This window comes from Bacillus cereus group sp. MYBK108-1 (genome assembly GCF_051917185.1).
GTDB classification, from domain to species: Bacteria; Bacillota; Bacilli; order Bacillales; family Bacillaceae_G; genus Bacillus_A; species Bacillus_A cereus.
Map to the genome: position 1 here is coordinate 115344 of NZ_JBQAHZ010000001.1, position 56674 is coordinate 172017.

A 56674-nucleotide genomic window follows, 5' to 3' on the forward strand; every position below is an offset into this window, starting at 1 on the left:
TAATTGGGAGCATCATAACAACAAAGCGTGGCCAATTCTTTTCTATGTAATGGAATGTAATTTCGTATAAGTTCAAAGGTAAAAATAAAATAAAAAATGGATGAACCCTCCATGTAAATAACATAATTATGCCAATTGACATACAGATTAATAATTTTTTATACGTATCTTTTTTAAATATAGAAATCATTACGTTTACAGAGAGGTAAATAAGTAAAGTAAATATAACCCAAGGTAAATTTACTACATTTGCGTAAATATAACTAAACACAATATATAAAAAGACAATTAATTTACTTACAGTTAGCCAAAATTCCATATCACTAATCTACTTTCCCTGTTAAGTAATAAATCGCAATTTGTGTGCGATGTTCAAGTCCAGTTTTCCCTAAAACTGACGTAATATAATTTGCAATTGTTCCTTCAGATATAAAAAGCTGTTTCGAAATTTCTTTATTCGAGAAACCTTTTGCAATTAATGCGATAATACTAAGCTCCCTTTCTGTGAAAAGGCTCTTATCAATTTTACATTCTTCCTCTTTACTTTCCATTAAATTAGACTTAATTTTATCGAGGACAACATCTTGCATAACAGTTTGACCGTTATATACTCCTTTTATCGCATCACGAATACGCTCCGGATCGTTATTTTTTAACAAATAACCTTTGGCTCCGTTTTTTACTGCATCCAAAATATATTCATCATCATCAAACGTCGTTAAAATAAGCGGTTTTGTTTTCGTCTCTTCACAAATGAACTTCGTCGCCTCTACCCCGTTCATATTTGGCATACGAACATCTAAAAGAGCAATATCAACTTCATGCTTTTTACAATATGCTACAGCTTCTTCCCCATTATTTACAGTATCTACCACTTCGAACTCTTCGTATGTATTTAAAATAATTTTCATGCCCTCTCTAATAAAAGAGTTATCATCCGCTATTAATATTTTAATTTTCATGTTTGTTAGTATGGCCCTTCCCCTACTAACATTCACATCCTTTCTTCCCGTAACATTTCCTACTTGCTCATTATATACTTCTCTTTACCATTTTTTCACACCTTTTTTCATCTAGCTCTCCTGCAAAAAATATATTATTCTTTTTTTACAATATGTGTAGGGTGACTTATCATTCTTTACGTCTATATAATAGAATGCGTCAAAAAGGAGGGAGAGACCCATTGAGGAAAAACAATTAATTGAAAAAGCACAGCAAGGAAGCGAGCATGCTTTTCGTATCCTTGTACAAACATATCGTCATTATATTTTTCAAGTTATCTTTTCTATTTTAAGACATGAAGAAGATGCGAAAGATGTTACACAAGAAGTATTCGTAAAAATTCACACCTCTCTCCCAAATTATCAATTTCGCGGATTAAAAACGTGGATGGCACGTATTGCCACCAATCACGCTATTGATTATAAGAGAAAGAAAGCTAGAGAAAACGAAGAACTCTCCTTATGTAAAGAAACAGAGGAAAATATAAAATCCTCTCATAACATTGAAGCTTTACTATTGACGAAAGAGCAAAAATTACTCATTGCTCAAAAACTGAGAGAACTTCCCGAAAATTATCGTGACGTCGTTCTCTCACATTACTTAGAAGAAAAAAGCTATCAAGAAATTGCTTTACAGGAAAATATCGAAGTGAAAACAGTCGAAATGAAACTGTATCGGGCAAGAAAATGGATTAAAAAACATTGGAAGGAGGAAGAGTTTCTATGACACATTATTCAAAAGAAGATTGGCGCAATTATACTCTAGATTTTATAGAAAGCAATGAACGTGAATCTATGGAAGAACACCTTTATGAATGTGATCATTGTTTAGCACTTTATATGGAAAGTATCGATGAACAACAGGAAAACCTTCCAATGATAAATGATGATTCATTTACGAACGAAGTTATAACGCAAATTGATTTTGAAACGCTACAGCCTAACGAAAATATAAAAACAAACTCACTAAAGCGCACCATTATTCACTACATAATTGCGACTGCGGCTACAATTATTTTTATGGTAAGTGGTTTATTCCAATATATTTTTACAGCGACATCAAATTTCGAGAAATCTTCAAAACATAACGAGTCTTCTATCTCACAACAAATTGTAAACAAATCGGTAGACACACCAAAAAAGGACGGAGGTTCAAAGCATGAATAAAAACCCCTTTTTAGCACTTGTATTAGGGCTAATTCCTGGGCTTGGACATTTATACTTAAAAAAGCTAGGACGGTTTATTTTATATAGCGGAGGATCTTTATTTCTATTCTCCTTTGCAGTATTTTGTACCATAGTAGTAAGAGAACGTGATATTGCTTTTCTTTCTCTATTTTTACTAGCTGTTCTATGGGTAATTAACTTACTAGATTTAGTTATCACCATTATAAAACAAACGAAAAAACAAGAAGCTGGAGAATTGATAAATTCCTCTAAAGAGAGCGAACGATTTTATATCATTCTCCTATCCATCATCCCTGGACTTGGCCATTTCCAATTAGGACTTATGCAACGTGGCCTTACATTTTTAGTAGCTTGTACAGGAATCGGAAGTATGATTATTTTCGTTGCACTTTTAACATCTCAAGAAAGTTTCCTTATCTTTCTCATGACGTTACCTGTTTTATGGATTTATAATTTCTTCGATGTTGTTCAGCAGCTCCAGAAAAAAGAACGGGGTGAGCAATTAGTTGACCGTACTATTTTCGAAGATTTTGAAGAACATCGTGAACAAGGAAAGAAAAGTAAAACATTCGCTTCTATTTTAGCAATGTTCCCTGGAGCAGGACATATGTATTTAGGCTTACAGCGCCGTGGTCTTCAGCTTATGGCAGCCTTTTTACTTTCCATATATTTACTCGACTTATTAAGACTTTCAGCGTTTTTATTTTTAGTACCAATCATTTGGTTCTATAGCTTTTTTGACGCTTTACAGCAAACCACAAAATACGGAAAAGAACGAGTTCAAGACGAACCCATTATCGATTATTTTATAAATCATCAAAGATGGATCGGTATCGGATTAATTACACTCGGTGGTTATTATTTATTAAATCAAACAGTCCTTCCTATTTTGGACAATTATTTTGCAACTATATTTAATATTCATCTTAGTGAACTATATTATCGCTATTTCCAAACATCTATCGTTGCGCTCCTTTTAATTGGCGGCGGCTTTAAATTATTACTTGGAAATAAAGAAAACAAAGGTGGGACAAGCGAATGAGGACTTGGCGTGTTGGAACATTCTCAATGGGGCTTTCTATTATATCGTTAGGATGCTTTTTACTATTTTCAGTCATAAAAGGAATTCAAGTATTAGATACACTAACTGCATGGTGGCCAGTTTTACTTATCATACTTGGAGCCGAAGTTTTACTATACCTTCTATTTTCTAAGAAGGAACAATCATTTATTAAATATGATATTTTTAGTATTTTCTTTATCAGCGTTTTAGGAAGCGTCGGAATTGCTTTTTACTGTTTATTATCAACTGGATTACTAGAAGAAGTTCGTCACTCTATTAACACAACGAGGCAAACGAGTAATATTCCAGACGGACAATTTGATATACCTGAATCTATCAAAAAAATCGTAGTAGATGCAGGGCATCAGCCTCTAACGGTAGAGGGAAATAATACAAATCAAATTCATCTTTTGGGAACTTATGAAATGACGACGAAAGCAAATGAAAAACTCAATTTAAAACGAGATGATTTCCTTTCAGTTCAAACGGCTGGAGAAACGATGTATATCACTTTAAAATCATTACCTGTTCAGCATACGTTATTTAATTCAGCACCACAGGTGAAACCAACGCTTGTTCTTCCACAAAATAAAAATGTGGAAATCCGTGCTTCAAATAACGAACTATCTCTTTATCCAGGTCAATTACAAAATAATTGGTTTGTACAAGAAAGCTCGAGAGTGTCTGTCCATCTTGCAAAAGAGAGTGATGTATCTTTAACAGCAGTAACGAATCAAAAAGAAACACACGGAAGCTCACCTTGGGAACAAGTAGAAAATTTAACGAAAAACGAAAATACTTCTTCAGAAGAACATCCAGAATTAAACAACCAAGAACATTGGTATAAAAATTCGATTAAAACTGGAAATGGGACGTACAAGTTAAATATTGAGAAAGCTTATAATTTGAATATGAGTGTTATTGAAAAATAAAAAAACCTTCCGCAATTGCGGAAGGTTTTTCTCATATAATCGCTTTAATTCCTTCTAACACTAATCCAATCATAAATCCGCAAACAGCCCCGTTTACTCGGATCCACTGTAAATCTTTACCGACGTTATTTTCAATCATTTCGATTAACGTTTTATCATCTAACTTATCAAGGTTTTCTTGTACAAGCTTACCAATTTTCGAATGGTTCTTCTCAACAAGACTTACAACTTGTTTTTGTAACCAATCTTCTATTTTTTGAACTGTCTGTTCATCTTCTTTTATTTTATTCATTTGTTTTTGTAAAAATGGAATAACATATTTATCAGCAAATTCTTCATTATTTACAAAAGCAACTGCTCTTTGTTGTACTTGCTCTAGCATCTCTTTTATTTTGTCAGTAGCATTCCAATTGGCAATCCATTTTTCTTTCCAATTTTCTAATTCTTGTAGTAACGCTTCATTTTCTTTTACATTTATAATTTCTTGACGAATTTTCGCTAATATAAGTTGTCTCGTGCTATTATCTGCATCTTGTAAGCTGTTAATATTGCTAATGATAAACTTCTGCAAAATGCCGCCAATTTTATCTTCATCTACAATATTCATAAATGATTTCAAAGTAAACTGCAAGAATCCATCTACTTTTATATTTTCCATTGCCTTCATACCTAAGCTACCGAGCTGGTAACGAGCTTCATCTTGCGCTGTCCAATCTTTTACCTTCACTAATATGTAATCAAGTGTCTTTTCATCATATTCTTGCACAACTAATTGATCAACAAGCACTTGTAAAATGTTACTTGTATTAATTGTATGCAAATATGTTTTTAATTCTTTTTCAATAATAACAGCTAACTTTTCTGTATCTATTGTAACAATTGCTTTCTCTGCAATCGTTACAATCCCCTTTTTCACAGCATCAGACTGCATTTCTCTCTCAGCAATTTGCAGTACCATTTGTGCTAACTGCATCTCTTTTACTTTATTCGTAATACTTTCTTTCGTCAGCCATTCATTTTCTAACGTATGAATGAGCCCTTTCGTTACTCGTTTACGATTTTTAGGTAACAAAGCTGTATGCGGAATTGGTATTCCCATCGGGTGACGGAATAATGCTGTAACTGCGAACCAATCTGCAAGCCCGCCAACTAACCCAGCTTCAAATCCCCCTTGTATAATCTCTCCAGCTATCGTTCCTTGAAAAGGGATAGAAGCCGCAAAGCCGACACCCATAACCCCAAGCGAAATACCCGCTATATATTTAGTCTGTAATGACATCGTATACACATCCTCTTATTATGTAAAATAAAGCTTTTTGTTGTATTTATTCAATATTAGTTATCCTTTATATATACTATAAAGAACTATTGTGAAAATAACAAAGATTTTTATGTACATGAAAAAATGAGGCTACAACTAGCCTCATTTTTCTTATATCGTTAATTCCAAACCTTTCCTATAATATTCATCCATTATATCGTTTGGAACCATACTTCCACCCGTTCCCCACACAATATGAGTACCTTTTTTCACCTTCTCTGTTAACTGTAGCTTTTGTAAATACTCATCTTCTTTACATACTTTCACTGGCCCTATCATACCTGCTAGTGCAGAAGGCTCTAAATAAATATTCTCCGTATCAGCTAGCTCTTTTAACAATCTATATAACTCTTCATCGCTTACTGTGTAATTCCCACTCAAAAATGGTTCCATCGTTTTACCGACAAATCCAGATGGCCTTCCTACCGCAAGTCCATCCGCATCTGTTACATTATCAATTCCGATATCTTGAACGGAAATTTTGTCATGAAGGCCTGTCATTAAGCCGAGTAACATACAAGGAGAATGTGTTGGCTCTGCAAAGTAACAATGAACATTATCTTTATACAATAACTTTAAACCGAATGCTACTCCGCCAGGTCCTCCTCCTACTCCGCACGGAAGATAAACAAATAAAGGATGATTTTCATCTACTACAACCTCTAACTCTTCTAATTGCTTTTGTAATCGTGATGCTGCTACTGCGTATCCTAAAAATAAATCATGCGAGTTTTCATCGTCTACAAAATAACAGCTAGGATCCGCATCCGCTTGTCTTCTTCCTTCTTCTACTGCTTTGCTATAATCATCTTCATATTCAATAACGTTTACACCTTTACTTCTTAATAAATCTTTCTTCCATTCTTTTGCGTCTGCTGACATATGAACAGTTACATTAAAACCTAGATTCGCACTCATAATCCCTATGCTAAGTCCTAAATTCCCTGTAGAACCTACTGCAATTGAATATTTCGAGAAAAACTCTCTACATGTATCACTATCTAAAACGGAATAATTATCTTCTTCTGTTACCATTCCGTGCTGCAATGCTAGTTGCTCAGCATGTTTCAACACTTCATAAATACCGCCCCTAGCTTTAATTGATCCTGATATTGGAAGATGACTATCACATTTTAATAATAATTCTCCTAAAATAGGTTGCTCATATTTTCTCTCTAAAGCTTCTTTCATAGAAGGTATTTTCACTAAAGGTGATTCGATTATGCCGTTCGCCCCTTTCGTTTCAGGAAAAACTTTCGCAATATATGGTGCAAAACGCTTTAATCTCTCTTCCGCATCTTTTACATTCTCTTCATTAAGTGGTGAATCTTTTATTGCTGTTTCATACTTTTCTATGTTTGGATTTATCCAAAATACTTCTTCTGTTGCAATAAGCTTATTCACTAATGGATATTCTGCTTGTAATGCCCCTATTTCTTTCATTTTGTTTCCTCCTTATATCCTTGTAGCTCACCATACAATAAATTATAATTAAATTAATTTTAATATAGTTTAACACAAATAATCCTATTAAGTTAATTTTAATTTAATTTATTTAAATATAATTTAATAATCATTAAGGAGATTTTCATTATGGAAAATATAGATATTGGTAAAAAAATTGAAAAACAAAGAAAAGAAAAAGGTTTAACTAGTAAAGAACTAGCAAAGATGGCCGATATTACACCATCAATGTTAAGTCAAATTGAGCGCGGGTCCGCTAACCCTTCTATCCAAACATTAAAAGTGCTTGCTAAAGCTCTTGATGTGCCAACATTTAGCTTTTTACTTGAAGATACAAATACAGACGATTTAATTGTACGTTCCCATAAGCGAAAGAAAATGATTATTGATAATTTATCATATGAAATGCTTTCACCTGATTTCACTGGAAATTTAGCAACAGCAATTATGACCGTCCCGCCTAATACAGCTTCATCAGAAAATGTGCTAGAACATAAAGGAGAAGAATTAGCATTTGTCTTAGATGGGAAAATCACATTATATTTAAATGAGGATGAATACGTATTAGAAACTGGCGACAGTGTAAAAATACCTGCTTATTTAAAGCATAAATGGGTGAATCATTTTGAAAAAAACGCGATAGTCTTATTTTCTGTTACTCCGCCGATTTTTTAATATATCAATAAAAACAGGATGATTCTTATAAAATGAGGATTATCCTGTTTTTATTAAATAAGAAAGTGAAATTTTTGTTAAAAACTTAACAGTTGGACCCAATCCGAACAATCCTCCTAAAAACATATTTACAAGTAAAACTATCCCTCCCATTGATGCTAACGTATCATGAGTTAGATTCATCCCACCACTACCAGAGGCATTTGTAATATTCACATAAAAATAAGAAATATGTAAAAATTAATTAATTTTTCAGAATTTTGTTGAAAAATATGGTAAAATCACTCTTATACTTCTTCTATTTTGCTATTATAGAAATAATTAAATTAGGATACTTTTATCGAATGGGGGAATATATAATGAGTGTGTTATTAAAAGGGCATGAACAGATTGTCAACGAATTAAATATTTTATATCAAGTAATGGTAGCGGAGCAATTAATTGAAGCGAAACAATTAAAAGAAAAAATAGAGAAACAGATTAATAAAATTGAAGCTGATCAAACTCTATCGCTTTACTACTCCCTACTAAACTTTAAATATAAGGTCCTAACCGATTGGACAAACATTAAGTATGATACTTTTAGTCAAATTGTTCGTTTAGACAATCCAATAACTGAAGACTTTATTACTTATTATTATCACTTTTTTAAAGCTGAACATGCTACCATTATTGGAAATTATGATGAAGCAAAAAAAGAATACGAAAAAGCTGAATCCCTTTTAAAACATGTACCAGGCGAACTAGAAGAAGCTGAATATAAATATAAATTTGCTATATTTAATCACCATACAAACAAACCACTTACAGCAATCAATTATGCAAATCAAGCTAAAGAGATTTTCTCAAAATATCCACGTTATGAAATTAAAATAGCTCTATGCGAAAACATTTTAGGCTCATGTTCTGTTTATTTAAAACAATTCGAACAAGCCGAAGAGAACTATAATTCAGCAATCAATATTTTACAAAAGCTGAAAGACGATACACTAATCTTAAAAGTTCGAAATAACTTAGGTTGGCTCTACTCTTCTCAAAATCTATCAACCCTTGCTATTAGACATCTTACAATAGTTACAAACAAATTACCTAAACACCTAAAAGCCAATTTTCTACAAGCCAAAGAACATTTTAGTTTAAATGAAAAAGAACTTGCAAACGATTGGGTTCAAAAAGGCTTAGAAATTTGTAATGAATTAAATAATCAAGAATATAAACACCATTTCACTATCTTAAAAACACAACACACTGGTATTCTAGACGACTTAGAAAACGCAATCATTGCAGGCACTACATATTTTAACAGTAAAGAATTATACGATTATGTACAAGAATATTACGAATTATTAGCAGTAGAATTTCATAAAGTGAATAAAATAGAGAAATCTCAAAAATATTTTTTCAAAACTTACGAAGCAAAACAAAAATTATTAACTAAGGAGGCACTAAGATAATGAAAAAGATTAGTTTAGCTATTTTAACCTTTACATGCATACTTGCTTTTGGATTTAATAATTTTACTGAAAGTCAACAAGCAAAACAACTTCCAAAATGGGATACAGATAAACAAGAAACACATGCAGACCTATAGAAACCTAAAAACCCCTAATAAAGGGGTTTTTTAGATTTCTACAATATAATGATTTAGCATATGATGAAGAAATATGCTTATAAAAGATAGCCATACAGATACTCTCTGTACATGGCTATCTTTTATTTTTTCGGCACCAACAAAATCCCTAAACTAATAATACAAAAGCTCATTATTTGCTCTGCTGATAGACCAAACAGAACCGAATTTTGTTCACTAACAAGCGAAATAATAATATGAGCAAACCCCTCAATAATTAGAAAAACACTTATATTCTTTCCATTTCCGAGCCTTTCATTTTTCATCCATAACAAGCCCATTATACAAAGAGCAAGGATGATCTCATATACGAAAATAGGATGATATAAAAATTTAGATTCATATATATTCATTCCCCATGGTAGTGTCGTTTGTACACCTACTTCATGATGGAATAGAAAATAAAAGATAATGCACACACACAATCCAAAAGGGAGTACATCAAGTAAAATACGAAGCAAAAATTGTTCCTTTTTACTTTTCCAAAAAATGTATACACTCGCAATTACGCATCCTACTACAATATGTTGTATACTTCCAATAGCTAATATTGCTTGCACCGGCGCCCCAAAAGCCCATACAGGATTTAAAATTGCTGGTGCAAACTTCCATACAAATACGATGATAAGAAAAGCATTTGTTACGGCATCCATCATTTTTTCATATGATACATTTTGATACTTCATCTTTCGTTTCATCAACATAAAACCAAATAGACTTCCAATTATAAGAGATATGGGTTGTAACCTCACAATCCACTCCATCGTCACCAAATCTCCTTTTAATTCTCAATCAATTTCTTAAATTTCTTTTCTAATTGATCTGGTGGTAATACACCTCGTACATGATCTACTATAATTCCATCTTTATTAACAAAAAATGTCGTCGGTAAAGAGAATACTTTATAATCTAGTCCAGCTACTCCGTCCATATCTAGTAGAACAGGAAACTCAAAACCATAACGATTAGCAAATGCGCTTGCTTCTTGTACTGGGTCACTAACAGTTGCATTCACCGCAAAAATTTCAACATCCTTTTTATATTTATCATACATATGAACTAAGTCAGGTGCCTCCATTTCACACGGCCCACACCATGATGCCCAAAAATTAATAATATACGGTTTTCCCTTGGCATCATTTAACGACTGTAACTTTCCGTCTAATCCTTTTAATGTGATGCTAGGTGCTTTAAAACCGACTTGTGGTAATACTTCTTTCTCCTGTAACTCTGCTTGTTTCGCTTTTCTTTCCTTCTCTTCTTTCTTTGAATTATAAAAGTTAACCCCCGCCCAAACGAGTGCCCCTACTAATATAATAGCAATTATTTTCTTCACTTTTCTTCCTCCTCATTTTTAAAAACCTGTAAATCCACCGAATAGACGAATAAAGAATGCTGTAATTTTCGTCATTTGATTTGTATACAATAAAATACCTGTTACAATCATCATTCCACCGCCAATTTTCATCATGACATTGGCATATGTAACAATCCATTTTACCTTCCCAATAAAGAATGCCATCACGAAAAATGGAACCGCAAACCCAAGAGTATACGCTGTAATATAAAGAAGCGCCCCTTCAGGATTCGTCGCGCCAAGCATGAGTACAGCTGAAAATATCGGTCCAACACATGGCGTCCAACCCGCTGCATATGTCATACCGACTAAAATCGAGCGAATATATCCAGTCGATTTACTTCTATACTGCACCTTTTTCTCTGCCATAAGCCACTTAGGCTGAAACAAGCCCGTCATAAATAGCCCCATTAAAACAATAAAAATCCCACCAATTTGTTGAATCAATTTTTGGTTAGATGAAAATGTTATTCCAATCCAGCTTACCGATAAACCTAACGCGTAAAATATAACCGAAAATCCGATCATAAAAAATACTGTATGTATAATCGCTGATTTTTGCATAATCCCACGATTTTCTTTTAAATCTTGGATAGACACACCTGTAATATAAGATAAATAAGATGGATATAGCGGTAAAGAGCACGGTGATATAAATGACAATACTCCCGCCCCAGCCACAAGCCAAATTGTTAAATCTGCTGCATTCATTTTATTCCCCCTTAAACACTACAATGAGTAGTGTTTATTCTTAAAAAAAGAGGCTATATGCACTCTCCGACAATAAGTACAACCGACATACAGAATAAACCTACTGTTACATATACCGAATTCGTATGTAACGGAATAGTAAGCTTAACAACCTTTTCATTTAACACTTGCTCGATTCGTAAATTTATTGCTGTTTTTGCAAATGAAGCTGTAACACATCGATTTTCCATTGTCTTTATTTTAATTAATTTTAATAACGCGCTACCTAACTCAAATGAAGATTCCATTTTTTGCATCGCATATTTATCAGCAGCTAGCTCCTGATACGTATGATATCGCTGTAACAACCCTTTTAATATCGGTATGTACATCATTCCTTCTGCTAATAGCGTAAAACAAAATAATTTTAGCGGATCCCAATTCTTTTGATGATATTCTTCATGGAAAATAATCGCATCAATTTCTTCATCTGAAAATGTTTGAAGCAACCCTTCCGACATGACAACTTTCGGACGAAATAGCCCAATTGTAAATGCCGCAACTTCCGTAGTCGGCAATATATATATTTGTTTTCTTTTTCGGACGAAAGGGATAAGTACTTTTTGTAATTTTTTACTATAGAAAAATTGTCGCCAAATTCTTTTGCACACGATTAATACAGTAAGTAGTAATAATCCAGCGATTATAATACGAATCAGCGATAATTCTTTCATATGTTTTTCTAACTGGAACAAGCAAAAATTTGAAAGAAGGAACATCTTATTTTGAAACAGAAATGGATATGTAACGTAATACACTAACATACTGAAAAAGAGGATACTAACAATTACTGCTAACAATACGATTTTACGCATTTGCCATTTCATTTCATTAATCCTCTCTTTTTAACTGACTCAATTTGTCTTCTAACTTTTTTATTAAAGTCGGATCAGCCTGCTCTAACTCATCTAACATATGATTTACAACTAAATCTCCAAATTCCCCCATCAATTCCTGTGTCATTTTCTTCGTTTGATTGGATAAGAATTCTTCTTTTGTTTGTACAGCACGATATATACCACTTCTTTTCACAGTCTGTTTTTCTAAGTGTAATTTCTCTACTAACCTGTTCATAACTGTCATAACAGTGTTAAAATTCACAGGTGATTCTTCACTTAATTTCTGCTGCACTTCTTTAATAGTAATACCATCGCTAGACCAAACAATCTCCATAATTTTCGCTTCAAGCGGTCCAAAGAAATGATTTAACCCGTGCTCATTTAACTTATAGTTTTGAGTAAACATTGTACAACTCCTTTCACACTACGAATTGTAGTATAAATTAAATGAAAGGTCAAACGTAAATGATATATATGAAAATTAACTACCCATAAATACATAGGCTATTCCATTCATTTTAAACCTAATTTTTCTCCAAATGTATCAAAAAGATACTGCTCTAATATTTGTACACTAAACTTCTCATTACGTCCAAGTGCAAATAATTCCCGATCTTTCGCTACGATAGTATCTAACGGAATAGCTACATTATCCACTATTTTTGTAATTTCAATTATATTACTTTTTACATTTACTTCTGTTTTAAATTCAACGTTTTCTAACACTATATGTGAACGTCTTCCTGATGCAAAAAAAGTAAAATTAGGATTTTTAACAACGCCAATTTCAGTCTCTAACGCATATAAATAGTGAAAAATTACATCTCTGTGTCCATCTTTTATTATTTTTTCATCCTTCTCATCGTCTAAGTATTCTTTCAGCTTCGTTGTAAATTCAAATCGAAAATCCACTTTTTTCACTCTCCTTCTTTGTATTTCATATTAAATAAATATATTGAAATAATTTTAACATATTGTAATACAACTTCCTATTAAAAGTAAAAACTGTTTTAAAAAATCGCTATTATTTCCGATACCCTTTTAAAATATAAGTATAAATTCAATATGAATCAATGCGTCATTATATCTATTTAAACATATTTTTTCCATATTTTGAAACATTAGTATGAAATATTATATATCAATGTATGGTTTCTAATGCATTGGTATATAGTCAGTAGTTTCTTTACTATTCCGATATACTTAAGCTACATTTTCTAATTATTGATTACATTACGGAAGGAATGTAACTCTCTTCTATCGAATTTTTATATAACAAAAATAATTAGGTGGTGCTTTACTATGAAATTAGCTGTCATTGGTGGCGGTGATTTACAAGATTCAAATCACTTGCCTATTAATGAACGCCTTATAGAATTAACAAATAAACAGTACCCAAAAATATTGTTTATTCCAACGGCTAGTCATGATGATGAAAGCTATATAAAATTATTTTTAGACACTTTTGAAAAACAATTACATTGTGAAGTACAAATTTTACGTAGTACAACAGATTCACCTTCAAAGTATGAAATAGACGAGATGATTCATTCAGCCGATTTAATTTATTTAGGTGGCGGGAACTATATTCACATGCTTACGCAATGGAAAGAACATAGACTCGATGAAAAATTATTATTGGCTCTGCAGCAAGGAACACTTATTGCTGGTTATAGCGCTGGTGCTATGTGTTGGTTCACGTCTAGTATCCGATCAGATTATGAAGGTTCTGGTTATATAGAGAGTAACGGATGGGGTATTGTTAATAAAAGATTTTGTCCACATTATAATCAATTAAACAGAATGAACGCCTTCCATTCCTTTTTACAAAATCATCAAGGGAATATAGAAGGAATTGCACTGGAGGATAATTGCGCTTTATATATTACAGAGGAATCCTTTGAGATTATCGGTGAACCGGAAAAAGCGTGGGAGTTTTATATGAGTGATAAAACACTCATTAGACAACATTTTGATATAACTTTAAAAAGCTATTTATAAACCTGAACTTATGAAAAAATGTCCCTAAGTCTAATAACTTAGGGACATTTTTCTATTTAACTAACTAATCGTGTAATTCGTTTCTTTTGCCATGAAAGCTTATAATATGCATACTGTAATATTAAGCTGACAATAAATGCTGCTGGATACCCGATCCAAATGCCTTCTATTCCAAGACTTGTATGGTAAGAAAGATAATATGCTACGGGTACTTCTACAAGCCAAATTGAAACAACTCCAATAACAGTTGGCCAAAGTACTGTACCGCTCGCTCGCATTGTCGCACTAATAATTTGTGCATGACCGAAAATTAAATAACTCCATAATGTAATCATAACTAAGCTATGAGCAATTTCAATTGTAGTTTGACTCGTTAAAAATAGTGATAAAATGTCTCTTGAGAATACGTAAATAAGAGATATTAACACACCACCGATGACGTAGTTCATAATAATTCCGGCCTTCACAACTTTCTGTAATCGATCAAATTGATTCGCACCAATCGATTGTGCCGCAAAAATGGAAACTGTAATACCAAGGCTAACTGCTGGCATTTGTACATAACTTGCAACTTGATTCACAACGCCGTAAGCAGCTGTTGCATCCGAACCGTAACGATTTACAAATGCGATTACGGCAATTTCAGATAATGAAACTAATATCATATTAATACTCGCTGGAATACCGAGCCTTAGTAATAGCTTTAATAACTCCCCATCCATTCGAAGGTATTTTCTAACCGTTCCATCTAGTTGTAATGGGTGATTTTTCTTCTTTAAATACACAAGCATGACAATAAACGTAATAACTGTAGATATAACAGATGCATAGGCCGCTCCATACACATCTAATTTCGGAGCTCCTAACCATCCAAAAATAAGAATCGGTAATAAGATCATATTTAGCGCTGTACTTACAATTAAAAAGTAAAATGGCGTTTTAGAATCTCCTGTACCTCTCATAAATGTTGTATATGCGAAATATAAAAATAATACTGGCATCGATATAAATAAAATCCGTGCATAATGTACACTTATTTCAATAATATTTTCTGGCGTTCCCATTAGACGCATAATATCCATCGCAAAAATACTGCCTATTATCGCCAACACAACTCCAATAATAAAGGTAAACGTCAACGTCGTACCAACGATAGCTTTTAAACGATCTTCGTTTTTAGCACCAAACGCCTGACCAATTAAAATAGAGCTTCCTGAACCGATACCAATTACAAATGAAACGAGCAAGAAAAATAATGGGAAGAATGCTGATATAGCCGCTAAATCATTAACTCCAAGCCATCTTCCTACTACTACCATACCAAATAATTGTCCAACTGATTGTAGTACATTACTTAATAATAACGGTACTAAAAACATCGACATCGATTTCCAAATCGGTTTACTCTCACTTTCCAACTTATGTGACTCCGCACCTTCTTTATTGTTATCTGCAGGTGGTTTCAAATTTCATTTCTCCTTTTATTAAACATCTATTTTCAATCTCTATCTCTTTGTATAGTTGTTATAATACTGTGCTTCTATTCATTTTCTTTTCGTATGATTATAACTTCACCCAATATTGACTTCCATCGGCTGTTCGATCTAAAAATCCATATTCGATTAAATATCTTCTTAAAGTTACAAAATCAGGGTATACATTTTCTATCACTGTATTTACTTCTTTTTCAGTATACTTTTTATTACTATCAAACTTCTTCACTAAATGGCGCAATATAATTAATTTACGCTTTTGTTTCTTCGGAAATTTAGAGAGAGGTCCATCTAATCCTTCTGTAAAATGAGCTTTTAATACTTCATCATTTTCTTCTTCCGTAATATTGTATCGATCATCCACCATCGTTGCTGTTCTATGAATTGGCACAAATTTCGTTTGTACTTTTGATTTTTCTTCTGATAATTCCATTAGCGCTAAAAATACTTTTGCTTGCTTCATTTTCTCTCGCAGTGTAAATCGATGATTACGAATTGTTGATGTACTTCCGCCATCCATCTCTTTTACAATTTCTTTATCATTCAGTCCCATATGGAAAAACTGAACCATTTTCTTTTGTAAATCCGTTAAACCAGTAAATTTCTTATCCATATTTAACAAATAATCAAACATAGACGTATGCTCATTTTGAATATGCAATTGGACGAACTTCTCTGCTTCATACAAAATTTGGTTATCTTGATAAATAACACCTTTAATAAATGTTTCACCACAAGCTAAGCAAATGTACTCCTCTTTTTCTTCATCAAACACATACCCTTTCTTTAATTCCTCTATTGACGCATCCCAAAACTTCTCTGAAATATCGCTCATACTAAACACTCCTTAAAAATGTTTATTTAAAACCAAACAAATCAATATATCGTTTATTATCACTTCATCATCTTATCACAACACAAACAAACATTTCAACGTTTCGTTTGCCCATTTTATAAACTTTTATAAAACATCTAACAAAAGGGTTTAATACAACGAAAAGCGAATATGTTTATACAAATTCATTTTATAGGATGTGAAATAGAACATAAATATTCTTTAAGACCCTTAGTTTACCGTTAAACAAATTGCACAGAATACATATGCGATTAGTGAATATGGAACTGGTATTCACTCATTCCAAAACTTCAGTATTCAATTTTAACTACAAAAAAGATGTTTTCGTATAAGAAAACATCCTTTACTTTTTATATATTCTATTTACAGTCTCTACTAAAACCTTACTTGCTTGTACAAATGTATGCTTTCGATTTCTATCTTCAACAAATTTATTAGCACAACTACTCATAATGATCATACAACTAATTATGACTAACGCTATCTTTCTATTCTTGTAAGTCACTTTATGCCACTCCACTATTACAAAACTTCTTTTGAATTTATCCCATCAAGAAATTTTACATGAATAATAAAACGCGCGAATATGCAATTCTGCATATTCACGCGTTTTATCACAATGTTATGATTTAATTTAGTTAAAGAACAAGTATACCGAGGTGACTAACTTGAAATTTAAAGCGAAAAAAAATCCATTCCACGTCATTTTCATTACATTATTTATAATTATTTTTTTCGTTTCGTTATTCTTCCAAAATGAAAATTCTATTTTTTTCACTCTCATGATGCTATTAAATATCGTGAATCTTTCTTCATTCTATTTCTCTCACTACAACATAACGGAATCATCTCTTGTTGTAAAACACGGTTTCATTTTTCATACTGAAATTCCATTTGAAGATATTCGTCACGTTAAATACTCTGGTAAAAAACTTCATTCAAAAAAATGGACTAGACAACAATTAGAAATCCATTACAATTTATTTGACTCAGTGACCACTTTCGTACCACTAGAAGAAGAAAAATTCATTTCACTCTTAAAAGAGAACTGCCCACAGATGAAAGTAATGAATACGCCTGCTAACAAATAATATATTTTGAAGCTTGTAGTATTGCAAGTAGATGAAACATAAAAATGAACATCAAAAAAGCCAAGATTCTATACTAAGAACCTTGGCTTTCTCTATTACTCTTTTGGAGCAATCATTTTCTTTGGATCTACAATTTCATCAAATTGCTCTTCTGTTAGTAGCCCAGATTGCAATGCTGCTTCTTTTAAAGTTAACCCTTCTTTATGAGCATGCTTCGCAATTTTCGCTGCATTTTCATATCCGATATGTGGGTTTAGCGCTGTTACAAGCATTAGTGAACGATTCACATTTTCATTAATTACTTCTTCATCTGCTTCAATACCAACTGCACAATTGTCATTAAACGAAACAATTGCATCCGCTAATAAGTGAGCTGATTGTAAGAAGTTATAAGCAATAACAGGTTTAAATACATTTAACTCAAAGTTACCTTGGCTCGCAGCAAATCCGATTGTTGCATCATTCCCCATCACTTGCGCTACAACCATCGTTAATGCTTCACTTTGCGTTGGATTTACTTTCCCTGGCATAATAGAGCTTCCCGGTTCATTTGCTGGAATAATAATTTCTCCAAGACCACTACGTGGACCACTTGCAAGCCAACGTACATCGTTAGCGATTTTCATTAAATCCGCAGCTAATGCTTTTAATGCACCGTGAGTATATACAACTTCATCATGGCTCGTTAATGCATGGAACTTATTTGGTGCAGAAACAAATTGTTTACCTGTAAATTGACTAATTTCCTCTGATACCATCTCACCAAATTTAGGATGAGCATTGATACCTGTTCCAACCGCAGTTCCACCAATTGCTAACTCTTTCATATATGTATTGCTCTCTGCAATCATACGCTCTGTTTTTTCAAGCATACGGTGCCATCCGCTAATTTCTTGCCCTAAAGTTAACGGCGTTGCATCTTGTAAATGTGTACGACCAATTTTTATAATATGTTCAAATGCAGTTACTTTTTCTGCTAAAGTTTCTTTTAATTTCGTAATTGCTGGTAATACGTGATTTTCTACTGCGATTACACAAGCTACATGAAGCGCCGTTGGAAATGTATCATTTGAACTTTGTGACATGTTCACATCATCATTCGGATGAATATGTACGTCAGATCCCTTCTCTTTCAAAATTTGATTCCCACGATTTGCAATTACTTCATTCACATTCATGTTTGACTGTGTACCACTACCTGTTTGCCATACGACAAGCGGAAAATGTTCATTCCATTTCCCTGCAATCACTTCGTCCGCAGCTTCTACAATTGCTTCTGCTTTTTCTTCTGATAGCTTTCCTAATTTTTGATTGCTAAGCGCTGCACTCTTCTTTAAAATTGCAAATGCTTTTACAATTTCAAGTGGCATTTGCTCTGTTCCAATTGGAAAGTTTTCTTTACTACGTTGTGTTTGTGCTGCCCATAATTTATCAGCTGGAACTTTTATTTCTCCTAATGTATCTCTTTCAATTCTGTACTCCATGTTTTCATCCCCTTGAAAATATAATACCTACATCTCTTATAATAACAGACTTTCTCTTAAATGATAAGAATTCTCACTCTTATATATAGATATTCTATATTTATTTTAAAAAATTCCTCTTGACCTAAACTTAAGTTTAGGCTGTATCCTTTCCATTGTAACCTACTATAACACTACTGGAGGAATTCAATATGAAAAAATATGCTTTTATAACAGGTGCAAATAAAGGAATTGGATATGAACTTGTTCGTCAATTAGCAGAAAAAGATTATCACGTATTTTTAGGTGCTCGTAATGAACAACTTGGACAACAAGCCGTAGAATCTTTAAATGTTTCAAACGTTTCCTATATTCAAGTAGATATTTCAAATTCACAATCCATTCAAGAAGCAATAAAGAAAATTTACGAAATGACTGACCACTTACATTTATTAATTAATAACGCAGGCATAGCGCTAGACTTCAATACACTACCTAGTGAATTAAATATTGAAACTTTACGCCAAGGATTTGAAGTTAATTTTTTTGGAACTTTCCAAATGATGCAAGCCTTTTTACCATTATTAAAGAATTCAAGCAACAGTAAAATAATAAATGTAACAACTGACATGGCCTCACTAACAATGTTTGCTAATGGTGAAACACATCCAATTAATACACTAGGATATAATTCTTCCAAAACAGCTATTAATGCTTTAACATTAGCTTTTAGTAAAGAATTTGCCACTAACGGTCCAGAAGTATTTGGGGTAACTCCTGGTTTTACAACTACGGATCTTAATGGAAATTCCCCTGGTGGCCATACAACCACTGAAAGTGCTAAAATTATTATTAAATATGCATTAAGTGAAACAAACTATAATGGTAAAATACTTAACAAAGATGGCATTATACCTTGGTAATAAAAGGATGAATGATATGTATTATACAATTGGGCAAGTCGCCAAAATGCAACATTTAACTATTTCTCAAATACGTTATTACGATAAACAAGGACTGTTTCCTTTTCTGCAAAGAAACGAAAAAGGAGATCGAGTTTTTGATGAAGAAGCACTGAAATATTTAGAAATGATTTTGTGTTTAAAAAACACCAGTATGCCAATTCAAAAAATAAAACAATTTATCGACTGGTCTATGGAAGGAGAATCTACCATCCTTCAAAGGTTAGCATTAATGAAACAACAGGAGACCAATGTCTTACAGCTCATGCAAGACACTGAAAAAAACTTAAAAAAGATACAACAAAAAATTGCTAAATATGAGAATGAAATAACTTCAGCAAATGCTATTAAAAAATAAAAAAATCACCTTCTACATATTGTAGAAGGTGATTTTTATTTTATGATGCTTGCTTTCCTTTATCTGCATCATCTACATACCAGATGAATTTGCCTGTATATCCGTAAATAACTGCTAAAATTAACGATACGAAGCTTAACCACATAAACGGAACGTATGAGAACGTTGCTACACCTAAAATACCAGCCATAAAAATACCATTATCAGACCATGGAACCATACCTGAAGTTAACGTTCCACCTACTTCTGAGTTACGCGCTAATACACGACGGTCTATTTTTAATTTATCATAGCTATCTTCCATAATTTTTGGTGTTAAAATTAGTGATACATACATCGCACAACCAAATATATTAGCTAAGAATGCCACAATTAATGTAGACAATGTTACATTACCTGCAGAATTTAATTTCTTCTCAAATTTTGATACAATTACTTTTAAAACACCTAGTTTTTCAAGTAATCCACCAAATCCTAAACCGAAAATAATAACGGCTACTGAGCCAAGCATGCCGTTAATTCCACCACGGTTTAATAACTTGTCAACAAACTCAACACCAGATTGAATTGAGAATCCGTTATAAGCTGTTCCAATCGCCTCTCCAAAGTTCATCCCTTGGAAAAGAGTTGCCCAAATTGCACCAATTAAAGCTCCCATTGCAATTGTTGGCATAGACGGTTTCTTCATCGCTAATAGAACGATAACAATGACCGCCGGAACAAGCATCCATATTTTAATATCAAATTGCTTTAATAAAGCTTCTTTTAAAAATTCTACTCGATTCAAATCTACATTATCGCCGCCATACATCCAACCAGCTACAGTAAACATAATACTAGTAATAATATAAGCCGGAACATCTAATACGAGCATAGCTCGAACGTGAGCAATAACATCTACTTTCGCCATAGAAGCTGCAAGAACTGTGCTATCAGAAAGTGGTGATAATTTATCGCCGAAATAAGCTCCTGAAAGAACTGCACCAGCAACAAGCGGAAGTGGTAAACCAAGTCCTTCACCAATCGCCATCATAGCAATACCTGCTGTTCCCACTGTTCCCCAAGACGTTCCTGTTGCGATAGAAGTTATAGAACAAATAATTAATGTTGCTAATAGGAATATGCTAGGGTGAATAAATTCTAATCCATAATAGATTAATGTTGGTACTACCCCACCAGCAATCCACGTTCCAATTAAAGCACCTACTGCAACTAAAATCAGTATTGCTTCTAATCCGTTAGAAATCCCTTTCGTAATTGCATCTTGCAATTCTTGATAACGAAATCCTAATCTTAATCCAAGCGCAATTACTAAAAACCATGAAATAAATAGCGCTAATTGAATTGGGAGATCAAAAATCGTTTGGAAGGAAAAGACAACAGCAAGAAATAGTAATAAAAGAACTATGATTTCTAGCATCGATGGTAATCTTACACTTTTCATTTTTTTCTCTCCTTACAAGTCGATAACATGACGTATGTCGTCTTACATGTATGTAATATACAATTAGCGAAGACAAAACAAAATTTTCATATTATTTCGATTTATTTTTCCAGTATAATATATTCACAACCCTTTCTATTGTAAAATTAGATTACGTTTTTCGCAATGAAAAATATAAAAAATGTTGTATTTTTATTTATCCCGATATTTTCGGCCAATAAGACCTCCGCCTTAAAATTCAGTAAGTGCAAAGCACTTAGGTAAGAAATTAACTACTGTAAAATTCCGAATCGATATGAACATATTAAAGCTTCACTTTATTTACAAGGAACAATCCCATACTAACTTTTTTAATATTTGCTGCAACAAAACTTTTTACAACTATCTTAACTTTTTAATTCACACCATTATTTTCTACGCAAAAAATAGGGCACACATCCTTAAAATGATGTATGCCCTATCTTTATTTATACATATTTTGTATTTCTTCTTTATTTTTAAGTATTTCCTCAAACTTATCACTACAACCCTTCGGAAATAACACTCCCAGTCCATATGAATGCGCAAATTGAAAATGAGGGCACTTCGCTTTTACCTCATCCCAAAACTTATACACGCCGAAATCACCACTTCTAACTTCAATATCATGAAATAATACAATACCGTTTTTCGCGACTTTCGGTAGCCATGTATTATAATCGTGAGAAACAGCTTCATACGTATGATAGCCATCAATATGCAAAAGATTTATCGTTTCATCTTGAAACCGGTCTACAGCATCATCAAAAGTAGATCGAATTAAATTTCCTATATTAAGGTAGTTATCGCTCACTACTTTTTCTACTATTTGAAAAACCCCTTCTCCATATGGACCTGTATGCCCATCTCCAGCCCAAGTATCTACTGCAAAGCATTTAGTCGATAACCCTCCATCTTTTACTCCTTGACAAAAACTGAAGAAAGAAGCACCTAGATGTGTACCTAACTCAACTAAAGTTTCCGGTTTTTCAAATCGTACTAAGTCATATGCAAAATCTAAATGTCCACTCCACGCAGATTGTGACCGAATAATAGGACTAAATGTTTCAAATTCAAATGATGGTTTATGAGTAACCCAGTTCATCGCATAACTCCTTCTGCACATATTTTTAACAAACCAAATTACTCTTATCTTTATTTTTTTATCGCCTTGATTATGATTCTATTTCATGAAAATATGAAGAATTTATTCTTTTCTATTAAGGTAAAGCATCATATACATATGGGTCAGTTGGCTTATTAATTTTCTCGATTTTGTTTACTTTTACAAGTGGAAAGACTGTTCCTTTATATGTCGTTTCATCTAATAATCCTGTTATTTTCACCCATGTTTCTTCTGGAGTTTTTTCAATATTTTTCCCGGTAACAATCATCCCCCAGACTGATGCATCCGCAATACAACAAGTTATACCATATCGAGCCACTACTGCTTTATTACCCGTCACATCTTTATCCTTATATATAAACCCTAAGAATGTAATTTCTTTCCCTTTAAACCAATTAACATTTTGACCAATTACATTCATTGTTTGAACATAGTCCTTATCCTTTACTTGTAGTTTACGCTGTCCTAACATACTTTTTACTACTTGCTCTTCCGTTTTATAAGTCGTTGATAAATTTGATGTTTCTTCTGGATCAACGGATACTTCTCGCCCATCAAACTTAACCTGTTCCCCCTCTTTTTCGTTCCTTTCTAGACTTCTCGCCTGTACACTTTGATTCATACCCCTTTTTCCTGCTAAACTTCCATCAATTGTTACACTTCCAAAGAGAAAAGCACTAACTATCGGAACGACAAATAAAACATATACAAAGAAACTTTTTATCCCTGATTTTGATGTTGTATGATGTTTACAACAATTACAATCATGCTGTTTTTCTCTTCCATCTCTCCAAACTTGTACAATACCAAAAATTAAAATTACTACAAAAGCTATATACGTAAATTTGATCATTTTTGGAGCGATAAAATTATAAATATTCCCTGTTACAAGTAGTTTAAATAAGAGCATTGCTAAACCAATTAAAATAATGCCACGAATATAGCAATGATATGCCTTCTGCTCCTCTTTCCCCATTCTTTCTCACCTCCTATAACATTATGATTTGCAGGATGGTATACACAGATACAATGACAATTCCCATCAAAAAGAATACAAATCTCTTTTGAAAATATGCAAATAGCATTAACGTATTTTTCATATCAAGCATAGGCCCAAATACAAGAAATGCGAGAAGTGCCTTTACCGAGAAAACATGTCCAAAAGATGCCGCTATAAAAGCATCGGCTGCAGAGCAAATTGATAAAACATAACCAAATCCCATCATAATAAAGGGGGCAATTACTTCGTTATGTGCTACTGCATCCAGTACATTCCGATCAAAAAACGTTTGAAATACACTTGCTAAAAAAGCACCAATCAATAAATACTTACCAGTATCAAAAAACTCATCTACAATATGATTCATAACATCTTTCCAACTCTTTTTATTGCTTGTTTGAACTGAAACCTCTACATCTTTTAAAACATTTCTTTCGCGATAGCAATAATACACAATTAGACCTATGAATAGAGCAACTAAAATTGTTATCCCAAAGCGTGCATATACAACGTAATCATTTTTTGGAAACGCATATACAGTAGATAAAAGAACAACTGGATTCATAATGGGTGCACTCAGTAAAATAACAATGCCTACATGAAGTGGTAACCCCTTTTGAATGAGCCTTCTTACAATTGGTATAATGACACATTCACACATTGGAAAAAGAACTCCCACAAATACTGCCGGAATCATTGCAACAATCGGAGATTTCGGCATTACTTTTTGAATCATATCTTCCGTCACAAACACTTGAATACATGAAGAAACAATTACCCCTAATAAAATAAAGGGTATTGCTTCAAAAATGATACTTAAAAATACTGTATTCACATTCAACCATTCCTGTGGCATATTTTTGTGCAAATTTGCTAGACTTGTAAAATCTACAAAAAATAATAAAAAGAGAAACATAGCGATAAGAGCTATGCCTACTAATTCTTTTGAAACTCTATTAAAGACCAAGCTTCTCGCCTCCATTTTATTTATATTTAAACATGTGCTTGTCCAAATGCTCCATACTACAGCACAAATTTTATAGTCTATTTCTATTCTTAAATCGTAATCATTATGATTTATTCTTGCTTTTTCTTTTCCCATCGTTTAACATAAAACGTAATCATTACGATTTAAAGGAGAGATCATTTCATGAAAAAAGTACCTATCACTGTATTGAGTGGTTTTTTAGGATCTGGAAAAACTACCTTACTACATCATATTTTGACTAATAAGAATAACTTAAAAGTAGCTGTCATCGTTAATGACATGAGCGAAGTAAACATTGATGCATCTCTTATAAAAAAGGGTGGTTTTTCACGTACGGAGGAAAAACTAGTAGAAATTCAAAATGGCTGTATTTGTTGTACACTACGAGAAGATTTAATGATAGAAGTGAATCGTCTTGTTGAAAATGGTGATATTGACTATATTATTATTGAATCTTCTGGTATAAGTGAGCCTATTCCAGTTGCTCAAACGTTTACTTATACAGACGAAGTTCTTAACATTGATTTAACGAAAAATTGCCGCCTCGATACGATGGTTACAGTTGTAGATGCAAATAGATTTTGGGATGATTTTGCAGACGGAGAAAGTTTATTAGACCGAAAACAAGCAATCGATGAAAATGATACCCGGGAAGTTATTGATTTATTAATAGATCAAATTGAGTTTGCAAACGTAATTATTCTTAATAAGATAGATTTACTAGAAAAAGAAGATGTGATAGAGCTTCATCATTTACTAAAAAAATTAAATCCTAATGCAAAAATTCTTGAATCTTCGTTTAGCAAAGTACCATTACAAGAAATTTTAAACACAAATCTATTTAATTATGAAGAAGCCAGTCAATCGGCTGGCTGGATACAAGAATTAAACAGTGACCATCATACACCGGAAACGGAAGAATACGGTATCAATTCCTTTGTTTACCGCCGCAAATATCCTTTCCATCCCGAGCGCCTTATGAATTGGCTAGAAAAATGGCCTTTAGATGTTGTAAGAGCGAAAGGATTCTTCTGGCTGGCATCTCGTAATAATATGATAGGGCTTCTATCTCAAGCAGGTTCCTCTATTACAATTCAAGGAGCCGGTGAATGGATAGCCGCATTACCTGAAACTGAAAGAAATCAAGTGATTGCAGAAGAACCAGAAGTATTAAAAAACTGGGACGAGCGATATGGAGATCGAATAACTGAGCTCGTATTTATCGGTATTGATATGAATCGTTCTGTGATTGAACAATCATTAGATGATTGTCTATTAACAGAAAAGGAAATGGGACAAAAGTGGAATACATTTATTGATCCTATCCCGGCTTTTACTTATACTTCATAATAATTAATAAAAGGCTTCAGTAGAATGAAGCCTCTTTACTTTATAGCACTCTTATTTAATAGGTTTGCTTTAATTATAAATACAATTGTACCTAAAACAATTAATATAGCATATACGATACCAACTACATCCCCTATTTTTTCTAAGCCAAGCGGTAATATTATAGTAGCAACTCCAACTATATAAGAAAATGCTCCTGAAAGCTTCGCTAATTTATTTTTATCTCCAACAAACGTTTCTTCTTGATATCCTGCTAACAAAAACAACCTCTTTTTCACATGTATTTGATACCCTAAAAAAATGATAAGTAACCCAACAAATAAACAAACTAAAAATCCAGCTAACATATACTTCCCCTCCTCTACAATATTTTACTATACATAAAAAAAATAAAATTAGAAATTTCAGTTTATTAACGAGTTATTCTGTGATATATTGCATATTGTATTCAATTTATATTTTTAGAAAGGAGAATTTTAAATCATATGGATTCAAATCGATTAAAAGGAATTATAATGGTCATAATCGGTGCTTGTTTATGGGGCTTGTCTGGTACAGCTGCACAACAGCTTTTTCAATATGACAATGTTTCAACCGAATGGTTAGTTACGATCCGTTTACTTATATCTGGAATTATTTTGCTCATTATTTCCTCATTCGGAACGAGAAAAAAAGAGATATTTGGCATTTGGAAACAAAAATCTGATGCTATTAAAATGATTTTGTTTGGTCTATTCGGTATGCTTGCTGTACAGTATACGTATTTCGCTTCAATTAAAGAAGGAAATGCTGCCGTGGCAACATTATTACAATATTTAGCTCCTATATTCATCACTGTATACTTACTTTTCAAATGGAACGTTCGTCCATCAAAAATTGATTTCATTTCAATTACCCTTTCATTAGTAGGCACTTTTCTCTTACTAACAAACGGGTCTGTTCATAACTTGGCTGTTTCTACACCAGCTATTATTTGGGGTATTTTATCTGGATTATCTCTCGCTTTTTATAGTTTATATTCAAAGGAATTGTTAGAAAAATGGTCTTCCTCCGTTATCGTTGGATGGGGCATGATTATTGGGGGTATTGGTGTAACGATTGTACACTTTATTTCTACAAACGAATTCATTTTATTATCAACTATGAAATATGTAAAACTAAGTACCCTACCGCTCATCACATTTGTCGTCATTTTCGGGACACTTATTGCCTTTTATTTATACTTAGACAGCATACGATACCTGACTCCGAAAGAAACAACATTATTTGGTTGCACAGAACCACTCGCAGCTATTATTTCTTCTGTACTTATATTGCACGTGCCATTTCAATCTTTTCAGTTATTAGGCGCTTTTTGTGTCATTGTAATGGTGCTCATCTTAAGCCAAAAACCGGATGAAGGGAAACAAAAATTAAAGCTTGTTCATGCAAAAAAGGAAAATATACAATGAAAGGATTGAATTCACTATGCCTGTCCCTCAAAATTATAAAAAACCAGGAAGAATTTCAGCAAAATCACTCGTTTTAAATCAACTACAAAATTGGATTATTGAAGGTGTACTGAAGCCCAATGAAAAAATTAATGATGGGGAATTGGCTGAGGCACTAGGAGTAAGCAGAACACCTGTAAGGGAAGCACTTCAAATATTAGAGCTTTCTGGATTAGTGGAAATGGTACCAGGGCAAAAAACGAAAATTGCTCCTATTAAGTTAGACGACGTATCTATCATTTATGAAACGATGGCTGGTCTTCATTCTATTATAGGAAAGCAAGCTCTTCAAAACATTACAGACGCTGATATTCAACTACTTTCTGAAATAAATGATCATTTTCAGCACTCTATAGAGAAAAAAAACGCAAAACAAGCTTTAAAATTAGATATACAATTCCACAATACAATTTCTTCTATTGCTAAAAACCAATATATTGAACCCTTTCTAGAAAATATGCAACTTCACGTTTTACGTCTTGAATATTTGTTTTTCCAAAACTTTGTTCCAGCAAGTCAATCTATTGAAGAACATCACTCTATCATTCAAGCATTACAGAAGCAGGACGAAAAACAAATGGAACAAATAATGACCCAAAACTGGCTCCGTCCCATGAAAGAAATACAAAAAATAATTTCTACGAAATAAAAAGAGAGCTGGTTACACAAAATCGTAACCAGCTCTCCTTTTACTAATCTATATAGCTACGCCTGAATATTTGCATAATCTTCCATATCTTCGTACTCTTTTTCCAATTCCTCTAAAGACAGCTCGTATAATTGTCGGTCGCGAATCTTAAACACACCTGCTCCAATTAACTCATCAATTAAATGCCTCTTACGATTTTCAACAGCAAAACGGAGTTGACTACTCATCTTTTAAAAAACTCCTTTCTACGATCATTGAAAATGATAATCTTTATCAATTACCACTTTTGATTATAAAAGATGACTCTTTATAAGTAAAGTAATTTCATGAAATATTTACCTTGCAAAGTATTTGTGGCCACATTATATATATGTATGCCGTGCGAAAAATGTTATGACACTTTTTCTTATCCTTTTTCTTTCATACTTTGCAAGTTGTCTCATCGTGATGAAATTCACCATCTATTTCTACTTGAATGGTGACATGTTCTACATGAAATTTCTCCTTTAATACATACGTAGCCTCTTTTAATACACTTTGCGTTTCATTCCCTTTAATAATAAGATGACATGTTAATACTTGAAAATCTGATGTGACAGACCATATGTGCAAATCATGAACTTCTTTGACAATCGGAATATTTAATAACGTACTTTTTACCTCTTCAACATTTATGTGCTGTGGTGCACCTTCCATTAATATATGAACCGTATCACGTGTTACACGCCATCCACTAATAATGACTAAAATAGACACAAGAATACTAGCAATCGCATCTGCAGCAGTCCATCCGAAAAATTTAATAAGTAACGCAGCAATGATCGCTCCGACGGAACCCAATAGATCGCCTAGTACGTGCAGGAAAGCACTTCTTAAATTCAAATTACCTTTCACATCTCCGCCTCTCATTAATATCCAAGCTGATAAAATATTAATAAGCAGACCAAGGACTGCAATAATGAGCATCCCATTACTAGCAATCTCAACTGGTTCTTTAAAACGACGGATTGCTTCAATAAAAATGTATACCGAAATGACAATAAGAACGACACCGTTACATAATGCTGCTAACATTTCGACTCGCTTATATCCATATGTTTTCACAGTTGTTGCTGTTTTTTCTCCGAGTTTAAACGCAAGTAAACTTAAAGCTAAAGATACTGCATCACTTAGCATATGCCCCGCGTCAGATAGTAGTGCTAAGCTATTTGTTACAAATCCACCAACAACTTCTGCAATCATAAAACTTGTTGTTAGTAGGAAGGCAATTAGTAACGCCTTTTTATTTTTTGAATGACCATGATCATGCGAATGTCCCATACTTATACTCCTTTAAGTACAATATCTGTATGTTAGTATGAAACAAACTCCCCATCTTTATCCCGAATCGACTGATTGTAAACGCCCGCTTCCTCTGTATACACACTTCGCTACTTTTTAGACAATCCCTTTTTCTCAAATAAAAACAAGACTACTTCTTTTTTATTTTCATATTGTTTACTAATGAAAGACTTTTTAAGGAGGTTACTAAAATGAAACGTTTATTTCTCTGTATGGAACGTGAACTTGTTGTAGTGAAAGAACAATATGATAACTATGAAACGACTTACCACTTACAAAATATGCAACCTACCTGTATCGCTGTTGATCCGTTCCACCCAAACCGTGTATATTGCGGAACATTTGGACGAGGTCTATGGTTAAGCGACGATAGCGGGGATTCATGGAGACCCATTGGAGATTCTTATCGTTACTTTGATTTCCCTAAAGAAGATGGTATTTTGCACTCCTCTATCACTTCCATAACAATAAGCTCAAATGAACAAGTTAACGGATATGGTGTCGTTTATGTCGGCACAGAACCGAGCGCTTTATTTCGCTCTGAAAATGGTGGTGAAACGTGGACTGAACTTAAAAATATGAAATCATTATTATCTTCTTATACGTGGGCTTTCCCGCCTAGACCTTTTACCCATCACGTACGCTGGATTACAGTTGACCCAAACAACCCTAATACAATACACGTTTCAATCGAAGCTGGTGCTGTTATTCAAAGTAACGATAAAGGGCATACATGGATTGATAAAAAATTCGGTGCCCCTATCGATGCACATCAATTGCTTATGCACCCTGAAGCACCAAATCGCCTTTATGCATCATGTGGTGACGGATTTATGGGCGGACCTGATCGTGCATATCTTGAAAGTTATAACAATGGAAACAGCTGGATCTCATGTAGTGAAGGACTTGAACATCATTATTTATACAGCATGGCAATTGATCCAGCTGATTGTGATACGATTCTCGTTTCTGCCGCGCCAAGTGCTGATCTCGCTCATCATCGTATCCCTTATGAATCTTATATTTATCGAAAAACGAAAGATACTCCGTTCCAGCAAGTACAACAAGGACTACCATCTGCAATCGGTACAGTCATTTCGATGTTTGCTACAAACGAAGCCGAACCACATACGTTCTACACGTTAAATAACAATGGCGTCTTTCAATCCAATGATAGCGGCGAATCGTGGGAACAACTAAACATTCCGTGGAAAGATGAATATAAAACGCAGCATCCGCATGCACTACTCGTTACTAGTTCTTAACGAAAAAGAGACTGCCTAAATGGTTTTAGGCAGTCTCTCTTTTATTTCTTTAAATCAATGACAATATCATCTAACACAATATCTTTACTCTTCGCTTCTTTTTTCGGCGCTTCAATTTTCTTCTCGATTCCATTAATAAATTCCACTCCACCAAAGTTTTCTGGTGTATGAACTCTTAAATTAACATGAGGTGTAATAATAAGTTTCGTTGCATTTTCGCTCAGTTTTTGGAATGTAGCACTCCAACTACTTTTATGTGGCTCTGCTACTGTACTACTTCCACCATTGCCTTGACCTGCATATCGATTTCCCAAATTATCTTTTATTTCTAATTCCACATCAGCGCTATCCCATATACTTCTTAACGCCTTAGATTCTTCTTGATTATAAAAAACGATAAAGGACATCGAGGTTACTTCCATTTTGTCTATATTTACTTTTATTAATTTATTTTCAGAACTTCCTTTAAGTTTCACTTCTTTACTGTCCATCGCATTTAAAGAAAGCGCAAAATTCCAGTTCCCTTTAATTGATTGTGTTCCATCTACTGTTTCTATCTTATCTATCTCCCACTTGACATTTGCAGCATCCATTTTTATACCATCAACATCAGTTGCTGTACTCATACCTACGTATTTCTTGTCATCCACTTTTGTAATTTTAGAACTACCAGTCGTACCATTAAATCCGGCAATTTGTAAAAATTCTATTACATTTGGATTTTCTCCTAAATCCTTATCACTTTCAATAGAATATGTTATCGTTACAGTTCTTCCATTAAAAACAGCATCATTGAGTGTAACCTTAACTCCATTACTCTCTCTCGTCATATTCAACTCAGTCGAAAATTCTTTATAATTTTCATATAACCCTGTTCTACCATTATCTAATAATCGGAATATGTCACCGACAATTGGCAATCCCCCCGCATATGTAGGAAATCCGATACCGAGTGTTGCAACTGATAATCCTACTAAAATAGATGCAGCAGCCACACCTTTTTTCCAACTTTTCATCTTTTTCTTCGTACGTATCGATTGTTTTACATTTCGTTTTACTTTTTCCTTTTCAATTTCAGAAGCCTCAATTTCTTCTAGTTCTTTTTCGTCTATATCAATATCATTTAATAGTTCATAAATGTCTTTCATATTACACTACCTCCAAAACTAATATTCGTAGCATTTTGTTGTAGTTTCTTTTTCCCACGGTACACTCGATTATCAATTGCTGCCCGAGTTAATCCTAACTTGTCACCTATTTCCTCTGTCTTCATACCAAGTAAATATTTCATAATGAACACCTTTTGATCTAGCGGTTCTAATTGATTAATGAGCTTCAATAATTCTTCCCTATCTTCCATAACGATTAATTCGTCTTCTGCTGATTTTTCTGTACTAATATGAAACTCATCTGAAATGATTTCTACCGTTTTAGTCGATTTCCGGTAATAATCAATTGCTTTAAACTTTGCAATAGCTGCAATCCACTTTTTAAAATCACTCGGCTCTCCATGAAATTTATTTGCGTTATTCCAAATGGAAAGAAATATATCGTTTATACATTCCTCTATGAGTCCATCATTTTGAATGGGAAGTAGAACTTTATGCGTGATCCCCTTTATGAGTGGTAAGTATGTATCGACAACAAATTCTAACGCGTCTTCTTTTTGCCGCTGTAATCTTTTTATAAAATTTTTCTCATTTGATTTCATGTAGCGATTCCCCTTATTGTTTTGTAAAAGCTTTTACACCCTATATAACGTCTGAGAAAATTTTTTCTCTCATCTTTTTATTTTTTGTATGTAATGGAATACTTTCCCTTAGCCATTGTCTCACATAACTATGCGTTCAAAGAAAATTTTCTCAAGTCTGTAATTTAATTCATGTAGTACACTATTTATATAGTCACTTTTTAACTTAGTGTACATTTTATTTCGTTAATCTACTATTTTAATTTAGGAGATGAGATGTGTATGTGTGGAATTACAGGTTGGGTAGATTGGAAGGAAGACCTTTCAAATCAACATGTTATTTTAAAAAAGATGGCAAATAGTATTGAGCATCGTGGTCCAGATGCTGAAGGATTTTGGTTTTCACCTCATGCGGCCTTTGCACACCGGCGTTTAATTGTAATTGATCCAGAAGGCGGGACACAGCCGAAGACATTCCGTGCTGGTGATTATACGTATGCTCTTACCTATAATGGAGAAATTTATAATTTCCGTGAACTTAAAGAGCAGCTTCAAAAATGTGGGCATGCATTTGAAACCCATTCAGATACAGAAGTATTACTACATGCTTATTTAGAATGGAAAGAAGACTGCGTGCGATATTTAAACGGAATTTTCGCTTTTGCCTTATGGGATGATCAGAAGCAACAATTGTTTTTAGCACGAGATCATTTAGGTGTAAAACCACTCTTTTACACAGAAAGAAATGACAGTATTATTTTCGGCTCTGAAATTAAAGCATTATTAGCGCATCCATCTGTCCCTGCTGAACTTGATGCGGGTGGAATAAATGAAATATTTGGATTAGGCTTATTTCGCACTCCAGGATGTGGCGTCTTTAAACATATTCAAGAAGTACGTGCTGGACATTCTATAACATTTACACGTCATAAAAAAGTAGTTACGAAGTATTGGAATTTAGAAAGTAAGTTCCATACAGACTCTATAGAAGATACATCTTCGCATATTTTATCTATTTTACAAGATACAGTAAAAAGACAATTAATTGCCGATGTTCCTCTCGTTTGTATGTTATCAGGCGGATTAGACTCTAGCGGTATTACTGCACTTGCGGGTAAAGAATTTGCTGCGGAAAATAAAACACTTCATACGTATTCCGTTGACTTTGTAAATAGTGCAAAAGATTTCGAGCTGACATTTGCTCGCACTGGTTTAGACGCTCCTTGGGTAAAACGCGTTTCTGAACATGTAGGGACAGCGCATCATGATATTATTGTGAATGCTGAAGAATTAGCAAATCACTTATTCGTTCCCCTTCATGCGAAAGATTTACCGAGTGCTGGTGAAATGGAAACTTCACTATATTTACTATTTTGCGAAATGAAAAAAGATGCGACCGTAGCTTTATCCGGTGAATCGGCTGATGAAGTATTCGGTGGATACCCTTGGTTTCATCAAGAAGAATTACTATATGTAGATAAGTTTCCTTGGCTAACAAATTGGAAAAATACATCTCCTCTTCTACTAAATGAAGTAAGTAACCAATGTAATCTAGAAAACTATATTGATACACGATTCCAAGAAGCGATACTTGAAGTACCTACTCTTGAAGGGGAAAGTAAAAAATCCGCGAAACAACGCCAAATGTTTTATTTATTTTTAACAAGATTCCTTCCTTTCTTACTTGACCGTAAAGATCGTATGAGTATGGCTGTTGGATTTGAAGTTCGTGTACCGTTTTGCGATTATAGATTAGTTGAATATTTATGGAATGTTCCTTTCAACATAAAAAGTATTGATAATATTGAAAAAGGCATTTTACGTAGAGCACTACAACCAGCTTTACCTGACGATGTACGTAATAGAAGAAAAAGCGCTTATCCAACTTCACAAGATCCACACTACTTACAAACAATCCGTAATTTAACACTTGATATGTGTAGCATTAAAAACAATCCTATTTTCTCACTTATTAACCATTCTATCTTACTTTCAATTGCTGATCAAAGTAATAAAGAGATTAACAATTTTGAAGCAAGAAGTGCCATGGAGTATATGCTACAAGTAAATGAATGGTTAAAAACATATCACATCCATATTGCTTAACAAAAAGGAGTTCAAGGATAAAAACCTTGAACTCCTTTTATATTAATTAGCACATTGTTTATTATCAGTATCAATAGACCATCCAATAATCGTGGCACAGTCTCTACCTTTCCACTGCAGTACATTTGTTAATACGGGCTCAATCTGCAAGCTATTTCCGTCGTGTAATATTTCTACTAAAGATTGATCATCATCAAACCTTCGTTTGTCACACTCTAAAATACCGTCCGTTGCCATTACAATGTGATTCATTCCTTTTTCTAATCCTCTTACACCTGACGTAAAGCAAGGTGTATTTGCTGCAAAAATATTTTTCCTGCCAATATATTCGTAATTCTTCCGTTTATTTAATCGTCCTTTTCCATTTTTCGTTTTCTCAGAATGGAATAAATACGCGAAACAATCACCAACTGATAACCAATATAAAAATTCGCCTTTTCGTAAACAAATTAAGCAAGCGAGTTCCTCATCATCTTGATCACACTTTTTAATAAATAACTCATCTGTAAATAACGCTAATAAGTACATATGTGTATGATGGAAAGCTAAATGTATTGGATATGAGAATAACTCTTTTAGTTTTTCTTTTCTTTCCGAAATCGCTTCTATTATATAATCTATATTTTTTGTTTTGTGATGTGTATCAAAAATCATAACAAATTCAAATTGTAATTCAGGATCCCACCAAGCCAGCACCGCATCTCCTCGTTCATATGCATCACTCTCTTGATTTCCCCCATATACGCCGACTGAAAGAGGACCACATTTTTCAACATGTATTTCATCTACATACATCTGTTCATGACTAATCCATTTGAATGTATTCACAGCTATCATCCTCTCTCTTGCTAAATGTATACCTTTACACATAGATTACCTTATATTTCAATAAAAATAAACTTTTTCAACATTTTTTATCCAAATAAAAGGGTTTTATTTCTGAAATCACGAATATATCTTACTATACGATATAAAAAGGAGATTTATTATTATGTACAACATTAATCAACATTGGGAGAGCATTTATTATCACTTACGATACGAATACGAGGACAACCTTTCCCACCAAGCAATTCGTATTTTACAAATCGTTTCTCGTGAGAAAGATATAACAATTGGAAAAGTCGCTACTGAGCTTAGTCTTTCTCATAACACAGCATCTGAACATATAAAACGCCTTATTCAAAAGGGTTTCATCGTTAAAGAGAGAAATAAAAAAGATGAAAGAGTGGTAAACCTTACATTAACAATTGAAGGAATTGAAGTATTAGAAAAACATACTTTACTAGATAAAGAAAAGATAAAAATATTAGAATCACAGTTATCAACAGAAGAACAACAATTAATTGAAAAAGCATTTTCCTTATTAGCGAAGGAGGCAAAATATGCATTTCCTCGTTAAAATAATCGTTTCGGCACTTATTATCGGCGTTATCACTGAAGTCGCTAAACATTACAGTACGATAGGTGGCTTTATTGCTGCCCTTCCTCTCGTGAGTTTACTTAGTTTATTTTGGATTTCATTCGAAGGCGGAAATAAACAAGAATTGAGTCAATTTGCTTTAGGGGTATTATATGGATTCCCCGCATCAGCACTACTATTATTTATTGTCTATATTGGTTTAAAAAATTCATTTACACTTAGTACATCTGTCCTACTTGGTATAGGTGTTTGGTGTATCGTTTTTGCTTGTCAAAAATTATTTCAAGCTTAGGAGGAATTAACATTCATAAATTTGTAGAAATAATGGGGCAAAATATAGAAGTACATATAAAAGGAGATGGTAAACAAACTGTAGTCATTCAAACCGGAATGACTTGCTCATTTTATGATTGGTTTCCTATTATAGAAAAGCTTTCAGAGCACTTTACAGTTGTTTCATACCATCGCCCAGGTTACGGAAAAAGTGATTTAGGCAATCAGCCGCGTACAATAAGGCAAGTTACAAAAGAGCTACATATGTTACTAAACAAACTAGCTATTCAAGAACCATTTATTCTAATCGGTCATTCCTATGGAGGATTATGTGCACAACATTTTGCGATGTTACATGAAGATAAGCTGCAAGCACTTATTTTAGTTGATTCTACTTCGATGAACTTACACCGTTTAGATGAACTTCATTTACCAATTTCTGATCAAACTGATTCTGATGATGTTTGGTTTCAAAAATATAATATGTATTCAAAAATGGATGTAGACACACTTTATAACGAACTAAAACCTATTCTCACCGATCAATCAAAACAGCAAATTGAATTCTCTACCTCGCCTTCATTATATAAAGCGACAGCTTCTGAACTATCGGAGTGGAAAAACTGTGCTCTCTCACTAAAAGAGCTATGTAAAACATTAGAAATACCATTAATCGTTATCGGTAGAGATCCTCAATATTCTATTACTCAATTGACTAATGGTGGCATGCCAAAAGAGGAAGCAACACAACTTGAAGCAATGTGGCAAGAACTAATTCACGAACAATTACACCTCTCAACTAACAGCCAATATATTCTTGCCGAACATGCTAGTCACGGTATAGAAAATGATCGACCAGATATTATTATTGAGGCGACTCATTTCTTACAAATAAAAAAAGGAAGCAACTAAAGCTGCTTCCTTATTTATCTATTCATAATCTTCTTCATCATCGATTTCTTCGTAATATGAACTTCCATTACTTACATATATAGGGCCATTCGCAACATCAATACGTAGTACCCACACCCATGGCACAGCTAAACGTTTATGTATCGCTCGCCAAAAGCTCATTGATTTTCTTTCGTACTCCTGGAACTCCTGAAGTAACTCTTTGTAGGAGGAACCGTCTAACTGAATATTTGCTTCTAACAAACGAGAATGGGCATAGTACTGTAACTCTAGTTCAGCAGCAATTTCCATTTCTTCTTCCGTTGCCATACCAATGATTGTTCCATCTTCTGGTGCAATTTCATATACGTTTTGAACTTCAATAAGCCCTTCTTTCTCTTTCTCAAACATGTAAACAGCCTCCTTTAACATATATTTTTTATGTTACAAAGTCATACTTCTACAATAACTTCTCTCTTTCCTCTTTTTTTGATAAACTTTTACAAAATATTTAACCGATGACCTGTTTTCTCTATTCTTTCAGCAGAAATGAAACGATTTTTATCAAAATTTAATTTATACACATCAGGCATATGAAGTGTTTTCCAAAACTCAAAATCATATTTCGAATTAAAATAATTCATGAGTAATACCATAATATTTCCATGCGTACCTATTACAATATTCTTACCTTCATATTGTTTTAATATATTTTGCATACATATTACAGCGCGCCTTTGTGCGATATCATTCGATTCTCCGCCTTCGTATGCAAAACTCCAATCTTCCCACACATTCTGCATAGCATCATTAAAATTTGATACTGGCTCTGTGCTCAATAATCTTTCACGCAAATCTTCTTCTGTTTGTATTGATAATTTATATGTATTCGCAATTCCTTGTACAGTTTGGATTGCTCTTTTGTACGGACTAGAAATAACAACATCAATATGTTTATCTTTTAATAAATGTGTTACATTCTCTGCATCACAGTGCCCTTTTTCAGATAAAGGTCGTTCCCGTTCTTCTTTTGTATATGTAGAATGGGCATGGCGAACGAAATATATTGTTGTCATTTTTCAACCTCCTTTCTTATTTTCAATTTATATTCAATAATAAGATTGGAAAATCCTGTATTACAAAAAAGCACTTTTCATAAGTGCCCCTTTGTTTACATAATAAAATTATTTCATTATAATTTATTTCTGAATTCCTCACTTATGACAATATCTCGAATAAAGTAATCCATATTACTTAGAAGCTTTTCAAATGCTTTTTCACTCAAATTGTTCATCATAAAGACAATCTCAATCTTATTCCCTTTTTTATCAGTACCATAGAAACTATTTGTTAATACAAATGCAGTAGAACCACCTTTCTGTCCAGCAAATTCGAACATACCCTCTCCTACGGTTCCTTTAAATATATTCTCAATCTCACCTTGCATTTGTGGTGTAAAATAATTTCTGCTATTTATCTTTTCCAGTAAACTCATGTAATCCTTCGCATTTGCACCTATAAACCGATCTGACCAAATACGCTGAAAGTCCATATCGGCTTTTAAAGATATCTCGCGTTTTGTCCATTCTTTCTCGTCTTTCATCCATTCATGTATTTGCCATACATGCTTAACATATTCATCATTAGACATATTACGTAGCTTGTCCAATGCTTTATTTTGAGGAATATGCAGTTCTTTTTCAACATAGCCCCTCATATATAATGCCCCTGTATACGTTGGATAAAATTCATCGTGACTATTTAAGCCTAACTCTTTCAAACTTTCATTTATCCGCGCTGCTCCAAGCTTGTCTAATAAATATGATGCATTCGCATTCGAACTATAATGGATCATTCCTTTCACTACTTCTTCTAAAGAAGTTTGACCACCCTTCACTAACTCTTTAACTTTTACATCATCTAGCCATGCAGGGTGTGCACCACCATCAGTATTTTTCACATAGTATTTTTCTAATTCTTTCAATGAAATTTGCTCGTCTTTTCTTATTTTCCCTTCATCTACTTGCTTAGCATATTCAATTGCTATAATGATTTTCGACATACTTGCTAGCGGTAGTTTTTCTTTTTCATTTATTGATGTCAATGTTTCACCATTTCTTTTAACAATTAAAGAAGTTGTTTTATCATCCTTATGTTCTTTTATGTAATTTAGCACATAATTAGAGTCTTCTTTGGAATTGACATATTCCTTCACTGAAAAGAAAGCTATACAGCCTACTATAGTAATTCCAGCTATAATTCCAACAACTTTTAATCCCCTCATGATACTCCCCCTAAAATAAACATATTATATATTATACTAAATAAATCTCCCTTTTTAAGTAATAATTAGATTATTTATACAAAAACACTTCTTTTCTTAAACAATAAAAAAACATGCCTTCATTAGGAAAGCATGCTTTGTGATATCCTTCACATTTTTTAGTTAAAAAATAAATGTTTACTTACCATGATGTAACATTAAATCACTAAGTTCTTCTTCAATGTGATTTAATTTCGCAACGCCTTCTTTCCATTTATGAATATAACGTGAAACCCCAACAAAAAACAAAACAATAATTGTGGAAAGAATAATACCATATACGATTGCTACAGTACTCATAGTTACACTTCCTTATAATTAGTAATGTGGTTATTAGTTATATTTTTATTATAAACCTTTTTCTTTTAAAATACTTCGATTTCAACTTTTTGTAACAAAATTGATTTTTCTAACATTTCGTTCGTGAAAATGGCATATTTTTCACAAATTATACAAAACTTCACCATATGTACTATTACCATATGAGTTATATTATTAAATAGAATAAAGGGGATGATATACTATGACGACTTGGTTTATTGTAATGTTAGTTGTATTTGGAGCATTTAAAATTATCGTTTCTAGCCTTCCTAACTCTGTTATTGAATCCATTATTAGTCGCTTTGAAACACATCCACAACTCGAAGAAGAGAATGTGACTGTTACAATGAACGGAAATAACTTAGTAGGCGAACAGAAATCAAAAATTATTCATGATTTTAACGAAGGTTTATTTTTAGATCGCTATTATGCACCACCCCATAATGAAGGCACTCCTTTAATTATCAATGCAAAACGTGGTAAAAAAGATTTTACATTTTATATTTATAGTCATGAAGAGCATGTTGATGTTGTAAAACAATATAAAAAGAAGGTAGTTGCTTATAGTTTACGCTCTAAAAACCTTCAAAATAGTGATATGTTCGTGTCAGCTGATTTAGCTTAATACTCATATATAAAAAGGAATCCATGGCATATGGATTCCTTTTTACTATTTACTGAAAAATAAGCTCTGTCTTCAAACTATCTTTCGGTAACAACCAGCCTTTTTTCTCTAAACTCGCCATTAATAATTCCCTTTGTTTTGTCGCAATACTTTCTTCATTTGTTTTAAATGACACTTCTATTACGAAGTCATCTTCTAATTTTCCTGTATTACTTAATGGCCAAATTTCAATATTTGCTTTTATGTTTTCAAACTCTCCTGTATATCGTTTCATTAATACAGGACCGTAAATACGGGAATTCTTTAACACCTCTTCTCCCCAATTTGTATACAACCATTTGTTCATTTTCCCTGGTAATTTTTCTATTAACATGTTTTGAGCAGCTTGTTTATTTGGTAAATCAAGTATTCCATATCCTTTAGCACTGTAACTTTTCTTATTTGAAATGCTTAATGTTTTCTTCTCAAATCCCCAATCTATTTCCGCCTCATAACTATCCGTATTACTATCGAATCCTTCTTTTTTAGCTACTTCTAGTGCATCTTGAATTACACCATTTAGAATAGGATATCTTTTTTTATATGTTAGTTCAAAATCTTTACTAAATTCTTTCTTTCGAATTCTAGCAAACCAACCTTCCTCGCTTAAACTTTTATTCGCAGTATCTAAAAATTGCACTTGTATTCTTTCATATTTTGTACCAGCCTGGAAATGTTCTAACACCTCTTGCTTCATCTCTTTGTTATCACCTAATACTTGTTCTGGCTTCAATAATAACTTTACTTCAAAGCTAGGTTTCATTGGACTAGCAGCAAACCCTTCCTTAACGTTATAAAGGAAACAACAAAAGAAAATGCTTACGAATACAAATACTTTTTTCATATACCTATCCCCTTTGTATTTTAAATGACTTCTATACGTTCCATTGCAAGTGAATATACATTTTCATATCCTGCTGAACTTAGCTTTTGTTGTAATCGATCCGTATCCTCTTTCAAAGCGTGCACTAGCACCGTATGTTCTGGTAATAATGTATTTAACATCTCTTTAACGTCTCTTATACTTTGGTGAACTTTATACGCAACTCGATTCACCCTACATGTATTCCTTACATGCTCTTTCATAACTTTTTCTGCAAAACTCCCTTTCGCAATATGCCCAGTAAAAATAACGGCATTCCGTTTTTCATTCCGAAGTTGTTCATAATATAACTGCGCTCGTTTCGTTTGCATATTCGCATCACTCATTACAACTATTCCGTAACTATTTTGCATACTAATATCATTATCCATCACTATTATGTTTCTTTTTAAACTCTCCATAACCCATTTAAGTTCTTCATTATTTTTTATCCAATCTTTATATACGAACATCTCTTCAAATCCAGCCAAAATTTCTTTATCTACTATAAGCGGAAATTCTTTATATCGTTCATATAAATACAATACTATATCTTGTGCCCTACCAAGTTGTGGCAGCGGTAATAATGCTATTCCTTTATTTTGCATAACTCGTTCAATTTCTGCACATAGATTGTCTAATCTTTCATTTTGCGAAACATCCTCTGTGTGATAAGCGGCATCTACAATTGCAACTTTTATATTGTGGCCCAATTTCTCAGGTAAATTAGCTCGTAGTATATTAGACTCTGCTGAATAGTCGCCTGAATAAAATACGTATGTATTACACATATCAACTAAAAACCAAACAGCTCCTAATACATGCCCACTATATCCCCATTGAAACCGCAATGTAGGAGTAATTTGTACCCATTCATTTGGATTGCTAATCTCATCAATACATACATAATTTAAATCTTTTATGTGTTGGTCGCTATAAGGTAAATTCCACCCTTGCATCACATTATAGTTTCTCCATTTTTCATAATATAACGGCAGTTGCTCCTTCGTATAACGAGTCGTCCAAATTTTTTTCTTATAGCCATACTTCGCTAATAAAGGTAAACCCATCGTATGATCTTCATGAATATGTGATAAAAATACCGCATCTAAAAATGGAACAGCTTCTCTCTCTATTTTTGGATAACTATCCTCATAAGATCGATTAATACCACAATCAAATAATATTTTCGTCTCTTTATTTTTTACAAAATAGCAGGAGCGACCGTATTCTCCTGCTCCTCCCCATACTTCCACTCTCATCATACTACTACCCCTTTTCGTTTTTGCTCCATATGTTGTAGCAGTAATAAGCATATTGTTGTAAGTCCAACAGAAACAACGGCCATCGCCATGCCTATAGATACTTCACCCTGTTCAAATTGGGCAAAAATAAACGTTGCTGACGTTTCTACTGATGGAGGTAATACGAGAAGCGATGCTACTAACTCTCTTATCGAAATTGTAAATGTCATCGCCCATCCAGCAAGAATGCCTGGGATAATAAGAGGCAATATTATTTTTCTAAAAATATAAATATAATTTCCAGAAAAAACACTTCCTGCCTGCATGAGAGAATCATCAATTTGTCCGAGTGATGATTTTACATATTGCACCGTGTAAGGTAAAAACAGCACAACATACGTTACGATAACCATGACTGGTGTATTGTAAATTGACATAGGCATATATGGTGAATTCCAAAATAGAATAAGACCTACAACCATAACGATTCCTGGTACCATATTCGGTAACATACCGCACATATCAAGCCATTTTTCAGAGGTTTTTTTCCCCTTTCGAATCATAAGTGCCAAAAAGACTCCAATCATTACCGCGATAATCGCTGTTACGAGTGAAAAAAGAAAACTATTCCATAAAGCCTCTAATCCCGGAGATCCCATTGTAAATAATGCTTCATAATGGCTCGTTGTAAAGTTATTTACATGTAAGCCGCCGCCTCTTAATTTTGACAAAGAAGCAATAAGTATAGAAAAGTATGGAATTCCAATTGATACGATTAATAAACCAATTACATACATCCATGCTACAACGCGCGTAAATATAGACAAAGTATATCTTTTAGATTTCACACCTTTTCCACTAACTATTGCATATGAATACTGTCGATTCAATACATTTTGCATATACCAAATAAGCATACAAGCACTAAGTAATAAAGAAGATAATGCTGTTGCACTACTAAAATCAATTGGCCAACTCGAAATAAATTTATGGATTTCTGATGTTAACACGTGGAATCCTATTCTACGTCCGAATGTAGCCGGTGTTCCAAATTCAGCAATCGTCTTTACAAAAATGAGTAAAGCACCCATTACATAACTTGATACTAATAACGGCAATATTATTTTTCTTAAACGATAGAAAAAACTTCCGCCATGAACTGCTGCAGCTTCTTCTTTACTACTCCCAATCTGAAGTAACGTGTTTTTCAGCATGAAATAAAGGAATGGGAATAAATGCAGACTCATAATTAAGACCATACCTCCTAAACTAAAAAACGATGATGAAACTGTCTTTAGCATCGGAAAAAATTGTTCAAAATAGCCGTTAGGTTGCATGAACAAAATCCAGCCCATTGATCCAATATACGGCGGTGTCATAAATGGAATCATAAAAACAATATCTAACTTACTATACTTTCCTACATCTGTTTTGCTCATAATAAACGCCAATGGAAATGCAAATATTGTAGCTCCTATTACAACGAGTACACCTAGAAGCATCGAATTCAGAAAAATCCCAGCTAATCCACCACTCTGCATCACTTCAAAAGGCTTTAAAAAGTTCCAACTACTATTTTCATATATACTAGAAAACAAAATAAGAAAAAGGGGAATGACGATTAACATCGCCACAAGCAATAACGCTACCGTCATTCCAACTTGTCTTACTGATACGAATCGATTTACCATGGAATCACCATCTTATTGAAATACTTTCTTAAATTGTTTTCCTATTTCATCTTGCTCTTTCTCAACTGTTTTCCAATCAATATTTAATACTGGAATCTCTTCTACATTTGGTCTATTTTCAGCTTTTATATCTGTTCTACCAGGCAATAAATACGCTTTAGAAACTTGTTTTTGTACATCATCGGATAATAAATAATCAATAAACTCTTTTGCGCCTTCTACATTTTTACTATCCTTCATAATCCCCGCTGCGCGTGGACTAATAACTGTTCCGCTTTTTGGATATACGATATCAACAGGTTCACCCTTTGCTTTTGCGCTGTACGTCATATAATCAACACCCGCAATTACCATATCTTTCGCACCTGTTACAACTGGGTCTAACGCTTCCTGATTTGCTCCTGCTACTGTAACTTCATTTTTCTTAAGCTGCTCAAATAAATTCCATCCATCCTTTCCATTCTTTTTCACATATCCTGTTACAAAATCTAAAGCTGAACCTGAAAGTGCTGGATCTGGAAGATTCACTTTCCCTTTCCATTCTCCTTTCGTTATATCGCTCCAATCTTCAGGCGCTGTCTTCACATTTTTTGTATTGTACACAATCCCTAATGCTGAAGCACTATACCCGAAATAATGTCCTTTATCATCTGACCATTCAGAACGCAGCTTATCAGCTTGTTTCGCTTCTTTATAAGCTAACGTTTGACCCTCTTTCTTTAATCCTTCCATCGCTGGTAATGATGCAAGTACGACTACATCAACGACTGGATTTTTCTTTTCAGCTTCCATTCTCGCTAAAATTTTACCAGTTGTCCCTTGAAACATTTCCACCTTTATACCAGTTTTCTTTTCAAAGTCTTTTTGAATTTTTTCTGCTAACCCTTTTGGCCCTGCACTATATACAACAATTTTCTTTTCAGTCGTATTTTTACTTTTTGCATCTGCATTGCCTGTCTTTGAACTACACCCTGTTACTACAGCCGAAAATAATAAAGTACATACAAATAAAGACTTAAGCGAACTGAATTTCTTCATACGATTCTCCCCCTATATGATGAATACATTTTTTTGGCACATATAACGATACTGGTTTACCGATGCTTAATTTACTATTGTGATAAGCTGTCCATATTCCGAGTGCCCCCATGTTTACTTTTATTTCATACCGTTCTCCTACATATGTAACGTGCTGAATTTCACCTGTATACATTTCGCACACTTCATTTTTCGTCCAGCTCACATGCTCTGGACGAACCATTTTTTTACCCTCTACAAGCCAATTCGCCTTACCAACAAATTTGGCAACAAATTCATGAGACGGTTTCACATAAATATCTTCCGGTGTTCCTTTTTGTAATACTTCTCCTTGTTTCATGACAATAATTTGGTCTGACATTGACATTGCTTCTGTTTGGTCGTGAGTGACATACAGTGCAGTTAAACCAATGGAATGAACGATATCCATAAGCTCTATTCTCATTTCTTCTCGCAAAATTGCATCGAGTGCACTTAGCGGTTCATCAAACAAAATAAAATGAGGTTTTGTTACAATTGCTCTAGCGAATGCGACACGTTGTTGCTGTCCACCAGAAAGTTCGTGTGGATACCGTTTCTCCATACCTTGCAGGCGAACTCGCTTTATCGCATCTTCTACTTTTTCTCGTAAATGATTCGTTTGCTTTGTAGCTTTTAAACCAAATGCAACATTTTCAAAAACAGTCATGTGCGGCCATAAAGCAAAATCTTGAAATACCATACCGATATTCCGTTCATGAGGAGATGTCTTTATCTTTTTTGTAGCAGAATACATGCACTGGTCTCCAAAATATATTTCTCCTTTATCCGGTTCTTCAAGCCCTGCTATCATTCTAAGTAAAGTCGTTTTCCCACACCCCGAAGGCCCTAAAAGTGTAGTGAATTCCCCTTGTTTCATTACAATCTGCAACGGCTTTAACGCCTGTGTTTTTCCAAATGTCTTTTCTAATCCACTAATTTTAATATCCATTGCTTCACCTCTCTCCCCTCATTCTTAACCTGCTTTCATTCTATATGGAAGATTTATACTGAATGTTAATGTACTGTAAAGATTAAATTAAAAAACTTCTAATAAACTATTTATTTCTATAGATTTTTTCTATATTTAAAATAAAAAAGGCGGCAATTCATAATGAATCTCTTAAAATTAGAAATTGTAGTACTTATTAAGAAATACAAAAAGCTTACAATCGTTGCAGAAAAACTTGGCGTTAAACAACCAACTATTACTTTTCATATAAAAAGCTTAGAAGAAGAACTCGGTGTGTCTTTATTTGAATTACGTTCTGGAAGGTATTTCTTAACAGAGGCTGGTGAGGCTTTGCACCATTATGCTTGTAAAATAGATGCACTTATGAAAGAAGCTAGACGTGTCACGCAAGAGTTTAAAGATTTTCATAAAGGTGCTATAACAATCGGCGCTAGTTATGTACCAGCGACTTATCTTTTGCCAGAAGTCGTTCATCAATTTCAATGTGAATTTCCCAATATAAAAATAACGCTACTAGTGAAAACAGCCCCTGAAATTCGAATGATGCTACAAAATCACGAAATCGATCTTGGGATAATTTCCGCTGCTCCATTTGATGAACCACTTTTAAAACAAACGAATATAATGCCCGATACACTTGTTCTTGCCTTTTCCAAAGAACATCATTTTTCAAAGAAAGACAATGTATCGTTACAAAATATAAAAAAGGAACGCATACTATTGCATCGTAACCCATCTACAACGAGAGATTTACTTACACAATGGACGTTGGCGCACAACATTACATTCCAATCTGAAATTGAATTAGACTCATTAGAAACGATGAAACAAATTTTAAAATATGGTAATGGAATTGCCTTTATTTCTAAACTTGCTATCGAGCAAGAAATACAACGAAATGAGCTATGCTATATACCAATCCCTGAATTTGAATTTCAGCGTAATATTTATACGATTCATCATGAGGACAGATGGAATTCTAAAATCATTTCTTTTTTACTACAAAGCATCACTTCATTTGCAACAAAAAATTAAAAGGCTGTCGTTATGCACGACAGCCTTTTAAACTATAAATCTATTTATTTTTCTTTGCCTCAATTTTTGCTTGCGCCTCTTCAGCCTTATCTAATGCTTCTGATACTTTCTTCTCTTTTTCTTTCACTTCATCTATACTATCGACAGCTTTAATAATTTTATCGATTCCTTCTTCTTCTACCTTTCTACGCTTTGCCACTCTTTCATTTACTTTCTCTTCCACATCTTTTGCTTTTTGAAGCATATTCTCTGCATTTGATGTTACAGCTTTTTCAAGTTCATCATCTTTTTTCTTTTGTAACACTTCATTTGCAATGTCTTTCGCTTCTAAATACTTACCGTCTTTTAATGCTGTTGCTCCGTGATCCATTTTCTCAGCAACTTCTTTATATGATTTCGCTTCGTTTCCTGATTTCTCTTTTTCTGCTTTTTCGAACCACATTGTTGCATCACTATACTTTTCATCTTTCAATGATTGCATACCTGTTTCAATATATGTGTCATAATTGCTACATCCAGCCATTACGACTAATAGAAAAAGCATAACAAAACTTAATTTTTTCATGCCGTTGTCTCCTTTTCTTTGCAAGCTCACTTTACTTTAACATACATGAAAAAGAGTTTCAAAAACTAAAATACTAATTCGGTCACTTTTATAATGATAAGTCGAATTTTCATTATTTTCTTATTTTTAAGCGGACACATCTACTTGTTTTTTCGCCATATGTTGCTTTACTCCAACTAATACAACTAACAATAACCCTCCGCCTATTGTCATCATAACAATGCTAGTTGGCAACATATCTAATAGTAGTCCATATACAATCATACCAAGTGGTGCGATTGCAGTCGCAATTGTTTCAAGTAGGCCAAACACACGCCCTAGGTAGCTCGGATCTGTCGTTTTTTGCATATGTACTTGCATTGGAATGTTTACAATCATAATTGCTATACCAGTTAACATCATAAAAGCAATATAGTAAATAAAACTTGCTACTTTTGGAATGATAACTAACAACGGAAAGACTGTACATAAACTTAAACCTGCAAACAAAAACAGTCCAGTATAAATAGAACGAAACGGAGTATTCACTTCTTTACGCACTGATAAAGCAATCGCTCCCATTAGCATCCCGACTGCTAACATTCCTTCTACAGTACCGAGTTGCTTTGAAGATAAATGCAATGTATGGACGATAATGTAAGGAAGTGCAACTGTTAGACCACACGCAAAAAAGTTTACCCACAATGCTATTTTCATTAAACCATATATTTCATGTTGTCTTTTTACATATAAAAAACCTTCTTTTATACTCGTCAAGAAATGCTCTGTACTCTCAGCCACTTCTTTTTTATATAAATCAAATACGATAAATAATTGCAAAATAACCGCTAAAAAGAACGTAATACTATTTAATAGGAAAAACGATTTAATTGAAAAGAAACCATATACAACTCCGCCAATAATCGGTCCTAAAATATTTGATAAAGAAGCCGCCGTTTGATTTAAAGCACTCGCTTTTTGAATACGTCCTTCATCTACTAAACTCGGAATAGACGAAGTTAATGCAACAGAATAAAAACTTGCACAAATTGATAATAATGCTGCTGAAATATAAATAAAAAGAAGTGATGGTCCAAATATAGTAGCAAGAATAAACATACTAAGCATCGTTAAGCTACTTAATAAATCAGTACCAATGACAAGCCATTTTCGATTCACACGGTCTGCTACAGCACCAGCAATTGGGCCACAGATCATCCTTGGAAGTGATCCGCAAACGAGCGTAGTTGCAAACCCCATCCCTGAACCAGTAGTCTTTAATACATATAACCCCATTGCGAACGTATAAATACCTGCGCCTAATAAAGACGTCATTTTTCCAATCATCATTAAAATAATATTTCTCGTTGCAATCTTCATTCTTGAATCATGTTGTCCTATACTTATATCTTCCATTTTTGACTCTCTCCCCTTAAAAGTTAAATTGTGTTAAACTTATTATATAATCAACTTTCCAATTTTCACAACAAAAAGTTAAATACAATTAAACTTTTTAAATATAAAGGAGCAACAATATGGCAACTCTCGGCGAAAAAATTAAAGCATTACGAAAAGAAAAAAAGCTTACGCAAACAGCACTGGCAGGTTCGGAACTGACAAAAAGTATGCTTAGTCAAATTGAAAATGGAAAAGCTACACCTTCTATGAAAACATTACAATATATTGCGGAAAAACTTGAATGTGAAACGAGCTTTTTATTAGAAGAAGATGAAGGAGAAATTGTAGAACTCATTCAAAAAATGGAGCAACTAATAAAGGCAAATAAATGCGATGAAGTATACAAGACTTTACTACCTATCGTTCAAACAGAGCTACCTTCTACTTTAAATACAGCTCGCTTATATAAACAGTTCCTAACAGGAGCAACTATTATGAACGATTATCATATTGAATATTACGTTGAAACTGCTGTTTCTATATTTGAAAAATATACTTTATATCGAGAAAGCACTGAAACGAAACTACTGTTTTACTATATGCTCTTCAAACGTAAAAAATATAAAGAATGTTTACAGATGATTGCTATAATTCGTGATGAATATAAAGCGAAGAATTTAGAAATGGATCTCATTACACATATACAATTATACTTAAAAGAAGCCATTATTTTACTCGCATACGGCAATTATGAAAAATGTGAAAAAGTCATTTTAGATGCACTTGCATTTTCAAAAAAACATCAAGTGTATTATAAAACAGATGAATTTTATCGCATTTTATCTTACCAAAAAGTCATTACAGCTGATAAAGAACAGTATTTATATTACATAAAAAAATCGGAGCAATTTGCCATTTTTACAGAAGATATTCTATCCATTGCGATTATTGATATTTTAAAAGCTTACTACTACAACACAATTACTAATGAATATACAATCGCATTAGAACATCTAGAACAATTCCGAGAAAAACTAAAAGATGAACCAATCTTTCAAGACGATGGATTATATTATCTTGAAAAAGGAAAATCTTTGTATGGCTTAAAACGTTATAAGGAAGCTTTGGCAATATTAAAACACGCTACCATACCAGATTATATGAGTCATCCACTTGATCAATCGTGGGTATTAACAGCTGGGTCTTATCGTGCCCTGTGTCATATAAAACTTCAAGATAAACCAGCTGCTCTGAAAGAAGCAAAAGAAGCAGTTCAAACGATAGATGGTTATCCTGATTCCATCTTTTCTTCATTTATTAAAGAAACATTACAAATAATACAAAAACTTTAAGAATGTCTCTAAATGGTATATTATTCCTCTTTTTTAGCAAAGATAATAATGATGGGAGGAATATAAATGAATATACAACGTGCAAAAGAGCTTTCTATGTCAGCAGAACAAGCCAATGTCAATTTTCAAGGCATGCCTGTTATGATTCAACACGTCGATGAAAGCAATGAAACCGCCCGCATATATGAAGTAAAAAACCCAGGACGCGAATTAACTGTTCCAGTTAATAGCTTAGAGGAAATATAAGAAATGCCACTTCTCTTTTGAAGTGGCATTTTTCTTCTTTCAGATTACTTATTATAAATTTCTTCAACCCTTTATTTTACATGAGCTGAAAAAATAAGAATTTTCTACTTCTTTTCTTTTTGTGACCTGCTAAAATACAAACTATGGATTAATTATTCGTACTATACATTAAGGAGGAAAAATAATGGCATCTACTTTAGAAAAAAACAAGCCTTATTATGCAGTTATATTCACTTCTAATTTATCAAATGATACAACAGACTATAATACCGTTGCCGAAGAAATGGAGAAACTTGCAAAGCAACAACCTGGATTTTTAGGTGTAGAAAGTGCAAGAGGTAATTCTGGACTCGGAATAACAATTTCTTATTGGGAATCACTTGATGCGATTGAAAATTGGAAAAAGAACACCTTACATAAAGAAGCGAAAAAAAGAGGTCGTGAGCAATGGTATGAAAACTTCCACCTGCGTATTTGTCTTGTTGAGAAAGAATTTAAGTTTCATAGAGGTACTTTATAACTATGAAGGAAAAATTAGCTCTCGTTATTGTTCATGAAATATATGGTGTGAACGACCATATGCATCACGTTACCCAGCACTTTACTTCATCTCATATAGATGTATTCTGTCCTAATCTTCTACACTTACAACATGCATTTCATTACAGTGATGAAGAAAAAGCATATGAACATTTTGTAAATCATATTGGATTTGATGATGGAAAAAAGCAAATTGAAGAATTCATTTCTCATCTTTCTAGTAGTTATACACATATTGGACTTATCGGCTTTAGTGTTGGAGCTACCATCTCATGGCTATGTAGTAACAATCCGAAAATAGATTTTATTATCGGATGCTACGGTTCCCGTATACGTGACTATGTTCACATAAAGCCTACATGCGCTACACTACTTATATTCCCTGAAAAAGAAGCTAGTTTTTCAGTATCCGCTTTCATTCAAACATTGCAGCAACAGAATAACCCTTTATTAGAAATAAAACAACTACACGGTGAACATGGATTTCTAAATCCGTACACTGAAAAATATAACGGGCACTCTACAAAACAAGCATATAATGTAATAGATTCATTTCTTGTAAAAAACACTCTTATACAGGAGATGTAAATGACACTTACATTACTCTTACTTATTTTCATATTCATTGCCTTTTTCTCAGTGCTAACTATTATTTTCGTAACCGTAAAAAAGGGGGAGTTTTCCAAACGGCCCTACTTACAATCTATTATCGTTTGCATTTTTTTTACAAATTGGATTTTATATTTATCAACTTTTTATGCGTTACTTCCCGAGAAAGTTAGCGAGTTCCTATTCCTACCCATTTGGTTTTTCCTTTGTATTTTAGGTTTTATAACTTTCTTGTGCGAATGGAGAAATAATCGTGTATTTTCCATATGTATCGTTCTTCTTTCCTTTATTAGTTTTTTATTTGGGTTATTGTTGTTAGTTCTTTTGGGGATGTAATAGAAGAAGGAAGAAAAGCCAACTTTCAACTTTTCTTCCTTCTATGTTTACCTTTAGTTTTCACTGTCACTGATTCACAAGGTGTATAATATATTTGAGGTGTCGCCTTATCAACAAACATCATAAACGTAACGAAACCGATAATAAAGAAAATAAACAACGTTAACAAAATTGCTCCTATCGTTAAAAGTATCATAACACCACCCCTATATTTTCATGTTATTACACCTTTCGCTATTATATGAGCGTAATCCTTTTTAGAAAAAGAAACGTAACAAAATAATCACAACCACTCCTGTTAATACTGTACCTAATAAACTACGAGTATATATGGCTACAAGAAATGTTGGAATTGCTGCGATCAGGTAATCCCATTGCACCGTCTCATGCATAAATAATACTTGTGCTAAAAGTGCTGCTAATATTGCAATTGGTATGTAATTTAACCATTTTAAACCCCAGTCTGGAATTTGTAGTTTGCTAAATACGAGTAGAGGTAAAATACGTGGCACGAGTGTAACAGCTCCTGCTGCTAGTAAAAGTAATAATACATCTAATCTCATTTCCATTTTTCAATCACCACTCCAATCGTCGCAGCTAGTAAGGTTGCGATAATAACCGCTATACTATCTGGCATAAATAGGTGTGAAACGTATGCAAGTATAATCGCTACAATTGCAACACTTAAATGAATTGCTAGCTTTGGTTTACTACTTATGAGCTGAAGTACAAATAATCCGATAAACATTGCTGGTAATGCATAATCCATCCCGTATGTATGTGGATCTGGTATCCACTCACCAAATAGCCCGCCGATAATAGTAGCAAGAATCCAGTTTAAATAAGCCGTTACATTTAGCCCAATCATCCATCTTTCGCCTAAATATCCTTTTTGCGCTGCATGCTGCACTGCAACACCGAACGTTTCATCTGTAATTTGAGAACCGATTAGTAAGTTTTTAAATAGAGGCAGTTTCATAAAGTATGGCGCAAGCGCAGCACTCATAAGAAGGTGGCGCAAGTTAACAAAAAATACAGTAAAAATAATTGCGGAAGCAGGAGCACCGGCTGCATACATACCAGCTAATATAAATTGGGCAGAACCTGCATAAATTAAAGTCGACATAAACGCAATTTCAATGATGGAGAAACCAGCTGTTTTTGCAATTACACCAGCTGCTATACCGATGCTCAAGTAACCAAATACAGTTGGTAAACAATCTTTTACTCCTTGCTGAAATGTATCATCACTCTGCAAAGCTACATGTGCCTGAGCTTTACTCATCTCTATCATCCTCCATTCCTTCTAAAGTTCGTTTTCCTGTTACGACATGAACTAAATCTATATTTTCACGCCATAACGTATCTAACTTATCCGCCCCAAATTCCTTCGTGATTTCTTCAACCATAATATCGTGCCGCACATACTCTGTAGCAACGAGAACTAGCGCTGGGTCATACGTTGTAACGGCCCATGAAGTGCTATCATTTGAAAAGTTCGCAATTAATACTTCCTCTCCATCACGAGCAATAACAGTTAAATGACCACCCATTCTCTTTTCAACAACGTGGGGCGTCATATAATTATGGTGAAATGTCGCTCCTATCTTTGTTTCTGGAGCTCCAAATAAGATTGAGAATATATTCACACCTTCCTCTTCCTTTTGATGTATGTATGGCTCAATTTCATGCACTTGATCTTCCCATACAGAAATCCATAACTCTTCCTTTGCTCTACCAATTATATTGCATATTTCTTTTAAAACACGATCATTTGAGCGAATATGCGAAATTACATCAATCTGTCTTTCTTGTTCTAAACCATTTAATTTCTGGTCTAAAAACTCAAAGGACTTTTCAAAGTCTTTTCGCATTCGATTCATTAATTCGGTAGCTGGTACTGGTACATATTTAACTGGTTCAGAAGGTACAATATGCACCGCTCCTTTATCCATTAACTTACCGAGTACCTCGTAAATCATAGAACGAGGTACTCCTGTTTGTTTACTCACTTCATAGCCTGTTACTGGGGAATGTTTTAACAATCCAATATACGCTTTACATTCATACTGGGAAAATCCTAACTTTTGTAACTCCTTTATAATTTCATCCATCGGTAACCCCTCACAATCTAAATCGCCCTTACTTCAAAACGACGATTTTGCTTCCCTTTACTTTTTACTTTATCAATAACAAGTGTTCCTATTTCACTCGTATTTTTCACATGTGTGCCTCCACAAGCTTGTTCGTCTAAATTTTCAATTGTAACAATGCGGATTTCTTGGATAGTAGTTGGCAGGAGATTTATTGCTGTTTTAATCATTCCTACAGCATTTTCTGCTTCTTCGCGGCTCATATAACGAGTAGAAATTTCTTTATTTTGCTTAATAAGTTTATTCACTTCCTCAACAATTTCTTCTACTTCCACGCTCGATAACTCTTGTAACTCATTAAAATCGATACGTGCTTTATCAGGATAAATTTGATTTCCGGTGCATAGAGCTCCATACTTTTCATAAACAACAGCTCCGATAAGATGCAGTAAAGAGTGATGACGCATTAAATTATGACGTCTTTCCCAATTTATCTCTAATTTAACTGGACCTAATTTTACTTGAGCTTCATCTTTTATATAGTGAACTATTTCTCCTTGCTCCTTCTTTACTTTTTCAACTTCAAATACAGACCCATCTTGTACAATGACACCCGTATCACATTCTTGCCCTCCACCAGTTGGATAAAAAACTGTTTCCTTTACAAATACTTTATTCCCTTCTACTTTTATCACTTCTGTTTCGCAACTCGTTTTGTATGCATCTTCTAAATATAATGCCGTTGTCATACTCTCACCTCTTTAGTAGTTATAGTTATACCTACTAATATAAAAAAGAAGCTCCACAAAGTCAATTGATAATTCTGAAATTTAAAATTAATAAAAGACTCCTTTATTAGGAGTCCACTATCTCAATATTTCATTTGCTTCTTTTTCATAAATTTTATCAAATGACGTCATAACGCGCTGTGATGCTTGAATCATCTTTTGATCTGTCATAAGATCGGCCATCTCTTTCGTCATATCTACATTTGAATTTTCTAGCATATGATTTTTTACTATTCCTGTTCCGTTCGGTAAATTAGCAATGTTTCCTTCTGCTAATGTAAAGCTTTTATTTTCACGTTGCACGAGACGAGCATTCGTTTCTGCATCTACTGTTTTTGTTTGTAACTGTGCAATTACTATTCTCTTAATATCTGGTTTTTGCAAAGTTCCATCGTTAACTTCTCTATAAATTTCTCCATTATTAGATACGAAGAACTCAACATTTTCAGGAATACGAATACGCTCATTATTGACATCCATAACATAAGCACCTGAAGATGTTTGTAAATAACGATCACTATTTAATGTGAAACTACCATCTCTCGTTAAAAACGTTTCATCATTTTTAGAAGTAACAAAAAATGATGTTGTACCGGCCGCGCCGTCATCTAAAAAGAAATCTGTAGCGCTATTTGTCATTTGTATATTTCCTTGTACTAAATTCACATGCGTTGCAGCTGGTACTACAGCGTAATCGACCGAACCGATATTTGTTACCGCCCCATCTCCGCGGCGATATGTGTCTTGTACATCAAATACTTTAGACGTCATATTTTCTGCTTTAAATCCTGTCGTTTGAGCATTTGCAACGTTATTCGAATGAACATTAATGCGCTGCATGTAATTCATCATGCCCATAGAACCTATATAAAGACCGTTCATATTCGTTTGAATAAGGCAAGCGCCTTATTCTTCACCTCTTTTCTACGATGTTTGTAACATTTGTTTTGCTAAATGTTCAGCTGTAGCGATATGTATATTTTTCTTTATGTCTTGGCCATCTGTCATTAATACAATAGGAGCTGATGATACTGCTGGAATTTTCAACAATTCGCCACTACTTGCTGTTTCATCAAATTTCGTAAACACAATACCATCTAT

The 56674-nt window shown here is 33.5% G+C and carries 69 protein-coding genes (2 of these 69 only partly in view); 26 read left to right on the forward strand and 43 right to left on the reverse strand.

Going from position 1 to position 56674, the window contains the following annotated elements; genetic code table 11:
• A protein-coding gene (locus tag ACTFSL_RS00500; RefSeq protein WP_000397693.1) for a sensor histidine kinase crosses the window boundary here: on the reverse strand, window positions 1-319 show its 5' portion. 782 nt of this gene lie to the left of the window's left edge; 319 of the gene's 1101 nt are visible here — the first part of the coding sequence; it begins with the start codon at window positions 317-319; its stop codon lies beyond the left edge, outside the window.
• A 4-nt stretch (window positions 320-323) separates the two neighbouring features.
• Entirely contained in the window at window positions 324-962 is a 639-nt protein-coding gene (locus ACTFSL_RS00505) for a response regulator transcription factor (protein ID WP_088338905.1), read from the reverse strand.
• Window positions 963-1239: 277 nt separating this feature from the next.
• Here ACTFSL_RS00505 and ACTFSL_RS00510 point away from each other — a divergent pair, with 277 nt between their 5' ends.
• Genes ACTFSL_RS00510 through exsE form a run of 4 tightly spaced genes read left to right on the forward strand, consistent with a single transcriptional unit; the run spans window position 1240 to window position 4184 of the window.
• Window positions 1240-1728, forward strand: coding sequence for an RNA polymerase sigma factor (locus ACTFSL_RS00510; RefSeq protein WP_088338904.1), 489 nt, complete (start codon window positions 1240-1242; stop codon window positions 1726-1728).
• Window positions 1725-2168 (forward strand): hypothetical protein, encoded by a 444-nt coding sequence (locus tag ACTFSL_RS00515; RefSeq protein ID WP_017673971.1) that lies wholly within the window; start codon window positions 1725-1727, stop codon window positions 2166-2168. The genes ACTFSL_RS00510 and ACTFSL_RS00515 overlap by 4 nt, the downstream gene beginning before the upstream one ends.
• Window positions 2161-3231 (forward strand): hypothetical protein, encoded by a 1071-nt coding sequence (locus ACTFSL_RS00520; protein ID WP_061457016.1) that lies wholly within the window; start codon window positions 2161-2163, stop codon window positions 3229-3231. The genes ACTFSL_RS00515 and ACTFSL_RS00520 overlap by 8 nt, the downstream gene beginning before the upstream one ends.
• Complete coding sequence (gene exsE / locus ACTFSL_RS00525; RefSeq protein ID WP_088338903.1) at window positions 3228-4184, forward strand: exosporium protein ExsE; 957 nt, start codon at window positions 3228-3230, stop codon at window positions 4182-4184. The genes ACTFSL_RS00520 and exsE overlap by 4 nt, the downstream gene beginning before the upstream one ends.
• A gap of 31 nt (window positions 4185-4215) precedes the next feature.
• On the opposite strand, the gene ACTFSL_RS00530 is transcribed toward exsE, so the two are convergent.
• Both ACTFSL_RS00530 and ACTFSL_RS00535 read right to left on the reverse strand, forming a co-directional pair.
• Entirely contained in the window at window positions 4216-5463 is a 1248-nt protein-coding gene (locus tag ACTFSL_RS00530; protein WP_088338902.1) for a DUF445 domain-containing protein, read from the reverse strand.
• 153 nt (window positions 5464-5616) lie between these two features.
• A complete protein-coding gene (locus tag ACTFSL_RS00535; protein ID WP_000658538.1) occupies window positions 5617-6948 on the reverse strand; it encodes a D-serine ammonia-lyase in 1332 nt (443 codons plus the stop codon).
• 150 nt (window positions 6949-7098) lie between these two features.
• Here ACTFSL_RS00535 and ACTFSL_RS00540 point away from each other — a divergent pair, with 150 nt between their 5' ends.
• Window positions 7099-7644, forward strand: coding sequence for a helix-turn-helix domain-containing protein (locus ACTFSL_RS00540; RefSeq protein WP_088338901.1), 546 nt, complete (start codon window positions 7099-7101; stop codon window positions 7642-7644).
• A 39-nt stretch (window positions 7645-7683) separates the two neighbouring features.
• Here ACTFSL_RS00540 and ACTFSL_RS00545 read toward each other — a convergent pair whose 3' ends face one another.
• Window positions 7684-7860, reverse strand: a complete 177-nt coding sequence (locus ACTFSL_RS00545; protein ID WP_031312325.1) for a hypothetical protein — start codon at window positions 7858-7860, stop codon at window positions 7684-7686.
• A 143-nt stretch (window positions 7861-8003) separates the two neighbouring features.
• Here ACTFSL_RS00545 and ACTFSL_RS00550 point away from each other — a divergent pair, with 143 nt between their 5' ends.
• Together ACTFSL_RS00550 and ACTFSL_RS00555 are read left to right on the forward strand one after the other, a co-directional pair.
• Entirely contained in the window at window positions 8004-9098 is a 1095-nt protein-coding gene (locus ACTFSL_RS00550) for a tetratricopeptide repeat protein (protein WP_000114849.1), read from the forward strand.
• The gene (locus tag ACTFSL_RS00555) at window positions 9098-9235 is read left to right on the forward strand and encodes a hypothetical protein (RefSeq protein WP_000724012.1); all 138 of its coding nucleotides are present in this window, start codon (window positions 9098-9100) and stop codon (window positions 9233-9235) included. Before ACTFSL_RS00550 ends, ACTFSL_RS00555 begins: the two co-directional genes overlap by 1 nt.
• A gap of 122 nt (window positions 9236-9357) precedes the next feature.
• On the opposite strand, the gene ACTFSL_RS00560 is transcribed toward ACTFSL_RS00555, so the two are convergent.
• The 6 genes from ACTFSL_RS00560 to ACTFSL_RS00585 all read right to left on the reverse strand — a co-directional run bounded on the left by ACTFSL_RS00560 (window position 9358) and on the right by ACTFSL_RS00585 (window position 13132).
• Window positions 9358-10038: a prolipoprotein diacylglyceryl transferase family protein gene (locus ACTFSL_RS00560; protein WP_074047417.1), complete on the reverse strand. Its 681-nt coding sequence runs from the start codon at window positions 10036-10038 to the stop codon at window positions 9358-9360.
• Window positions 10039-10055: 17 nt separating this feature from the next.
• On the reverse strand, window positions 10056-10610 hold the full coding sequence (locus tag ACTFSL_RS00565) for a TlpA family protein disulfide reductase (protein ID WP_000719879.1): 555 nt from the start codon (window positions 10608-10610) through the stop codon (window positions 10056-10058).
• An 18-nt stretch (window positions 10611-10628) separates the two neighbouring features.
• Window positions 10629-11342, reverse strand: coding sequence for a cytochrome c-type biogenesis protein CcdA (gene ccdA, locus ACTFSL_RS00570; protein WP_000990443.1), 714 nt, complete (start codon window positions 11340-11342; stop codon window positions 10629-10631).
• 53 nt (window positions 11343-11395) lie between these two features.
• Window positions 11396-12208 (reverse strand): M56 family metallopeptidase, encoded by an 813-nt coding sequence (locus tag ACTFSL_RS00575; protein ID WP_000871939.1) that lies wholly within the window; start codon window positions 12206-12208, stop codon window positions 11396-11398.
• A 4-nt stretch (window positions 12209-12212) separates the two neighbouring features.
• Entirely contained in the window at window positions 12213-12626 is a 414-nt protein-coding gene (locus ACTFSL_RS00580; protein ID WP_000495053.1) for a BlaI/MecI/CopY family transcriptional regulator, read from the reverse strand.
• 107 nt (window positions 12627-12733) lie between these two features.
• Window positions 12734-13132 carry a DUF3942 family protein gene (locus ACTFSL_RS00585; protein WP_000347525.1) on the reverse strand — a complete coding sequence of 133 codons (399 nt, stop codon included), beginning with the start codon at window positions 13130-13132 and terminating at the stop codon, window positions 12734-12736.
• 390 nt (window positions 13133-13522) lie between these two features.
• Here ACTFSL_RS00585 and ACTFSL_RS00590 point away from each other — a divergent pair, with 390 nt between their 5' ends.
• Window positions 13523-14221, forward strand: a complete 699-nt coding sequence (locus ACTFSL_RS00590; protein ID WP_000762114.1) for a peptidase E — start codon at window positions 13523-13525, stop codon at window positions 14219-14221.
• Between the two features lie 56 nt (window positions 14222-14277).
• Here ACTFSL_RS00590 and ACTFSL_RS00595 read toward each other — a convergent pair whose 3' ends face one another.
• Together ACTFSL_RS00595 and ACTFSL_RS00600 are read right to left on the reverse strand one after the other, a co-directional pair.
• Window positions 14278-15687 carry an MATE family efflux transporter gene (locus ACTFSL_RS00595; RefSeq protein ID WP_000804124.1) on the reverse strand — a complete coding sequence of 470 codons (1410 nt, stop codon included), beginning with the start codon at window positions 15685-15687 and terminating at the stop codon, window positions 14278-14280.
• 97 nt (window positions 15688-15784) lie between these two features.
• Entirely contained in the window at window positions 15785-16549 is a 765-nt protein-coding gene (locus ACTFSL_RS00600) for a DUF2087 domain-containing protein (protein ID WP_001280271.1), read from the reverse strand.
• A 689-nt stretch (window positions 16550-17238) separates the two neighbouring features.
• On the opposite strand from ACTFSL_RS00600, the gene ACTFSL_RS00605 reads away from it, so the two are divergent.
• Window positions 17239-17661 (forward strand): PH domain-containing protein, encoded by a 423-nt coding sequence (locus tag ACTFSL_RS00605; RefSeq protein ID WP_000669069.1) that lies wholly within the window; start codon window positions 17239-17241, stop codon window positions 17659-17661.
• Between the two features lie 95 nt (window positions 17662-17756).
• Here ACTFSL_RS00605 and fumC read toward each other — a convergent pair whose 3' ends face one another.
• Window positions 17757-19145, reverse strand: a complete 1389-nt coding sequence (fumC, locus tag ACTFSL_RS00610) for a class II fumarate hydratase (protein WP_000456608.1) — start codon at window positions 19143-19145, stop codon at window positions 17757-17759.
• Window positions 19146-19336: 191 nt separating this feature from the next.
• On the opposite strand from fumC, the gene ACTFSL_RS00615 reads away from it, so the two are divergent.
• The gene (locus ACTFSL_RS00615; protein WP_000759544.1) at window positions 19337-20047 is read left to right on the forward strand and encodes an SDR family NAD(P)-dependent oxidoreductase; all 711 of its coding nucleotides are present in this window, start codon (window positions 19337-19339) and stop codon (window positions 20045-20047) included.
• A 16-nt stretch (window positions 20048-20063) separates the two neighbouring features.
• Entirely contained in the window at window positions 20064-20444 is a 381-nt protein-coding gene (locus ACTFSL_RS00620; RefSeq protein ID WP_000291863.1) for a MerR family transcriptional regulator, read from the forward strand.
• Window positions 20445-20484: 40 nt separating this feature from the next.
• Here ACTFSL_RS00620 and nhaC read toward each other — a convergent pair whose 3' ends face one another.
• From nhaC to ACTFSL_RS00640, 4 genes are all read right to left on the reverse strand, one after another.
• The gene (gene nhaC / locus ACTFSL_RS00625; RefSeq protein WP_000843992.1) at window positions 20485-21888 is read right to left on the reverse strand and encodes a Na+/H+ antiporter NhaC; all 1404 of its coding nucleotides are present in this window, start codon (window positions 21886-21888) and stop codon (window positions 20485-20487) included.
• A gap of 463 nt (window positions 21889-22351) precedes the next feature.
• Window positions 22352-23011, reverse strand: a complete 660-nt coding sequence (locus ACTFSL_RS00630) for a class I SAM-dependent methyltransferase (protein WP_001104669.1) — start codon at window positions 23009-23011, stop codon at window positions 22352-22354.
• A 115-nt stretch (window positions 23012-23126) separates the two neighbouring features.
• Window positions 23127-24008: a TIGR03943 family putative permease subunit gene (locus ACTFSL_RS00635; RefSeq protein WP_088338790.1), complete on the reverse strand. Its 882-nt coding sequence runs from the start codon at window positions 24006-24008 to the stop codon at window positions 23127-23129.
• Window positions 24009-24021: 13 nt separating this feature from the next.
• Window positions 24022-25014: a permease gene (locus tag ACTFSL_RS00640; RefSeq protein WP_172442979.1), complete on the reverse strand. Its 993-nt coding sequence runs from the start codon at window positions 25012-25014 to the stop codon at window positions 24022-24024.
• A gap of 168 nt (window positions 25015-25182) precedes the next feature.
• Here ACTFSL_RS00640 and ACTFSL_RS00645 point away from each other — a divergent pair, with 168 nt between their 5' ends.
• Window positions 25183-26370, forward strand: coding sequence for a GTP-binding protein (locus ACTFSL_RS00645; protein WP_088338791.1), 1188 nt, complete (start codon window positions 25183-25185; stop codon window positions 26368-26370).
• 35 nt (window positions 26371-26405) lie between these two features.
• On the opposite strand, the gene ACTFSL_RS00650 is transcribed toward ACTFSL_RS00645, so the two are convergent.
• On the reverse strand, window positions 26406-26717 hold the full coding sequence (locus tag ACTFSL_RS00650) for a DUF3784 domain-containing protein (protein ID WP_000879373.1): 312 nt from the start codon (window positions 26715-26717) through the stop codon (window positions 26406-26408).
• A gap of 138 nt (window positions 26718-26855) precedes the next feature.
• Here ACTFSL_RS00650 and ACTFSL_RS00655 point away from each other — a divergent pair, with 138 nt between their 5' ends.
• Both ACTFSL_RS00655 and ACTFSL_RS00660 read left to right on the forward strand, forming a co-directional pair.
• Window positions 26856-27821, forward strand: a complete 966-nt coding sequence (locus tag ACTFSL_RS00655) for a DMT family transporter (RefSeq protein WP_000378080.1) — start codon at window positions 26856-26858, stop codon at window positions 27819-27821.
• 16 nt (window positions 27822-27837) lie between these two features.
• Complete coding sequence (locus ACTFSL_RS00660) at window positions 27838-28509, forward strand: GntR family transcriptional regulator (RefSeq protein ID WP_088338813.1); 672 nt, start codon at window positions 27838-27840, stop codon at window positions 28507-28509.
• A gap of 56 nt (window positions 28510-28565) precedes the next feature.
• On the opposite strand, the gene fbpA is transcribed toward ACTFSL_RS00660, so the two are convergent.
• Window positions 28566-28736 carry a Fur-regulated basic protein FbpA gene (gene fbpA, locus ACTFSL_RS00665; RefSeq protein ID WP_000098302.1) on the reverse strand — a complete coding sequence of 57 codons (171 nt, stop codon included), beginning with the start codon at window positions 28734-28736 and terminating at the stop codon, window positions 28566-28568.
• 193 nt (window positions 28737-28929) lie between these two features.
• Entirely contained in the window at window positions 28930-29829 is a 900-nt protein-coding gene (locus tag ACTFSL_RS00670; RefSeq protein WP_000510038.1) for a cation diffusion facilitator family transporter, read from the reverse strand.
• A gap of 212 nt (window positions 29830-30041) precedes the next feature.
• On the opposite strand from ACTFSL_RS00670, the gene ACTFSL_RS00675 reads away from it, so the two are divergent.
• On the forward strand, window positions 30042-31115 hold the full coding sequence (locus tag ACTFSL_RS00675; protein ID WP_088338792.1) for a WD40/YVTN/BNR-like repeat-containing protein: 1074 nt from the start codon (window positions 30042-30044) through the stop codon (window positions 31113-31115).
• Window positions 31116-31156: 41 nt separating this feature from the next.
• Here ACTFSL_RS00675 and ACTFSL_RS00680 read toward each other — a convergent pair whose 3' ends face one another.
• On the reverse strand, window positions 31157-32263 hold the full coding sequence (locus tag ACTFSL_RS00680) for a DUF4179 domain-containing protein (protein WP_033696019.1): 1107 nt from the start codon (window positions 32261-32263) through the stop codon (window positions 31157-31159).
• Window positions 32260-32826, reverse strand: coding sequence for a sigma-70 family RNA polymerase sigma factor (locus ACTFSL_RS00685; RefSeq protein ID WP_078439617.1), 567 nt, complete (start codon window positions 32824-32826; stop codon window positions 32260-32262). Before ACTFSL_RS00685 ends, ACTFSL_RS00680 begins: the two co-directional genes overlap by 4 nt.
• Before the next feature lie 261 nt (window positions 32827-33087).
• Here ACTFSL_RS00685 and asnB point away from each other — a divergent pair, with 261 nt between their 5' ends.
• Window positions 33088-34911, forward strand: a complete 1824-nt coding sequence (gene asnB / locus ACTFSL_RS00690; protein WP_119683179.1) for an asparagine synthase (glutamine-hydrolyzing) — start codon at window positions 33088-33090, stop codon at window positions 34909-34911.
• 42 nt (window positions 34912-34953) lie between these two features.
• Here the strand turns inward: asnB and ACTFSL_RS00695 are convergent, their stop codons facing one another.
• Window positions 34954-35781, reverse strand: a complete 828-nt coding sequence (locus tag ACTFSL_RS00695; protein ID WP_002040904.1) for a protein phosphatase 2C domain-containing protein — start codon at window positions 35779-35781, stop codon at window positions 34954-34956.
• A 121-nt stretch (window positions 35782-35902) separates the two neighbouring features.
• Here ACTFSL_RS00695 and ACTFSL_RS00700 point away from each other — a divergent pair, with 121 nt between their 5' ends.
• From ACTFSL_RS00700 to ACTFSL_RS00710, 3 genes are read left to right on the forward strand one after another with little or no spacing between them, the layout of a single operon-like run.
• On the forward strand, window positions 35903-36313 hold the full coding sequence (locus ACTFSL_RS00700; protein ID WP_000282376.1) for a MarR family winged helix-turn-helix transcriptional regulator: 411 nt from the start codon (window positions 35903-35905) through the stop codon (window positions 36311-36313).
• Window positions 36297-36626, forward strand: a complete 330-nt coding sequence (locus tag ACTFSL_RS00705; protein WP_000545608.1) for a DUF3147 family protein — start codon at window positions 36297-36299, stop codon at window positions 36624-36626. The genes ACTFSL_RS00700 and ACTFSL_RS00705 overlap by 17 nt, the downstream gene beginning before the upstream one ends.
• A complete protein-coding gene (locus tag ACTFSL_RS00710; protein WP_119683178.1) occupies window positions 36587-37519 on the forward strand; it encodes an alpha/beta fold hydrolase in 933 nt (310 codons plus the stop codon). The genes ACTFSL_RS00705 and ACTFSL_RS00710 overlap by 40 nt, the downstream gene beginning before the upstream one ends.
• 18 nt (window positions 37520-37537) lie before the next feature.
• Here the strand turns inward: ACTFSL_RS00710 and ACTFSL_RS00715 are convergent, their stop codons facing one another.
• The 5 genes from ACTFSL_RS00715 to ACTFSL_RS00735 all read right to left on the reverse strand — a co-directional run bounded on the left by ACTFSL_RS00715 (window position 37538) and on the right by ACTFSL_RS00735 (window position 40303).
• Window positions 37538-37909 carry a hypothetical protein gene (locus tag ACTFSL_RS00715; RefSeq protein ID WP_088338795.1) on the reverse strand — a complete coding sequence of 124 codons (372 nt, stop codon included), beginning with the start codon at window positions 37907-37909 and terminating at the stop codon, window positions 37538-37540.
• Between the two features lie 89 nt (window positions 37910-37998).
• The gene (locus ACTFSL_RS00720; RefSeq protein WP_000208265.1) at window positions 37999-38574 is read right to left on the reverse strand and encodes a histidine phosphatase family protein; all 576 of its coding nucleotides are present in this window, start codon (window positions 38572-38574) and stop codon (window positions 37999-38001) included.
• 116 nt (window positions 38575-38690) lie between these two features.
• Entirely contained in the window at window positions 38691-39782 is a 1092-nt protein-coding gene (locus ACTFSL_RS00725) for a serine hydrolase (RefSeq protein WP_001214667.1), read from the reverse strand.
• 177 nt (window positions 39783-39959) lie between these two features.
• Window positions 39960-40121: a hypothetical protein gene (locus ACTFSL_RS00730; protein ID WP_000108701.1), complete on the reverse strand. Its 162-nt coding sequence runs from the start codon at window positions 40119-40121 to the stop codon at window positions 39960-39962.
• A 65-nt stretch (window positions 40122-40186) separates the two neighbouring features.
• On the reverse strand, window positions 40187-40303 hold the full coding sequence (locus ACTFSL_RS00735) for a hypothetical protein (protein ID WP_001987133.1): 117 nt from the start codon (window positions 40301-40303) through the stop codon (window positions 40187-40189).
• A gap of 41 nt (window positions 40304-40344) precedes the next feature.
• On the opposite strand from ACTFSL_RS00735, the gene ACTFSL_RS00740 reads away from it, so the two are divergent.
• Window positions 40345-40767, forward strand: coding sequence for a YfmQ family protein (locus ACTFSL_RS00740; RefSeq protein WP_000214581.1), 423 nt, complete (start codon window positions 40345-40347; stop codon window positions 40765-40767).
• A 49-nt stretch (window positions 40768-40816) separates the two neighbouring features.
• Here the strand turns inward: ACTFSL_RS00740 and ACTFSL_RS00745 are convergent, their stop codons facing one another.
• Genes ACTFSL_RS00745 through ACTFSL_RS00765 form a run of 5 tightly spaced genes read right to left on the reverse strand, consistent with a single transcriptional unit; the run spans window position 40817 to window position 46611 of the window.
• Window positions 40817-41650, reverse strand: a complete 834-nt coding sequence (locus tag ACTFSL_RS00745; RefSeq protein WP_440041081.1) for a hypothetical protein — start codon at window positions 41648-41650, stop codon at window positions 40817-40819.
• A 20-nt stretch (window positions 41651-41670) separates the two neighbouring features.
• Window positions 41671-42933, reverse strand: a complete 1263-nt coding sequence (locus ACTFSL_RS00750; RefSeq protein WP_205570369.1) for an MBL fold metallo-hydrolase — start codon at window positions 42931-42933, stop codon at window positions 41671-41673.
• Complete coding sequence (locus tag ACTFSL_RS00755; RefSeq protein ID WP_119683176.1) at window positions 42930-44603, reverse strand: ABC transporter permease; 1674 nt, start codon at window positions 44601-44603, stop codon at window positions 42930-42932. Before ACTFSL_RS00755 ends, ACTFSL_RS00750 begins: the two co-directional genes overlap by 4 nt.
• A gap of 12 nt (window positions 44604-44615) precedes the next feature.
• Window positions 44616-45641, reverse strand: a complete 1026-nt coding sequence (locus ACTFSL_RS00760) for an ABC transporter substrate-binding protein (protein WP_000714686.1) — start codon at window positions 45639-45641, stop codon at window positions 44616-44618.
• A complete protein-coding gene (locus ACTFSL_RS00765; RefSeq protein ID WP_440041084.1) occupies window positions 45619-46611 on the reverse strand; it encodes an ABC transporter ATP-binding protein in 993 nt (330 codons plus the stop codon). Before ACTFSL_RS00765 ends, ACTFSL_RS00760 begins: the two co-directional genes overlap by 23 nt.
• Before the next feature lie 162 nt (window positions 46612-46773).
• Between ACTFSL_RS00765 and ACTFSL_RS00770 the strand changes: the two genes are divergently transcribed.
• Window positions 46774-47667 carry a LysR family transcriptional regulator gene (locus tag ACTFSL_RS00770; RefSeq protein WP_088338801.1) on the forward strand — a complete coding sequence of 298 codons (894 nt, stop codon included), beginning with the start codon at window positions 46774-46776 and terminating at the stop codon, window positions 47665-47667.
• Window positions 47668-47707: 40 nt separating this feature from the next.
• Here the strand turns inward: ACTFSL_RS00770 and ACTFSL_RS00775 are convergent, their stop codons facing one another.
• Both ACTFSL_RS00775 and ACTFSL_RS00780 read right to left on the reverse strand, forming a co-directional pair.
• Window positions 47708-48232: a DUF4398 domain-containing protein gene (locus ACTFSL_RS00775; RefSeq protein ID WP_000736437.1), complete on the reverse strand. Its 525-nt coding sequence runs from the start codon at window positions 48230-48232 to the stop codon at window positions 47708-47710.
• A gap of 126 nt (window positions 48233-48358) precedes the next feature.
• Entirely contained in the window at window positions 48359-49627 is a 1269-nt protein-coding gene (locus ACTFSL_RS00780) for an MFS transporter (protein ID WP_000389503.1), read from the reverse strand.
• A 119-nt stretch (window positions 49628-49746) separates the two neighbouring features.
• Here ACTFSL_RS00780 and ACTFSL_RS00785 point away from each other — a divergent pair, with 119 nt between their 5' ends.
• The 5 genes from ACTFSL_RS00785 (at window position 49747) to ACTFSL_RS00805 (ending at window position 52692) form a co-directional block, all read left to right on the forward strand.
• Complete coding sequence (locus tag ACTFSL_RS00785; protein ID WP_088338803.1) at window positions 49747-50961, forward strand: helix-turn-helix domain-containing protein; 1215 nt, start codon at window positions 49747-49749, stop codon at window positions 50959-50961.
• 66 nt (window positions 50962-51027) lie between these two features.
• Window positions 51028-51207, forward strand: a complete 180-nt coding sequence (locus ACTFSL_RS00790) for an H-type small acid-soluble spore protein (RefSeq protein WP_001025737.1) — start codon at window positions 51028-51030, stop codon at window positions 51205-51207.
• 184 nt (window positions 51208-51391) lie between these two features.
• Window positions 51392-51727 (forward strand): antibiotic biosynthesis monooxygenase family protein, encoded by a 336-nt coding sequence (locus ACTFSL_RS00795; protein ID WP_000168851.1) that lies wholly within the window; start codon window positions 51392-51394, stop codon window positions 51725-51727.
• A 2-nt stretch (window positions 51728-51729) separates the two neighbouring features.
• Window positions 51730-52335 (forward strand): dienelactone hydrolase family protein, encoded by a 606-nt coding sequence (locus ACTFSL_RS00800; RefSeq protein WP_071739721.1) that lies wholly within the window; start codon window positions 51730-51732, stop codon window positions 52333-52335.
• Window positions 52336-52692 (forward strand): hypothetical protein, encoded by a 357-nt coding sequence (locus ACTFSL_RS00805; protein ID WP_088338804.1) that lies wholly within the window; start codon window positions 52336-52338, stop codon window positions 52690-52692.
• Between the two features lie 25 nt (window positions 52693-52717).
• On the opposite strand, the gene ACTFSL_RS00810 is transcribed toward ACTFSL_RS00805, so the two are convergent.
• From ACTFSL_RS00810 to flhF, 7 genes are all read right to left on the reverse strand, one after another.
• On the reverse strand, window positions 52718-52888 hold the full coding sequence (locus ACTFSL_RS00810) for a DUF3951 domain-containing protein (RefSeq protein ID WP_000602244.1): 171 nt from the start codon (window positions 52886-52888) through the stop codon (window positions 52718-52720).
• 61 nt (window positions 52889-52949) lie between these two features.
• Window positions 52950-53261, reverse strand: coding sequence for an AzlD domain-containing protein (locus ACTFSL_RS00815; RefSeq protein ID WP_000425946.1), 312 nt, complete (start codon window positions 53259-53261; stop codon window positions 52950-52952).
• The gene (locus tag ACTFSL_RS00820; protein ID WP_088338805.1) at window positions 53252-53977 is read right to left on the reverse strand and encodes an AzlC family ABC transporter permease; all 726 of its coding nucleotides are present in this window, start codon (window positions 53975-53977) and stop codon (window positions 53252-53254) included. Before ACTFSL_RS00820 ends, ACTFSL_RS00815 begins: the two co-directional genes overlap by 10 nt.
• Complete coding sequence (locus ACTFSL_RS00825; RefSeq protein ID WP_000343381.1) at window positions 53970-54806, reverse strand: TrmB family transcriptional regulator; 837 nt, start codon at window positions 54804-54806, stop codon at window positions 53970-53972. The genes ACTFSL_RS00820 and ACTFSL_RS00825 overlap by 8 nt, the downstream gene beginning before the upstream one ends.
• Window positions 54807-54823: 17 nt before the next feature.
• Complete coding sequence (locus ACTFSL_RS00830) at window positions 54824-55534, reverse strand: alanyl-tRNA editing protein (protein WP_000205380.1); 711 nt, start codon at window positions 55532-55534, stop codon at window positions 54824-54826.
• Between the two features lie 117 nt (window positions 55535-55651).
• Entirely contained in the window at window positions 55652-56455 is an 804-nt protein-coding gene (locus ACTFSL_RS00835; protein WP_001013939.1) for a flagellar basal-body rod protein FlgG, read from the reverse strand.
• Between the two features lie 42 nt (window positions 56456-56497).
• A protein-coding gene (gene flhF / locus ACTFSL_RS00840) for a flagellar biosynthesis protein FlhF (RefSeq protein ID WP_088338806.1) crosses the window boundary here: on the reverse strand, window positions 56498-56674 show its final stretch. It continues 1143 nt past the right edge of the window; the window shows 177 of its 1320 coding nt (coding positions 1144-1320); its start codon lies off the right edge, out of view; it ends in the stop codon at window positions 56498-56500.

Bases quoted from the DNA above. Each gene is read 5' to 3' on its own strand.
- ACTFSL_RS00810 (WP_000602244.1), bottom strand. From the start codon at position 52,888: ATGATACTTTTAACGATAGGAGCAATTTTGTTAACGTTGTTTATTTTC.
- ACTFSL_RS00515 (WP_017673971.1), top strand. From the start codon at position 1,725: ATGACACATTATTCAAAAGAAGATTGGCGCAATTATACTCTAGATTTT.
- ACTFSL_RS00835 (WP_001013939.1), bottom strand. From the start codon at position 56,455: ATGAACGGTCTTTATATAGGTTCTATGGGCATGATGAATTACATGCAG.
- ACTFSL_RS00765 (WP_440041084.1), bottom strand. From the start codon at position 46,611: ATGGATATTAAAATTAGTGGATTAGAAAAGACATTTGGAAAAACACAG.
- ACTFSL_RS00650 (WP_000879373.1), bottom strand. From the start codon at position 26,717: ATGTTAGCTGGATTTTTAGTTTGTTTATTTGTTGGGTTACTTATCATT.
- ACTFSL_RS00730 (WP_000108701.1), bottom strand. From the start codon at position 40,121: ATGAGTACTGTAGCAATCGTATATGGTATTATTCTTTCCACAATTATT.
- ACTFSL_RS00640 (WP_172442979.1), bottom strand. From the start codon at position 25,014: ATGGAGGCGAGAAGCTTGGTCTTTAATAGAGTTTCAAAAGAATTAGTA.
- ACTFSL_RS00785 (WP_088338803.1), top strand. From the start codon at position 49,747: ATGGCAACTCTCGGCGAAAAAATTAAAGCATTACGAAAAGAAAAAAAG.
- exsE (WP_088338903.1), top strand. From the start codon at position 3,228: ATGAGGACTTGGCGTGTTGGAACATTCTCAATGGGGCTTTCTATTATA.
- ACTFSL_RS00590 (WP_000762114.1), top strand. From the start codon at position 13,523: ATGAAATTAGCTGTCATTGGTGGCGGTGATTTACAAGATTCAAATCAC.
- ACTFSL_RS00820 (WP_088338805.1), bottom strand. From the start codon at position 53,977: ATGAGTAAAGCTCAGGCACATGTAGCTTTGCAGAGTGATGATACATTT.
- nhaC (WP_000843992.1), bottom strand. From the start codon at position 21,888: ATGAAAAGTGTAAGATTACCATCGATGCTAGAAATCATAGTTCTTTTA.
- fbpA (WP_000098302.1), bottom strand. From the start codon at position 28,736: ATGAGTAGTCAACTCCGTTTTGCTGTTGAAAATCGTAAGAGGCATTTA.
- ACTFSL_RS00655 (WP_000378080.1), top strand. From the start codon at position 26,856: ATGGATTCAAATCGATTAAAAGGAATTATAATGGTCATAATCGGTGCT.
- ACTFSL_RS00645 (WP_088338791.1), top strand. From the start codon at position 25,183: ATGAAAAAAGTACCTATCACTGTATTGAGTGGTTTTTTAGGATCTGGA.
- ACTFSL_RS00775 (WP_000736437.1), bottom strand. From the start codon at position 48,232: ATGAAAAAATTAAGTTTTGTTATGCTTTTTCTATTAGTCGTAATGGCT.
- ACTFSL_RS00555 (WP_000724012.1), top strand. From the start codon at position 9,098: ATGAAAAAGATTAGTTTAGCTATTTTAACCTTTACATGCATACTTGCT.
- ACTFSL_RS00670 (WP_000510038.1), bottom strand. From the start codon at position 29,829: ATGGGACATTCGCATGATCATGGTCATTCAAAAAATAAAAAGGCGTTA.
- ACTFSL_RS00745 (WP_440041081.1), bottom strand. From the start codon at position 41,650: ATGAAAAAAGTATTTGTATTCGTAAGCATTTTCTTTTGTTGTTTCCTT.
- ACTFSL_RS00560 (WP_074047417.1), bottom strand. From the start codon at position 10,038: ATGGAGTGGATTGTGAGGTTACAACCCATATCTCTTATAATTGGAAGT.
- ACTFSL_RS00575 (WP_000871939.1), bottom strand. From the start codon at position 12,208: ATGAAATGGCAAATGCGTAAAATCGTATTGTTAGCAGTAATTGTTAGT.
- ACTFSL_RS00685 (WP_078439617.1), bottom strand. From the start codon at position 32,826: ATGAAATCAAATGAGAAAAATTTTATAAAAAGATTACAGCGGCAAAAA.
- fumC (WP_000456608.1), bottom strand. From the start codon at position 19,145: ATGGAGTACAGAATTGAAAGAGATACATTAGGAGAAATAAAAGTTCCA.
- ACTFSL_RS00720 (WP_000208265.1), bottom strand. From the start codon at position 38,574: ATGACAACAATATATTTCGTTCGCCATGCCCATTCTACATATACAAAA.
- ACTFSL_RS00790 (WP_001025737.1), top strand. From the start codon at position 51,028: ATGAATATACAACGTGCAAAAGAGCTTTCTATGTCAGCAGAACAAGCC.
- ACTFSL_RS00520 (WP_061457016.1), top strand. From the start codon at position 2,161: ATGAATAAAAACCCCTTTTTAGCACTTGTATTAGGGCTAATTCCTGGG.
- ACTFSL_RS00695 (WP_002040904.1), bottom strand. From the start codon at position 35,781: ATGTGTAAAGGTATACATTTAGCAAGAGAGAGGATGATAGCTGTGAAT.
- ACTFSL_RS00805 (WP_088338804.1), top strand. From the start codon at position 52,336: ATGACACTTACATTACTCTTACTTATTTTCATATTCATTGCCTTTTTC.
- ACTFSL_RS00760 (WP_000714686.1), bottom strand. From the start codon at position 45,641: ATGAAGAAATTCAGTTCGCTTAAGTCTTTATTTGTATGTACTTTATTA.
- ACTFSL_RS00825 (WP_000343381.1), bottom strand. From the start codon at position 54,806: ATGGATGAAATTATAAAGGAGTTACAAAAGTTAGGATTTTCCCAGTAT.
- ACTFSL_RS00705 (WP_000545608.1), top strand. From the start codon at position 36,297: ATGCATTTCCTCGTTAAAATAATCGTTTCGGCACTTATTATCGGCGTT.
- ACTFSL_RS00780 (WP_000389503.1), bottom strand. From the start codon at position 49,627: ATGGAAGATATAAGTATAGGACAACATGATTCAAGAATGAAGATTGCA.
- ACTFSL_RS00830 (WP_000205380.1), bottom strand. From the start codon at position 55,534: ATGACAACGGCATTATATTTAGAAGATGCATACAAAACGAGTTGCGAA.
- ACTFSL_RS00725 (WP_001214667.1), bottom strand. From the start codon at position 39,782: ATGAGGGGATTAAAAGTTGTTGGAATTATAGCTGGAATTACTATAGTA.
- ccdA (WP_000990443.1), bottom strand. From the start codon at position 11,342: ATGAATGCAGCAGATTTAACAATTTGGCTTGTGGCTGGGGCGGGAGTA.
- ACTFSL_RS00755 (WP_119683176.1), bottom strand. From the start codon at position 44,603: ATGGTAAATCGATTCGTATCAGTAAGACAAGTTGGAATGACGGTAGCG.
- ACTFSL_RS00620 (WP_000291863.1), top strand. From the start codon at position 20,064: ATGTATTATACAATTGGGCAAGTCGCCAAAATGCAACATTTAACTATT.
- ACTFSL_RS00750 (WP_205570369.1), bottom strand. From the start codon at position 42,933: ATGATGAGAGTGGAAGTATGGGGAGGAGCAGGAGAATACGGTCGCTCC.
- ACTFSL_RS00540 (WP_088338901.1), top strand. From the start codon at position 7,099: ATGGAAAATATAGATATTGGTAAAAAAATTGAAAAACAAAGAAAAGAA.
- ACTFSL_RS00550 (WP_000114849.1), top strand. From the start codon at position 8,004: ATGAGTGTGTTATTAAAAGGGCATGAACAGATTGTCAACGAATTAAAT.
- ACTFSL_RS00615 (WP_000759544.1), top strand. From the start codon at position 19,337: ATGAAAAAATATGCTTTTATAACAGGTGCAAATAAAGGAATTGGATAT.
- ACTFSL_RS00580 (WP_000495053.1), bottom strand. From the start codon at position 12,626: ATGTTTACTCAAAACTATAAGTTAAATGAGCACGGGTTAAATCATTTC.
- ACTFSL_RS00795 (WP_000168851.1), top strand. From the start codon at position 51,392: ATGGCATCTACTTTAGAAAAAAACAAGCCTTATTATGCAGTTATATTC.
- ACTFSL_RS00675 (WP_088338792.1), top strand. From the start codon at position 30,042: ATGAAACGTTTATTTCTCTGTATGGAACGTGAACTTGTTGTAGTGAAA.
- ACTFSL_RS00740 (WP_000214581.1), top strand. From the start codon at position 40,345: ATGACGACTTGGTTTATTGTAATGTTAGTTGTATTTGGAGCATTTAAA.
- ACTFSL_RS00715 (WP_088338795.1), bottom strand. From the start codon at position 37,909: ATGTTTGAGAAAGAGAAAGAAGGGCTTATTGAAGTTCAAAACGTATAT.
- ACTFSL_RS00660 (WP_088338813.1), top strand. From the start codon at position 27,838: ATGCCTGTCCCTCAAAATTATAAAAAACCAGGAAGAATTTCAGCAAAA.
- ACTFSL_RS00700 (WP_000282376.1), top strand. From the start codon at position 35,903: ATGTACAACATTAATCAACATTGGGAGAGCATTTATTATCACTTACGA.
- ACTFSL_RS00530 (WP_088338902.1), bottom strand. From the start codon at position 5,463: ATGTCATTACAGACTAAATATATAGCGGGTATTTCGCTTGGGGTTATG.
- asnB (WP_119683179.1), top strand. From the start codon at position 33,088: ATGTGTGGAATTACAGGTTGGGTAGATTGGAAGGAAGACCTTTCAAAT.
- ACTFSL_RS00505 (WP_088338905.1), bottom strand. From the start codon at position 962: ATGAAAATTAAAATATTAATAGCGGATGATAACTCTTTTATTAGAGAG.
- ACTFSL_RS00800 (WP_071739721.1), top strand. From the start codon at position 51,730: ATGAAGGAAAAATTAGCTCTCGTTATTGTTCATGAAATATATGGTGTG.
- ACTFSL_RS00630 (WP_001104669.1), bottom strand. From the start codon at position 23,011: ATGAACTGGGTTACTCATAAACCATCATTTGAATTTGAAACATTTAGT.
- ACTFSL_RS00680 (WP_033696019.1), bottom strand. From the start codon at position 32,263: ATGAAAGACATTTATGAACTATTAAATGATATTGATATAGACGAAAAA.
- ACTFSL_RS00600 (WP_001280271.1), bottom strand. From the start codon at position 16,549: ATGAGCGATATTTCAGAGAAGTTTTGGGATGCGTCAATAGAGGAATTA.
- ACTFSL_RS00635 (WP_088338790.1), bottom strand. From the start codon at position 24,008: ATGGGGAAAGAGGAGCAGAAGGCATATCATTGCTATATTCGTGGCATT.
- ACTFSL_RS00735 (WP_001987133.1), bottom strand. From the start codon at position 40,303: ATGGTAATAGTACATATGGTGAAGTTTTGTATAATTTGTGAAAAATAT.
- ACTFSL_RS00535 (WP_000658538.1), bottom strand. From the start codon at position 6,948: ATGAAAGAAATAGGGGCATTACAAGCAGAATATCCATTAGTGAATAAG.
- ACTFSL_RS00815 (WP_000425946.1), bottom strand. From the start codon at position 53,261: ATGGAAATGAGATTAGATGTATTATTACTTTTACTAGCAGCAGGAGCT.
- ACTFSL_RS00770 (WP_088338801.1), top strand. From the start codon at position 46,774: ATGAATCTCTTAAAATTAGAAATTGTAGTACTTATTAAGAAATACAAA.